The organism is Stenotrophomonas sp. TWI809 (genome assembly GCF_039673205.1).
Taxonomy (GTDB): domain Bacteria; phylum Pseudomonadota; class Gammaproteobacteria; order Xanthomonadales; family Xanthomonadaceae; genus Stenotrophomonas.
Genome location: NZ_JBDJLE010000025.1, coordinates 1 through 56,752, shown reverse-complemented (window position 1 = coordinate 56,752; position 56,752 = coordinate 1). Strand labels below are relative to the sequence as shown.

The following is a 56,752-nucleotide window of genomic DNA, read 5'->3' as shown; positions in this document are numbered from 1 at the left end:
AGCAGCGTGCTGGCGAGCGCGCCCAGGCTGCTCAGCAGCCCTTCGGGGTCGTGGCCGAGCCCAGTCAGCGGGTCGTACTTGTAGAGCAGCGGCGCGAACAACGCGGTATCCAGGCGGCTGGCCGGGTTGACCCACGGTGCCAGCGAATAGGCCCCCAGCAGGATCGCCGTGTACACCAGCAGCAGCCCGACCAGCACCGCCCATTGCGTGCGCGCACGCGTCTGGATCGCCAGCAGCCCGACCACCGCCACGCACAGCGCGATCCGCTGCAGCACGCCCCACAGCCGGTAGGCCGGCAGGTCCATCAGCCACCACGCCAGCAGGTGCAGCACCGCACCGGCCACCGCGATGCGCAGCGCACGCTGCAGCAGGCCACTGCGCAGGGCCGGGCGCAACGCAGGCTCGCCCGCGCGCGGCGACAGGCTGAAGGCCATCGACACGCCGGCAATGAACAGGAACAGCGGGAAGATCAGGTCGGTGGGCGTGAAGCCGTGCCAGTCCGCATGCAGCAGCGGTGCATACACATGGCCCCAGTCGCCGGGGTTGTTGACCAGCAGCATCGCCGCCACGGTCAGCCCGCGCAGGGCATCGATCGAGCCCATGCGTGGCGATGGAGAGGCGGTCATGCGTCCTCGCGCTCGCCGGCAATCCAGGTGGCGCGCACCTGCAGTGCGTCGTCGAGCAGCACCAGGTCGGCCTGGTAGCCCTCGGCGATCTCACCCAGGCGGTCGTCCAGGTTGAGGAACTGCGCCGGGTAACGCGAGGCCATGCGTGCAGCCTCGTCCAGCGGCAGGCCGAGCAGGTGCACCGCGTTGCGCACCGCCGTGGCCATGTCCAGCGCCGAGCCCGCCAGCGAACCGGCGGCATTGCGCACCACGCCGTCCACGGCCGTGATCACTTCGCCATACAGCTCATAGCTGGGGCTGTCGGCGCCCACCGGCGGCATCGCGTCGGTGACCAGCATCACCTTGCCGCGCGGCTTGGCCGCCAGCGCCACGCGCAGGCTGGCCGGGTGCACGTGCACGCCATCGGCGATGATGCCGATCCAGCTGTCGCGGTCTTCCAGCGCCGCGCCCACCGCACCCGGCTCGCGCCCGGTCAACGGCGACATCGCGTTGTAGAGATGGGTGAAACCGCGGATGCCGGCGTCCAGCCCGGCGCGCGCTTCTTCGTAACTGGCGGCGGTATGCCCGGCGGCCACGATCACGCCGCGTTCGACCAGCGCGCGGATGCTCTCCAGCGGCACCCGTTCGGGGGCCAGGGTCAACAGGGTCACGCCGTTGTCGAGCGAGGCCGCCATCGCGATCTCGTCAGCGTCGGGCACGCGGAATTTGTTGGCGTCATGGGTGCCCTTGCGCGCCGGCGCGATGTACGGGCCTTCCAGGTGGATGCCGAGCACGCCGGGCACGCCCTGCGCGATGGCCGCGCGGGTTGCGTCGATCGCGCGGCGCATCACCTGCACATCGTCGCTGATCAGCGTGGGCAGCAGCCCGGTGGTGCCGAAGCGGCGGTGCGCGGCAGCCAGCGTGCGCAGGCTCTCCACGTCGGGCGTGTTGTTGAACAGCACGCCGCCGCCACCGTTGACCTGCGCGTCGATGAAGCCCGGCAGCAGCCAGCCACCGCCCAGGTCCACCTGTTCGTCGGCGCTGCCCAGTTGCGGGGCCGCGTCGGAGACCAGCGCGGTGATGCGGCCGTCTTCGATCACCACTGCCAGGTCGTCGCGGAACTCATCGCCGGCCAGGATCCGGGCATTGCGCAGGACGGTTTTCATCAGACGGTTTCCGTCACCTTGTTCAGATGCGGCGGCAGGTCCGGGTTGTGCCCGCGGCGCAGCGCCAGTGCGTTGATGGCGCGATAGAAGGCCTGCACGGTGAGCAGCGGTGCGCAGGCCGGGTGCGGCGCAACCGGCAGCGCCAGGTCGCCATCGACGTCGGCCAGCCACACCTGCGCGTCGCGCGCGCCGAACTCCTGCAGCACCGCGCGGGTGCCCGCGCCGGTTTCATCGGGCTGGGCAAACGCCAGCACCGGGAAGCCCGGGCCCACCAGCGCCATCGGGCCATGCTTCACTTCGGCCGAGCTATAGGCCTCGGCATGCAGGCCGCAGGTCTCCTTGAACTTCAGCGCGGCTTCCTGGGCCGCGCCCAGGCCCAGGCCGCGGCCAAGCACGAACAGGTTGTGCGCCGGCACCAGGCCCTCAGTCAGCGCCGACCAGTCGCTGTTCCAGGCCTGGCGCAATGCATCGGGCAGCGCCCGCAGCGCGGCGATCAGTGCCGCGTCCTGGCTCCAGTAGGCCACCAGCTGCAGGATCGCCGACAACGAGGCCAGGTAGCTCTTGGTCGCCGCCACGCTGCGCTCGGCACCGGCCCCCAGCGGGATCACCGTTTCGGCCAGCTGCGCCAGCGGCGAATCCTCCACGTTCACCAACGCGACCACGCGCGCACCGGCCGCACGCGCGGCCTCCGCGTTGCGCAGCAGGTCCGGGCTCTTGCCCGACTGCGAAATGACGATGTACAGCGCGCCCCGCAGTTTCAGCGGCGCTTCGTACACCGAGCCCACCGACGGCGACGCCGAGGCAGTCACCAGCCCGAGGCGCGTTTCCAGCAGGTACTTGGCGTAAGTGGCGGCATGGTCCGAGCTGCCCCGCGCGCAGGTCACCACGAACGGCGGCGGCGCCGCGCGCAGGCTGGCGGCCAGCGTCTCCACGGCCACCTGGTTGCGCGCGAACTGCGCGGCGATCACATCGGCAGCCTCGGCGGCTTCGCGGTACATCAGGGTGTCGTGGGGAGCAGGCAGGGACATGGGGACTCAGGTCGTTTCAGGAGAAGGAAGCCGTGCACCCTGCGGGCGCATCGGCGCGGTGGAACCACGCACCACCAGCTGCGGCACGAAGCCCTGGTTCTGCAGCTGCAGCGGTGCGTCGTCGTAGGCATCGCTGCGCAGCTGCGCGATCAGCAGGCGCGCGGCATGCCGGGCGATGTCTTCGGTGGCCTGCTTGGCGGTGGTCAACGGCGGCCAGGACTGGCGCGAGAACGGGCTGTCCTCGAAACCGGCAATGGACAGGTCGTAGGGCACGTTCATGCCGGTGGACTTGGCTGCCGCCAGCACGCCGGCGGCGATTTCATCGTTGGAGCCGAAGATCGCGGTGGGCGGTTCGCGCAGCGCCAGCAGCCGTCGTGCGCCGCGGAAACCATCATCGAAGGTGTAATCGCCCTGCACCACCAGGTGCTTGTCGATGCTCATGCCGTAGTCGCGCAGTGCTGCTTCGTAGCCGGCGTAACGTTCGCCGCTGGACCTGTGCGAAGTGCCGCCCCAGAGGAAGCCGATCCGCTGGTGGCCCAGCTGGATCAGGTGCTCGGTGATTTCATAGGCCGCTTCGCGGTCATCGACGAACACGCACGCGCCGTCTTCGGGATCGGCGGTGGCGGCGATGATGCGCACCAGCTTGATGCCGCGGGCAGTGAGCGCGGCCACCAGATCCTTGCGCTCGGACATCGGCGCGGTCAGCACCAGCCCGGCCAGGCGCGAACGCTGCACCCAGTCGGCCAGTTCCTCGGCGAGCATCGGCGAGCTGGAATCGCAGGGGTGGATCTGCAGCCCGAAGCCGGTTTCGCGACAGGCGGCGAGCACGCCGTTCTGCACGCCGATGATGTGGTACGGGTTGGGGTTGTCGTAGACCAGCCCGACCACCAGCGTGGTGCCGGTGCGCAGGTTACGCGCGGCCGGATCGGGCTCGTAGTCCAGCTCGGCGATCGCGCGCAGGACGCGCGCGCGGGTGGCCTGCATTACCGACGGTTCGTTGTTGATGACCCGCGACACCGTCTTCAGCGACACCTTGGCCCGCTCAGCCACATCCTTGATGGTCGCTCTGCGCATGCTCTTTTCCTGCCGGTCCGGTTGGACGTCCATGATCGCCGATCACTGGCCGTCGCGGGGCAGGCCGGCCCGATGGCCGCGCACCGAATAGAACAGGATGTACAGGTAACACGGCACCATCAGGCCGGCGAACACCCACTGGAAATCGAAGTGCTGCTTGAGCACGGCAAACAGCTGGGGAATGATCGCGCCACCGGCGATGGCCATCACCAGCAGGGCCGAGCCGGTCTCGGTGAAGCGGCCCAGGCCGCGGATCGCCAGCGGGAAGATCGCCGGCCACATCATCGCGTTGGCAAAGCCCAGGGCCGCCACGAAGCCCACCGAGACATAGCCGTGGGTCAGCAGCGCGCCGATGCAGAACAGCACGCCCAGCACCGCCGAGATGCTCAGGTAGCGCGACTGCGAGACCAGGTGCGGGATCAGCGCCAGGCCGGCCAGGTAGCCGATCAGCATCGCGCCCAGGGTGATCGAGGTGAACATCTTGGTCTGGTCCAGCGGCAGGTCGAAGCCGTGGCCGTAAGTGCCGATCGCATCGCCGGCCATCACTTCCACGCCGACGTACACGAACAGGCACAGCACGCCCAGCCACAGGTGCGGGAACTGGAAGATGCTGGTGCGCTCGGCCACCCCGGGCGCGCGGGCCGGCGTGGCATTGGCTTCAGCGGTCTTCAGCTCGGGCAGCGGCGAGAACAGCACGCCCACTGCCAGCACCACCAGCAGCCCGGCCATGGCCATGTACGGCAGCTGGATCTTGGCGGCGAAGTCATTGAGCAGCACCGTCTTGGCGGCCGCATCGGCGACCTTCACCTGGGCGTCCAGATCGCCGATGCCATGCAGCACCAGCGTGCCGATCAGCACCGGGGCCAGCATGCCGGCGATCTTGTTGCAGATGCCCATCAGCGCAATGCGCCGGGCCGCGGTCTCGATCGGGCCGAGGATGCTGATGTACGGGTTGACCGCCGTCTGCAGCAGGGCCAGGCCGCTGCCGATGATGAACAGGCCGCTGAGCGCGCCCGGGTACCAGCGCTGCTGGGCGAAGTGCGCGAAGACCACCGCACCGGCCGCCATCACCAGCAGGCTCAGGCTCAGGCCCTTCTTCATGCCGGTGCGCTTGAGGATCCACGAGGCCGGCAGGGCCAGGAAGAAATACGACAGGTAGAAGACCATCAGCACCAGGAAGGCGCCGACCTCGTCCAGCTCGAAGGCGAGCTTGACGAAGGTGATCAACGGGCCGTTGAGCCAGGTGAAGAAGCCGATCAGGAAGAACAGCACGCCGATGATCAGGATCGAGGTAAGCACGCTCGAACGCGCGGAGGCAGCAGGCACGGCAGACATCAAGGAGGCTCCTGCATCGACGGCGCCTGGGCGGCATCGGAAGAGTGGCTGGGAACAACGTTGTCACATTTATTCGTTGCAGCCGCCAGGTTTGTCAACAACTGGTTCACGCCAGCGCCGCGCATTTTCCTTTGCTGCACCTGCGCAATCTGGCGGCAGCGCTCGGCGCGGGCGGAGCGAAGCCCGTATTCACGGCAGTTTGCGAAAACATGACGGCAGTGTGATGAAAACGTTTTCCCGCGCAAACCCACGTTGCGGCGCAGCATCGAAAGTGTGAGGTTATCGTTGACATCGTTGTCAGAACGATTACAGACTCCGCCTCAATCGCCGGGTCAGCCCTGGCCGTGCCCAACCGATGGAGTCCGTGTGACCAACGCCGCCCACGCTGTACCGGCCCATGCCCCGCCCGCCGCGACGCCGCCGTTCCTGGCCGCCGACGTGGGTGGCACGCATGTCCGGGTTGGCCGGGTCCAGGCCAGCGCCGATCCGGCCCATCCGGTGGAGCTGCTGGACTACCGCAAGTTCCGCAATGCGGATTACGCCGGCCTCAGCGCGATCCTGTCCGACTTCCTGGCCGACGGCCCGCGCCCGACGCATTGCGTGGTCGCCACGGCCGGCTATGCCCGCGACGACGGCACGGTGATCACCGCCAACCTGCCCTGGCCGCTGTCGGCGCGGCAGATCGAGCGGGACGTCGGGCTGGACCAGGTGTACATCGTCAATGACTTCGAAGCCGTGGCCTACGCCGCCGCCCAGGTCGATGCCAGCGGCGTGCTGCAGCTGACCGGCCCGGCCACCGCCCCGCGCGGCCCGACCCTGGTGGTCGGTCCCGGCACCGGCCTCGGCGCGGCGGTATGGATCCCGACCGCCCATGGCGCGGTGGTCCTGGCCACCGAAGCCGGCCAGCCGACGCTGGCCACCACCACCGAACTGGAGATGGCGATCGTGCGGCAGATGCTGCGCGACCGGTCGCATGTCTCGGTCGAGCAGGCGCTGTCCGGCCCCGGCCTGATGAATCTGTATCGCGCCCTGTGCGCGTTGAACGGCCACGCACCGACGTTGACCACCCCCGATGCGATCACCGCCGCCGCCGTGGCCGATCAGGACCCGCTCGCGCGGCAGAGCCTGGACGTGTTCTGCGGCCTGCTCGGCAGCACGATCGGTGACATGGCGCTGCAGTACGGCGTCACCGGCGGGGTCTACCTGGCCGGCGGCATCCTGCCGCAGATCCGCGATTTCCTGTTGAACAGCACCTTCGTCGAGCGGTACCTCAACAAGGGGCCGATGCGCGAGGCGCTGGAACGCATTCCCGTGAAGGTGGTCGAGCACGGGCAGCTGGGCGTCATCGGCGCCGCCAGCTGGTATCTCGGCCGCTCGGACACCTGATCTGCCACGGCGCCGGGATCGGCGCTGCGGACACCGCACCACGCAGTACGTAGTACCCAAGGCGCACCCGGACAACAGGCGCGCGGCACAGTCGTACCAGACGCAAGCAAACAGACGCCGTCGCCGGCGACCATCGAGTGATGAGGAGAGACATCATGAACACCCGCAAGACCCTGCTTTCCGCAGCCATCGTCAGCTGCCTGGCCTTCAGCGCCCACGCGCAGCAGGCCCCTGCCTCCACGCCGGCCGCAACCGACCTGGACACCATCCAGGTCACCGGCATCCGCGGTTCGATGGAGAAGTCGCTCGATACCAAGCGCGAAGCGAATGCGCGCCTGGAAGTGGTCACCGCCGAAGACGTGGGCAAGCTGCCCGCGCACAACGTCGCCGATACCCTGCAGCGCGTGCCCGGCGTGAACATCAGCTCGTCCAGCGCCGATGAGGGCGGCTTCGATGAAGCCGACCGTGTCAGCCTGCGCGGCACCAGCCCGAGCCTGACCCAGACCCTCATCAACGGCCACAGCGTCGGCTCGGCCGACTGGTTCGTGCTCAGCCAGGGCAACAACGTCGGCCGCAGCGTCAGCTATTCGCTGCTGCCGTCCGAGCTGGTCAGCTCGGTGGAAGTGAACAAGTCCTCGCAGGCCAAGCTGCAGGACGGCGGCACCACCGGTACCGTCAACATCATCACCCGTACCCCGCTGCAGTTCGCCAAGCAGTTCACGGCCGAAGCATCGATCGGCGCCGTGCGCTCGGACCAGGCCGACTCGACCGATCCGCAGTACTCGGCCCTGTTCAACTACAAGAATGACGCCAACACCTTCGGCGTGCTGGTGCAGGGCTTCTACCAGGAGCGCGAACTGCGCCGTGAAGCGCAGGAAATCCCGGGCGGCTTCTTCGCGCTCAAGGCGACCGATCCGGTCGTGGCAGGCATCCCCGATCCGGCCAATCCGGGCCAGTTCCTGCAGGCGCCGCGTCCGGACCTGGAAGGCCTGTCCATTCCCGGCCTGCTGGGTTCGACCCTGTTCGAGCAGACCCGCAAGCGCAAGGGTGGCATGGTCACCGTGCAGTGGAAGCCGATCGACACGCTGACCCTGGGCCTGAGCGGCTTCACGTCCGAACTGGAAGCAAACAACTACAACCGCAACTTCATGATGTTCGGCAGCGGCTTCGGCCGGACCCAGGCCCCCGACCCGGGTTACACCGTGGTGGATGGCGTGATCACCAACGCGACGTATACCGGTGTTCCCGGTACGAACTACGGCGTGTACGACATGATCTACCGCGAGGCCACCGCCAAGAGCAGCTACGTCACCTTCGACGCGGACTGGCAGATCAACGACAACCTCAATGCGAAGTTCCAGGCCGGCACCACCAAGGGCACCGGCGAAACCCCGCGCCAGTTCATCGCCGAAGTCACCGTCGGCCAGGGTGGCGGCGCGTCTTACGCCAGCCACGGCGCCGGCTCCCCGGTCGACTGGAACATCGGTGGCGACCTCAGCGAAGCAGGCGTCAGCAGCTTCGGCACCTGGGGCAACCAGCTGGTCAAGGCAGAGGACAAGGAAGACTGGGCGTCGCTGGATTTCAACCAGTACTTCAGCAACGGTGGCACGCTGAGCTCGATCGACTTCGGCCTGCGCTTCGCCGACCACGAACGTGAAGCCCTGTCACCGGAAGGCGCCAGCCCGGGCGATATCTGGTCCGCACTGCGCGGCAGCGCCACCGGGCAGTACCCGGGCAACTTCGCCAGCGGCGTGGGCGGCACCTTCCCGCGCAACATCTGGTACTACACCCCGGATGCGCTGCAGAACGCCATCGTCAACAACTCGACCTGGCTGGCCGGCAACGACGGTCCCGACGGCCGCCACAACTACGGTGCCGAGTGGAAGGTGAAGGAAAAGAACTTCGCCGGTTACGTGCAGGCCAACTTCACCGGTGACTGGTGGAGCGGCAACATCGGCCTGCGCTACGTCAACATCAAGCAGGACATCGACACCTACCTGGCCGTCAGCGATCCGGCCCGCGCCGACGTGCGCAGCCTGTTCGGCATGTGGCAGCGCCAGGCCTTCGAGAACAAGCACGACCGCGTGCTGCCGAGCGCCAACATCAAGTTCGCCCTGGACGATGACCTGGTGCTGCGCGTGGCCGCGTCGCAGACCCAGACGCTGCCGGACTACTCGGCACTGGGTGCGTCGTCGTGGGGTTCGGATCTGAACAAGACCGGCGGTGGCGGCAACCCCGACCTGAAGCCGACCCTGTCCAGCAACCTGGATGCCAACCTGGAGTGGTACTTCATGCCGCGCGGCCTTTTGTCGCTGGGCGCGTACCACATGCGCCTGAAGGACTACATCGCCTTCGACGTGGTCCAGCGCCAGCTCTTCAGCGAACTGACCAACCAGCTTGAAACCTACGACATCTCCACCCCGATCAATGCCGATGGGCAGGTCACCGGCGTGGAAGTGGCCTACGAGCAGCCGATCGGCGAGTACTTCGGCGTCAACGCCAACTACACCTACGCCAATGGCAAGACCAACCACACCTGGGCCGATGGCACCAACAACCTGCTGGGCACCTCGAAGAACACCTACAACGTGGGTGCGTACTTCGAGAACGAACGCTTCGGCGCCCGCGTCAGCTACACCCGCCGTTCCTCGTTCCTGATCAGCCTGTCCGGTACCAACCCGTACTACCAGGATGACTTCGGCACCCTGTCGGCGTCGCTGAGCTACAAGGCAACCGACTGGCTGAGCATCAGCCTGGATGGCCTGAACCTCAACAACCCGACCTACAAGTACTACCAGAGCGCGTTGATTCCGACCTCGTTCTACTCCAACGGCCGCCAGTACTATCTGAACTTCCGCTTCAAGTACTGATCGCCGCGGTAACACGCTGCACACCTGAAACGGGCCCGGATTTCCGGGCCCGTTTCACAGGTGGAACCCGATTCGCTACAAAGGAATGACCCGATGCACACCCGCACCCGTCGTACCTCGCTGTCGCTGCTGTCCTTCGCACTGGCGCTCTCCCTCGCACCGCTGGCCCAGGCTGCCGACGCACAGGCACCGGCTGGCCCGAAGGCCCTGCCCGGTTCGCTGATGCTGATCCCCGCGCCCGCCAAGGTCGATCGCATCGACAGCGCCGGGTACACCGTGACCGCCGCCACGCCGGTCCGTGCACAGGGCCAGGCCGCCCAGCGCGTCGCCACGCAGTTCGCCACCCTGCTGCGCGACAGCGGCGGCCCGGCGGTAACGGTCAGCGAAGGACGCGGCAAGGACGGCATCCGCTTCGTGCTCGATGCGACGCTCAAGACCGGTACCGAGGGCTACCAGCTGCGTTCGGACGCGCGTGGCGCGACCGTGCAGGCCGCCACCGAAGCCGGCCTGTTCTACGGTGCGGCCACGCTCTCGCAGCTGCTCACCGGCGGCAGCGATGGCAAACTCCCGGCGCTGCGTATCGACGATGCGCCCCGTTTCAGCTGGCGCGGCCTGATGCTCGATTCGGCCCGCCACTTCCAGAGCCTGGATGAGATCAAGCAGGTCCTCGATGCGATGGCCGAGCAGAAGCTCAACACCTTCCATTGGCATCTCACCGATGACCAGGGCTGGCGCATGGAGATCAAGCGCTACCCGAAACTGACCGGCATCGGCAGCTGCCGCATTCCGGCCGGCGATGGCGGCCGTGACCCGGTCACCGGCGCCGAGCGCCCGTACTGCGGCTTCTATACGCAGGACCAGATCCGTGAGGTGATCGCGTATGCCGCCGCGCGCCATATCCAGGTCATTCCTGAAATCGACGTGCCCGGCCACGCCACCGCAGCGATCGCGGCCTACCCGGAACTCGGCACGATCGACACCCCACTCAAGCCGCTGAGCGAATGGGGCGTTTTCCCGAACCTGTTCAACACCGACGACAGCACCCTCGAGTTCCTCGAGAAAGTGCTGGAAGAAGTCATCGCGTTGTTCCCGGCCACGTACGTGCACGTGGGTGGCGACGAAGCGGTCAAGGACCAGTGGGAGGCCTCCGCACGGGTGCAGGCACGCATGCGCGACGTGGGCGCCGGCGATGAGATGGAAATGCAGAGCCACATCATCAAGCGCCTGGAGACCTTCCTGGAACAACACGACCGGCGCCTGATCGGCTGGGATGAAATCCTCGAGGGCGGGCTGCCGCCGGAAGCCACGGTGATGTCCTGGCGCGGCACCGAGGGCGGCCTCAAGGCCGCCAGCGAGGGCCACGACGTGGTCATGTCGCCGGTGACCGACATGTACATGGACTACCTGCAGACCAACTCACCGAACGAACCGCCGGGCCGCCCGGCGACGATTCCGCTGGCACGTGTGTACGGCTTCGAGCCGGTGCCGGACGCGCTGGCCAAGGACAAGCAGCACCACATCCTCGGCCTGCAGGCCAACATGTTCACCGAGCACACGCGCAGCTACGCGCGTCTGCAGCACAACCTGTTCCCGCGCCTGGCCGCGGTGGCCGAGACCGGCTGGTCGCCGCGCGAGCGCCGCGACTATGCGGATTTCCTGGCGCGCCTGCCAGCGCAGCTGCAGCGTTACCATGCGATGGGCATCGCGTATGCGCAGACGCCGTTCCAGGTGGAGCTGGACAGCACGGACGACCGCGCCGCCGGCACCGCGACGCTGGCCCTGCGCACCGCGCTCGGCTACGACATCCATTACAGCGTGGATGGCAGCGCGGTCACCGCGCAGTCACCGCGCTACACCGCCCCGCTGCAGCAGCCGCTGCCGGTGGCGCTGCAGGCGGCCACGTTCTTCAACGGCCAGGCGTTGGCCAAGGCGGCCAGCCGCTTCGATGTCACCGCCGCGTCGCTGCTGTCGCGGACCGACGAACATCTCGCGCAGTGCCCGGGCGAAGGCCAGTTGCTGCTGCGCCTGGAAGACGACGGCCCGGCCGATGGCGAGCGCGCGATCTTCAACGTGGACATCTTCAACCCGTGCTGGTTGTGGAAAGACGCGGACGTGGAGGGCATCGCCAAACTGCGCGTGCGGGCCGGGCAGATCCCGTACTACTTCCAGCTGGCCCACGACGAGCCGAACCGCCGCTTCGCGCCCAAGCGCAGCGCACACGGGGAGATGGACATCCTCGGCGGGCAGTGCGATGGCAAACCGCTGGCCAGCGTCACGCTGCCGGCCGCGCCGGGCGCCGATGGCTTCATCACGCTGGAGGCGGCATTGCCGCGGTCGCTGAAGGGTACGCAGAACCTGTGCGTGCGCTTCACCGGCGATACCCGGCCGACGATGTGGGTGCTGGATGAGATGACGCTGTTGCCGCGGTAATCGGGGCACCGGGGTGCCGGCCAGCGGCCGGCACTACCGGTTGTGCGTCGCCGACGTCACACCCATCAACCGCGCAGGCGCACCAGCAGATCGCGCAACGGGGTGAATACGATCGCCATGCCGGCCAGTACGCCAACGCTGTTGGCCAGCGCATCCATGGGGTCGGCCATGCGGTTGACAGTCAAGGCGCCCTGCGCGAATTCGATGCCGATGCCCAGCGCGACCAGGCCGACCGCGGCCCAGACCAGCGCCGCACGCCGCTGGTAGATCTGCACGGCGGAGGCGGCCAGCAGGAAATAGGCGAGGAAATGCTCGACCTTGTCGCTGTTCTCCGGCAATGCGAGCGGCGGCGGCGGAATCAGGCAGACCACGATCGTGCCCAATACCGCCCCCCACCACAGCGCCAGCCAGAACCGCGGCCAGCGCAGCGGCTTCAACAGATCCGGGGCCGCCACGTTACAGCCGCCAGGTCAGATCGCCGAGTTCGAAGGCGGGTTCGAAATCGACATCACGCTGGAAGCCCATCACCTGGAAGCGCTCGCCCATCTCGGTCGGCAGGGTCAGCTTTTTCACCTGATCGCGCAGGCGCACGCGGCCGATCTCGTCGGTGCGCGCATCGGCTTTCTCCAGCAGGGTATCCAGCCCGTTCCCGAGCAGGAAACTGGCCTGCGTACAGTAACCGGCCAGTTCGAATCCGGCACCGGTGCCCGACTCGGCCAACGCGGTGAAATCCACCGAGGCAGTCAGGTCCTGCAGACCCGGCCAGCGGTACAGATCGTTGTGCACGTGATGGCGATAGAACGCGCGCACCGTGCCGTCGTCGCGGTCGTCCTGGTAATACTCGTTGCGCGGGTAGCCGTAATCGACGAACAGCATCGCGCCGCGCTTCAGGCCGCCGGCGATCGCCTGGATCCAGTACGGCAGCTGCGGCAGCAGTTCGGAACGGTAACCATCGGCGAAGGGCTTCTCGCGGTAGTGCTCGACATGCCGCACCGCTGCGGTGAGCATCGCATCGGCCGGCTGCGCGCCGCGCACGAAGGCGCCCTGTGCATCCAGCTCGACGGTTTCCTCGTACACCATGCCATCGCGCGCGAGGAAGCGCGGCGTCGGCAAGGCATCGATCACTTCATTGGCGAAGACCATGCCGTCCCAGTCGTCATCGAACGGGCCGTCCAGCCACTCCACCAGGGCGAACACGGGCGGGATCAGCGCCTTTTCCAGGCGCTCGCGCTGGCGCTCGCGCAGGTCCGCGCTGGGCTCCAGGATCGCGTAGCGCTCAGGCAGCGCGTCCAGTTCCAGCATGCGCTTGAGCAGCACTTCGGCGAACGCGCCGCTGCCGCCCCCCACTTCCATGAAACGCGCTTCCGGGCCGAGCTGCTGCATCACCGGGGCGATCGCATTGGCCAGCGTGGCGGCGAACAGCGCGCCGATTTCCGGCGAGGTGGTGAAATCGCCGGCGGCACCGAACTTGCTGGCACCGGCGCTGTAATAGCCCCAACCGGGGGTGTACAGGCTCAGCTCCATGAAACGGGAGAACGGCATCGCGCCGCCGTTGGCGAGGATTTCAGCACGCAGCGCCGCAGCCAGCTCGTCGCTGTGGGCCAGGGCGTCGGATTCGGGGGTGGGCAGTGGGGAATGCATGGCGCGGGCGATTGCGGTGACAATGCACAGCATAGCCTGAGCAGGGAGTACCCCCGATGACCGATACCGCGCCCGTGGCGCTGATCAGCGGCAGCGCGCGCCGGATCGGCGCGGCCATCGCCCGCCAGTTCCACGCCTGTGGCTGGTCGGTGGTGCTGCACGCCCACACCTCCACGACCGAGCTGCAGCAGATGGCCTTCGACATGGACATGCTGCGCCCGGGCAGCGTGCTGGCGCTGCAGGCGGATCTGCGCGATGCCGATGCCCTGCCCGATCTGATCGACCAGACCGTGGCCCAGTTCGGCCGTCTGGACAGCCTGGTCAACAATGCCTCCAACTTCTACCCCACCCTGCTCGGCCAGATCACCGCCGCGCAATGGGACGACCTGTTCGCGGTCAACGCCCGCGCGCCGCTGCTGCTGGCCCAGGCCGCCGCGCCGCACCTGCGCCGCCAGCAGGGCAGCATCGTCAACCTGACCGATCTGCACGGTACCCAGCCGATGCGTGACCACCCGGTGTACGCCGCCGCCAAGGCAGCCCTGGAAATGGTCACCCGCTCGCTGGCGCTGGAACTGGCGCCCAAGGTACGGGTCAACGCGGTCGCCCCTGGCGCCATCCTGTGGCCGGAACAGGGCAAGGACGATTTCGCCCAGCAGGCGCTGCTGGCGCGCACGCCGCTGGCCCGTACCGGCACGGTGGAGGAGATCGCCGAGGCGGTGTACTGGCTGGCCACCGAGGCCGCGTTCGTCACCGGGCACACGCTGCGCGTGGATGGTGGGCGGACGTTGTCGTAGGCGGCCACCGTTGGTGGTCGCATGCGGGCCCCGTACCGACCAACGGTCGGTACCTACCGCATCGATCAGACCGGCACCAGCTCCATCGTGTCGAACGGCTCGCCGAACTGCCGATGGGCCCGCCACAGCGCCTCCAGGGTCAGCCCGCTGACCGGGTCGCGGAAGTCCGGCGCGATGTCGGCCAGCGGCTTGAGCACGAAGGCGTGCTTGAGCTCCGGGCGCGGGATGCGCAGGTGGCCGGGGCCTTCCACGATCAGGTCGCCGTAGAACACCACATCGATATCCAGGGTGCGGTCGCTGAAGCGCGGGCCGCTGCGGTCGCGGCCGTGGGCATCCTCCAGCGCGTGCAGCCAGTCATCCAGCGTCTGCAGCGGCAGATCGGTCTCGATCGCCACGGCGTTGTTGAGGAAATCCGGGCCGTCGAAGCCGACCGCGGCAGTGCGGTAGGCCGGCGATACAGCGATCGCGCCAAAACGCGCGCGCAGCGCTTCCACCGCGGCGTGAAGGTGCTGTTGCGGCTGCAGGTTGCTGCCCAGGCTCAGGAGCGCAGTGGTCATGGTATTCAGCGTACGTGGGGCGATTCCACACGGGGGCAACATGCCCAGCGCATAGAATCGGGGTGCACATCATAGGACACCGACATGACCTATTGCGTCGGCATCGAGGTGGACGAAGGCCTGGTCTTCGCCGCCGACACCCGCACCAACGCGTCGCTGGACGACGTACGCGTGCACCGCAAGCTGCACGAGTTTGAGTTTCCCGGTGAAGCCGCCTTCGTCATCATGGCCGCGGGCAACCTGGCGACCACCCAGCTGCTGATCTCACGGCTGCGCCGCGATGTGGAGGAACAACGTCCGGAAAACCTGCGCGCCTACCGGCATCTGTTCGAGGTGGCCGAGTACGTGGGCCGGGTGCTGCTCGACAGCCAGGTCAAATCCAGCACGCATGAGGCGGGCCAGGACGGCATCGTGACCCAGGCCACGCTGATCCTGGGCGGCCAGATCGGCGGCGAGCATCCGGGGCTGTACATGATCTATCCGCTCGGCAATGCGATCGCGGCCTCGCCGGAGACCCCGTTCCTGCAGATCGGCGAGTCCAAGTACGGCAAGCCGATCCTGGACCGGATCCTGCGCCCGCAGACGCGGCTGGAAGACGCTGCGCGCACCGCCATCGTCTCGCTGGATTCGACCATCCGCTCCAACCTGTCGGTCGGGCTGCCGGTGGATCTGGTGCTGATCCGCAAGGATGACCTGCGCATCACCCAGCGCATGCGCCTGGCCGGCGACAGCCCGCTCTACGCGGAAATCCACGGCAACTGGTCCTTCAAGCTCGAACAGGCCGTGGCCAGCCTCCCCCGGTTTCCCTGGGAGGCCTGATCAGGCGGTTTCCAGCGCCTCGGCGACCGAACGGAACACCTGCTGCATTTCCAGCGGCTTGCGCAGCACGTGCACATTGATGCCCGGCGGGAACACCGCCAGCGGCACCGTCACCTCGGCTTCTTCCAGCACCAGCGCCGGGCCGCGGTAGCCCAGCGTGGCCATCTCGCCCAGCAGGTGGCTGGCCGAGAGCAGCTTGGAGCCGGCATCGGCGATCACCAGGGCCGGCATGCTCTCCTGCTGCATCCAGCGCAGCGCGGCCGCACCATCGGAGGCCAGCTGCAGGTGATAGCCCTGGCTGGACAACGCATTGCCCAGCAGCGACAGCCGCGTCGCCTCACCATCCACGACCAGGATGGACTGGCCGGTACCGGCGGCGATCGGCCCATCGACCGCAGCGGCGGTGTCGGCGATCTCGCGCATCGGCAGCAGCAGATCGAAGCGGGTGCCGACACCCGGCTGGCTGTCGACGTGGATGCTGCCGTGTGCGCCTTCAATGATGCGCTTGCACGAAATCAGGCCCAGACCGGTGCCGGTGGCCTTGGTGGTGAAGAAGGGATTGAACAGATGCGACAGCGTGTCGGCATCCATGCCGATGCCTTCATCGGTCACCGAGATCCGCAACCAGTCCTCGCCATGCGTATCGGCGGCGGATGCCGCGCGCAGGGTCAACCGGCCGCCGTCCGGCATGGCCTGGATGGCATTCAACGCGAGGTTGAGCAGGACCTGCTGCAGCTCGGTGTAGTTGGCATCCACCGCCAGGCCATCGGCCACCTCCAGGTGCAGGGTGACCTTGGCCGGCAGGTTGCTGCGCAGGAGCAGCTCGACCCCTTCGAACAGGTGGACCAGGCAGATGTGCTCGCTGCTGTTGCGCGAACCGCGCACGAAGGACAGCATCGATTCGGCCATCTCATGCCCGCGCCGGCCGCACTCGGCGATGATGTCGGCCAGATGGTGCAGCTGCGGATCGTCGGTCCGCGCCTTCATCAGGTCCGGCATGATCAGCAGCGGCTGCAGGATGTTGCGCAGGTCGTGGCTCAGGCCGGCCGCCAGCAGCGACAGGCTTTCCAGACGCTGCGCGCGCATCAGCTCGGCTTCCACCCGCTGGCGGTCGATCGCGCTGCGCGCTTCGCGCACGGCACGCGCCACCGCCGAGGGCAGACGCGCCGGCTGGTGCTTGATGATGTAATCGTTGGCGCCCTGGTGCAGGGCGGCCACCGCGTTTTCCTCACCCATCGTGCCGGACACGAAGATGAAGGGCACCTCGGGCAACGCGGCGCGCACGATCTGCAGCGCTTCATTGCCGGAGAAGCCGGGCATGCTCAGGTCGGACAGCACGATATCCGGCGCGGCGCGCTCGAGCGCCTCACGCAGTTCCTGCGCGCTCTCGACCCGCTCGAAGCTCGCCTCCAGGCCAGCGTCGAGCATCTGCTCGCACATCAGTTCGGCGTCTTCCGGCGAATCCTCGATCAGCAGGATCCGCAGCGCACCCAGGGCGGGGCCGGTCAGCGGCATGGGCTTACTCGATCTCCGGTGCCTGGTTGATCAAGCCCCAGAACTTGCCCAGGGTCTGCACGGCGCCGAAGAACTGGTCCACGTCCACCGGCTTGACCACGTAGGCGTTCACGCCCATGTCCCAGCTGCGCGCCAGATCGCTTTCCTCGCGCGAGGACGACAGGATCACCACCGGCAGCCGCTTGAGCTCCTCGGTGTTGCGGATTTCCTTGAGCACTTCCAGCCCATCCATGCGCGGCATCTTGATATCCAGCAGCAGCACGGCCGGCAGGCCTTCATCGCGGTTGGCGAAGGCGCCACGGCGCAGCAGGTAATCCATCGTTTCCACGCCGTCTTCGACGTGCACGATCGGGTTGGCCAGGCGGGCCTCCTTCAATGCGTCGATGGCCATCTCGGCGTCGGCGGGGCTGTCCTCGGCAAGGAGGATGGTACGGAGAGCGGTCATGCGGCGGAGCCCTTGTTGATTGCGTCGAGCGCGGGTGGAAGAACGAAGTGGAACGTGGCGCCCTGATCGACCGCCGACTCGGCCCAGATACGGCCCCCGTGGCGGGTCAACACCCGGCGGACACTGGCCAGGCCGATGCCCGTGCCGGGGTAGTCACTGGCCTTGTGCAGCCGTTGGAACACCCCGAACAGCTTGCCGGCGTAAGCCATGTCGAACCCGGCGCCGTTGTCGCGCACGGTGAACAGATGGCTGCCGTCCGGCTGCAGTTTGTAGTCGACCTCGATCCGGGCCGGCTCGCGGTTGGAAGAATACTTGATCGCGTTGCCGAGCAGATTCAGCCAGACCTGCCGCATCATGTTTTCATCGGAAACAATGATCGGCAGCGGCGCGATCTTCCAGTCGATATGGTGCGGCACCCCGCTGCTCTCCGACTCGCTCTGCTGGTTGGCATCGAGCATGGCGCGGGTGTCGGCCACCAGCGACTGCATGTCCACGGCCTGCAGCCGCATCGCCGCCCGGCCCAGGCGCGAATAGACCAGCAGGTCGTCGATCAACGCGGCCATGCGTTTGGCCGAATTGGAAATCACGCCAAGGTAATGGAGCGACTTCTCGTCCGCGCCCTCGCCCAGGTGGCGGGTCAGCTTGTCCGAGAAGCCGGCCACGTGGCGCAGCGGCGCGCGCAGATCGTGCGAGACGGAGTAGCTGAATGCTTCCAGTTCGCGGTTGACCTCGGAGACCTGCTCTACTTTCCCTTCCAGCTGGCGATTGAGCTCTTCCACCCGCAGCTGCACGGCGCGCTGGACGGTGACATCGCTGACCGTCATCAGCACCACTTCGTCGTCCTTGTCGGGCAACGGCATGCGGCGCGCGTTGATGAGCATGATGCGCACCACGTCATCGGCGGTGCGCTGTTCGTGCTCGTAGTCCCACAGCTCGCGGCCGCGCAGCAGCACATCGGTCAGACGCTGGCGGACCACCGCATCGGCCCAGGCACCGTCGCCGATGCTGTCCAGCGGCAGCCCCTCGGGCGATGTCTCCTCGTCCAGCCCATACAGTTCGGCGAACGCGGGGTTGTGCATCTGTACCCGCAAGCTGCGGTCGAGCAGCACGATCGGTTCGCGCACGGTATGCAGCACCGAGGCCGCGCGCTCGGCCGCGCGCAGCGAGGCACGTTCGGCGGAGAGGCGGTGGCGGATCTGCCGCTGCAACAGCCACAGCACCAGGCTGAGCAACAGCAACTGCACCACCAGCGCCGACCAGGAGACGAACTCGCCCTGCCGCTGCTGTGCGGCAAACAGCGTTGAGCGCTGCTTGAGCAGCTGTTCCTCGGTGGCCTGGAGTTCTTCCACCAGGCTGCGGATCGGGTAGCGCGTGGTCAGGTCGGCCACCAGCTGGCGCTGATCGGCATCGGGCGAGGAACGGGCCAACTGCTTGGCCAGTTCCATCCGGCGCTCGAGCATGGACTGGATGCGACCGATCCGGACCAGCTGATCGGGATTGTCGCGGGTCAGTTCCGCCAACCGCGCCAGCCGCCCCGGAATGTCGTCGGCCTGGGCCAACCGCTCACGCAGGCCGGGGGCATCGATGCCCTTGGACATCGTCAACGCCGCGGATTCCACATCGCGGACATCGGCCTGCAGCTGGTAGACCGCCACCCCGACATCCTGGGTATGGGTGACCCAGTTCATCGCATCGATGTTGTCATTGGCCAGCTTGCGCAGGGTGAGCCACGGCACCACGATGATGGCTACCGCCGCCAGGGCCAAGGCCGGCAGACGCCAGCGGTCCCAGATTTGATCACTGAACACCAGCGCCATAGTCCCTCTTCAGCTCGATGCCATCGACGACCCGGCCCAGGCGGCAGCGCCGGCCCGCGCAGCCCCATCGGCAATGGCGAAGCGGTGAATATACTCCACCCCTTTGTGAATACGGGGCAGGCGGCCTGCAAAAAAAAGAGCGCGCCCGAAGGCGCGCCCTGTTCAGCGATGCAGCGGTGGGGCTCAGCGTGCGGCGGTCGCAGCCACCTTCAGGTTGGCAGCATCGACGCGCTTGACGCCCTTGATCTGCTGGGTCACGCGCACCGCCTTGTCATGTTCGGCCTGGCTGGCCACGGTCCCGGTCAGGGTGACGACGCCATTGACGGTCTCCACCTTCACTTCGGTACCCGGGACGTTCTTGCTGGTCAGCAGGTCGGTCTTGACCTTGGTGGTGATCCAGCTGTCGGTAACCGGCTCGGCCGAGTCGTGCTTGTCGGCGTGGGTCATCGCGGCATGATCGGTCTTCGGCGGATCCTTGGCCATGGCAGTCGAGGTGCCCAGCACCATGCCCAGGGCCAGCGAAGCAGCAAGCAGATTACGGGTCGTGTTGGTCATGTTCGAATTCCTTTGCGGATGTGCAGCCAGTGTCCGTGCACGGCCGTGGACAGGACGTGGGCGCCGCATAACGTTGCCGTGAACCACTCAGGTTGGCGCCGGATCGTTCAGATTTCCGCCCCGCGCGCGCAGCCGTTACGCTGTCCTGCCCCGTTATGTTGGAGCGCACCATGGCCGCCACACTTCAGGTCGCCTTGATCGGCTACGGGCTGGCCGGCAGCGTGTTCCATGCGCCGTTGATCCTGCATACGCCAGGGCTTGCACTGCACAGCATCGTCAGCTCGCAACGTGATCGCCTGCTGCGCAGCTTCACCGATGTGCGCATCTGCGATGACCCGCAGGCGGTGTTCGATGACCCGGCGGTGGACGCGGTGGTGATCGCCACGCCCAACGATGCGCATGCACCGCTGGCGCGCGCGGCACTGGCGGCGGGCAAACATGTGCTGGTCGACAAACCCTTCGCGCTGTCCGTGGCGGAAGCCGAATCGGTGGTGCAGGCCGCGCACGACGCGGAGCGTGTGGTCACGGTGTTCCAGAACCGCCGCCACGATGCCGACTTCCTCACGCTCAAGCAGGTGATCGACAGCGGCAGTATCGGCCACGTCGCCGAATGCCATTCCCACTTCGACCGCTTCCGCCCGCAGGTGCGCGAGCGCTGGCGCGAAAGCGATGCGCCCGGCAGCGGGCTGTGGATGGATCTGGGGCCGCACCTGCTGGACCAGATGCTGCAGCTGTTCGGCTGGCCCGGCGCGATCAGTGTGGACCTGATGGCGCAGCGCGAACACGCGCTCGGCAACGACTACTTCCATGCGGTGCTGCATTACCCCCGGCATCGCGCGATCCTGCATGCCGGCTCGCTGGTGGCCGCCTCCGGTCCGCGCTTCATCGTGCATGGCGATGCCGGCAGCTATCTGAAGGACGGGCTGGACGTGCAGGAGGATCAGCTGCGGCGAGGCATTGCCCCGGGCGCCCCGGGCTGGGGACTGGACCCGCAGCACGGTCATCTGGTGCGGATCGATGCCGACGGGCACACCCGGCGCAGCACCGTGGACAACATGCCCGGCGATTACCGGGCGTTCTATGCGGCCTTCCGCGATGCAATGCTGGGCGTGGGCGAAGCGCCGGTCAGCACGGCGCAGGCGCTGCAGCTGATGCGCCTGCTGGATGCGGGCGCAGAGAGTGCACGCAGCGGGCGGCGGGTGACCCTTTGAATCGGTCACGCCAGCCCACGTAGCTCCACGCCATGCAGGAATGCGGGCCGGACGATGGGGTTCGGCCGGCCCGCATCGATCCGTGTTACGTGGTCTTGATCGCGTGACCGCCGAACTCGTTGCGCATCGCCGCCAGCAGACGGTCGCTGAAGGAATTCTTCTCGCGCGAGCGCAATCGTTCGAGCAGTGACAGCGTGATCACCGGGGCCGGCACATCCAGATCGATCGCCTCGGCGACGGTCCAACGGCCTTCGCCGGAGTCTTCGACGTACGGCGCGATGCCATCCAGCTGCGGGTTGCGGCCCAGTGCATCGGCACTGAGATCGAGCAGCCACGAACGCACCACGCTGCCGTGCTGCCAGGCCTTGGCCACCTGCGCCAGATCGAGGTTGAACCCGGTCTTGTGCTGCATCAGCGCGAAGCCTTCCGCGTAGGCCTGCATCATCCCGTACTCGATGCCGTTGTGGACCATCTTGCAGAAGTGCCCTGCCCCGCTCGGCCCCACATGCGCCCAGCCACGGTCCTCGCCCGGCGCCAGGGTGCGGAAGATCGCCCCGATCCGTTCGACCGCCGCCGTGTCACCGCCGATCATCAGGCTGTAGCCCTCCTGCAGGCCCCACACGCCGCCGCTGGTGCCACAATCGATGTAGGTCACGTCTTCGCCCTGCAGCTGTTCGCTGCGGCGCATGGAGTCCTTGTAGTACGAGTTGCCGCCGTCGATCACCACATCGCCCTCGGACAGATGCGGCGAGAGTGATGCCAGGGTCTGGTCGACCACGCCGGCCGGCACCATCAGCCACACCACGCGCGGGACCGGCAGCGCGGCGAGCGTCTCGGCGATCGAGGCACTGACCTCGAACCCACGCGCGGCCGCCGCGCTGCGGGCGGCCTCACCCGGATCGACGCCGATCACGTGGTGGCCGCCACGGTGCAGCCGCTCGGCCATGTTCGCGCCCATGCGGCCCAGCCCGATCATTGCAATATCCATGTATCACCTTTGCTCTGTTGTCGTGTTGTCTTGCGGGAACGCTGACGGCGGGGAATCGCACTGGCGAAGGCGTGCGTCGATCCAGCGCCGATACAGCGTGGTATGCAGGTTGTGCAGCCCCAGTTCGATCGCGAATGGTGTACGCGGATTGCGATCGAGCAGGCGTGCGATGTGGTACCCGATAGGACGTATACCCCGAGGATGCACGTAAATCAGGAACCCCTGGTAGAACGGATCGTCCAGCAAGGCATCCAGTTCCTTCAGCAGCGGTTGCTGCTCGGCCGGTACCTCGCGCCGCCAGATCGGATCACGCTCGATCAGCAGCCGCTCGAACCGGCGCGGCCCCGGGCCCGGCATGCGCTGGGCCAGCGCCCAGATGCGCCGGTTGATCTGGTCGTAGTAGGCAAAGCCCTCGTGCTCGCGCAGCGCGCGTGCCGCCGCATCGCTGACATCGACCACCACGAAGTTCTCGGCCTGGTTGTTGATGTCGTCCAGGTACTTCCGCTCGAACACGTGCTCGATGAAACCGGGCGTGCCGACGAAGGCCTGCCGCCCGCGCAGGGCGGTCTGCTTCGCCTTGCCATCGGCCAGGAACTCACCGGCGTGCCGGCCGAGCAGGATGCTGTCGGTCTCGTGCAGGGTCAGGAAGGTGCCGATGGAGAGCTCATCGGCCGAGAACTCGCGATCGAACGCGGCATCGCCGTACAGCTCGCGCTGGGTCGCCAACTGCGCGACCTGGCGGCCGACCCCGCATTCGGCCCGTACGCGGCCCTCGTAGAAGGTCTGCAGTGCCGCGCTGTTGGCCTCGGCCGGCTGATAGCCGCGACCGAAGCTGCGGAAGCGCTCCCAGCCCTTGGCCTGCGCGCCGCCTGCACCGAAACCGATCCAGCCCAGCTGCAGTGCCGAGAAGCGGAAGCCATCGTTGTCCTGCAGCGCGGTCGTCGCGCGGCGCGTGGCGGCGCCAAGCTGGAAGGCATACGCGCAGACCGTGGCCGGGTTATCGAACAATGTGGGCAGCCAGGCCTGCCGCTGCGCCGCCGACCACTGGCGCGGCAGCTGCACACGCAGGTCGCCGGCGCTCTGGGCCTGGCGCAGATCGGCACGTTCGCAGACCGGACCACCGTGCACGACCGGCGCGGCGATATCAGCGGCGTCGACCTGCCAGCCGAGATCCTCGAGCACGCCCTGCGCGCAGGAGGCGGCGCTCCACGCGCTGGTCGCCGGGATCAGCCCCAGCAGCGCGGCGAGCGCACAGCGATGCCAGCGCCGCGATCCTGCTGCCATGACCTGCCCCACCCCCGCCCGATCAGCGCAGCGATGCCGGGGTATCGCTCACCACCTCGGCAGGCGCCGACTCGACGGCCGTGGCAGGCGCCGCTGCCGGTGCTGCGGCCGCCGGCGGCGTCGGCTCGGGCACGGCCGCGGCCGGCAGGTACTGCTGCAGGCGCTCGAAGAAGCGGCGGTAGAAGGTGGCGTCCTGCACGGTGCTGCTGGCCACTTTCACCAGGGAGTCGTCGTTGCTGCCGAACGGCAGCGACACCGAGCCCAGTGCGCCCACGCCGACGCTGGCCGAGGTCGGGCTCTTCTTGAGTGCGTAGCGGTCCTGCACCGCACTGACGAACACCAGCGCCTGGTCGCCGCGCGGCGCACAGGAGATGCGCAGCACCAGTTGCTCGTGTTCTTCGTCCTTGGGCTGGAAGTTCTTGTTGCCCTCCACGGCGTCATCCCCGGCGCGGGCGATCGCATAGCCCTGGCTGAGCAGGGTGCGGCGCGCGGCCTCGCAGGCCTGGGCCGGCGGGCCGGGCACGGTGCGCGAATAGGCATCGCCGGAGTCGAAGGACTCGCGGATCAGCGTACTGTCAGCGGCGCGGCCGCCACAGGCGGTCAAGGCGGCGACCGCCGCCAGCAGCGGGATCGAACGTACACGACGAAAGCGCATGGCCGCTCCTGCGGAAATCCAGCCTGCAAGGATAGACCTGCGCACGTTGGCAGGAGGTGGAAATGCACAGGCCGCCCCGAAGGGCGGCCTGTGGAGTTGTCACCGGTTCAGCTGGGCTGCCGCGGCGGTCAGTCCGCCCAGCGGCCGACACCGGTCGACTGCGGCAGCACCTGGGCCGACAGCGGGCGGTCGGCCTCCAGCAGGTTGACCGCATCGGCCAGGATCGCGGCCGACTCGCGCAGCAGCGGATCCGGACGCTTTTCGGCCGCCTTCTCACGCGCGGCATCCTTGACGATATCGCGCTCGTTGCCGGTCAGGCCGTCGTCATTGCTGTCATCGGCCAACGGATCCAGATCCAGACCCAGTTCCTTGCGGATGGCCTGGCGGTCGGTGCGTTGCTTGTCCTGCTTCTCACGCTCGGCGCGGCGCTCGGCCTCGTTGAGCGAGATGTACTTCTTGGCCTTCTCGGCGCGGAACTGCTCGACATCCTCGTTCCACCACTGGAACTCCTTGTCGGCAGCGATGCGCGTGTCGTGGCGGCTCTCCAGCTTGGGCAGCAGCGGGCCGAAGTTGCCGTACTGGGTGTGCGGCACGGCGGCGATACGGGTCCACGGCAGAGCGTTGTCGTAGGTGCTTTCGCCGTACTCGCTGGCGTCCACACTGGCCGGGAAGGCCAGATCCGGCACCACGCCCTTGTGCTGGGTGCTGCTGCCGCTGACGCGGAAGAACTGGGCGATGGTCAGCTTGACCTGGCCGAAGCGCTGGGTCTCGCCACTGGGCCAACGGTCGAGGTCGACGATGTTCTGCACGGTGCCCTTGCCGAAGGTGGTCTCACCGATCACCAGGCCACGGCCGTAATCCTGGATGGCGCCGGCGAAAATCTCCGACGCCGACGCCGAGCCACGGTTGATCAGCACCGCCAGCGGGCCGTCCCAGGCCACCACTTCGCTGCGGTCGCTGTTGACGGTGACACGGCCACCGGACTCGCGCACCTGGACCACCGGGCCCTGTTCGATGAACAGACCGGTCAGTTCAATGGCTTCATCCAGCGAACCACCGCCGTTGTTGCGCAGGTCCAGCACGACGCCATCCAGCTTGTCGGCCTTGAAACCGGCCAGCAGCTTGGCCACGTCGCGGGTCGCCGAGGCGTAGTCTGCCGCGTTGCGACGGCGACCTTCGAAATCCTGGTAGAAGGTCGGCAGCTTGATCACGCCGACCTTGCGCTCCGGCTCCCCATCCTTGGCCGGGATGGTCAGCGTTTCGCCCTTGGCAGCCTGTTCGGCCAGACGCACCTTCTGACGGGTCAGCACCAGCGTGTGGTGCTTGCCGTCAGCACCTTCTTCGGCGGGAATGAACTCCAGCCGGACCTGGGTATCGCTCTTGCCGCGGATCTTGGCCACCACATCATCGATGCGCCAGCCGATCACGTCTTCCAGCGGACCGGACTTGCCCTGGCCCACGCCGACGATGCGGTCGCCCGGCTTGAGCGTGCCGTTGACCGCGGCCGGACCACCGGCGATGACCTCGCGGATCACCACCATGTCGTCCTGGCGCTGCAGCTGCGCGCCGATGCCTTCCAGCGACAGCGACATCGCCTGGTTGAAATTCTCGGCGGTGCGCGGGGTGAAGTAATCGGTGTGCGGATCCACGGCGCTGGTGTAGGCGTTGAGGAAGAACTGGAACACGTCCTCGCCCTTGAGCTCATTGACCGACTTTTCCAGCGTGGCGTAGCGCTTGTCCAGCGTCTTGCGGATCTCGGCAGGCTGCTTGCCGGCCAGCTTCAGGCGCAGCCAATCGTTCTTGACCGACTTGCGCCACAGATCGTCCAGTTCGGCGCTGCTCGCGGCCCACGGCACGTCCTTGCGGTCGTACTCGAACTTTTCATCGGTGCTGAAATCGAAATCGGTCTTGAGCAGCTTGCGCGCGTAGCCGACACGCTCGCCCACGCGCTGCTTGTAGACCGCGAACACCTGGAACGCCGGTTCCAGCTCGCCGCCGCGGATGGCGGTGGCGATGTTCGCCTCGAACGGCGCGAAGCGGGTGATGTCGGCCTGGGTGAAGAACTGCTTACTGCTGTCGAGCGACTCCAGATAGCGCTTGAAGACGTCCTTGGAGGTCGCCGCATCCAATGCGCGCGGCCGGTAGGCGTAACGGCTGTCCGAAAGCAGTCCGTAGACGAGCTTGGAGGTGGTCACCTGATCGGCCGTGGCAGCCGAAGGCAGCGCGGGCGAATCGGCGTAGGCGGCCAGTGCCATCGGCGCGGTAAGCGCCAGGGCCATCAGGAATGCGGGGGCTTTGAATTTCATGGACTAGCTCGTGGCACCTTGCCAAGGGAGAGACTGCGTGCATTACAGACACCACGACAGTGCCGAAAGTTGCCGCGTTTGTCACCGGGGCCTTCAGCCTACCGAGGCCGTTGGAGAAATTTGTGAATACCGGCGGGATCGGCAGGCAGGCACAGGCCTGCAGCCATCCGCGGTTCAGGGCCGCGGCCGGGGAAAGACGAGTGGGGATTGGCAGAACGGGCCCCGAAGGGCCCGCGGGATCAACCGGCGACGCCGGCGTCGGCCGCCTGGCGGTCGGCATGGTAGGACGAACGCACCATCGGCCCGGAAGCGACGTGGCTGAAGCCCAGCGCATTGCCGTACTCCTCCAGCGCCTTGTACTCCTCGGGGGTCCAGTAACGCAGCACCGGGTGGTGATGCGCGGTCGGCTGCAGGTACTGGCCGATCGTGATCATGTCCACGTCGTGCTCGCGCAGGTCGCGCAGCGTGGCCTGCACCTGCTCCAGGGTCTCGCCGAGGCCGAGCATGATGCCGGACTTGGTGGCGATCTCCGGGTGCTGGGCCTTGAACTTCTTGAGCAGGGTCAGCGACCACTGGTAATCCGCGCCCGGGCGCACGTTGCGGTACAGGTCCGGCACGGTTTCGATGTTGTGGTTGAACACATCCGGCGGGTTGGTCGCCAGGATCTCCAGCGCGCGCTCCATGCGGCCCTTGCCACGGAAATCCGGGGTCAGCACTTCGATCTTGGTCTTGGGCGACCTGGCACGGATGGCACCGATGCAGTCGGCGAAGTGCTGGGCACCGCCGTCGCGCAGGTCATCGCGATCGACGCTGGTCACCACCACATACTTCAGGCCCATGTCGGCCACGGTCTGGGACAGGCTGGCCGGTTCATTGGCGTCCGGCGGCTTGGGCCGGCCGTGGGCGACGTCGCAGAACGAGCAACGACGGGTGCAGACCTCGCCGAGGATCATGAAAGTCGCGGTGCCGTGGCTGAAGCACTCGTGGATGTTGGGGCAGCTGGCTTCCTCGCAGACCGTGACCAGGCGGTTCTCACGCAGCTTGGCCTTGAGGTTCTGCACGGCGTTGCCGGAGGGAATCCGCACGCGGATCCACGACGGCTTGCGCAGCACCGGCACGTCGGCGAACTGCACCGGCGAGCGGCCGATCTTGTCACCGCCGATCTGTTTGACGCCCGTCTGCAACGGGGCGGCGGACGGCGTGTCGCCCTGCACAATCTGCAGGGGAATGAGGCGAGCGGTGGTTTCAGTCATGGCCTTGGTCGGCGGCGTTCACGCCGCGTCAGTCAAATCGGGTAGTTCAGCGGCCGGCTCGAGGTCCAGGCCGAACTGGCGGGCCAGATGGCCCAGCAGCACCGGCGTGACGGCCGCCATGCCGGACGGTCCCCCCAAGTCTACCACCGAGGTCACCTGCAGCCCTTGATAGCCACAGGGGTTGATCCGGCGGAACGGTTCCAGGTCCATGGCCACATTGAAGGACAGGCCATGGAAAGTGCAGCCACGGCGGACGCGGATGCCGAGCGCGGCCACCTTGGCCCCGCCCACGTAGACCCCGGGCGCGCCATCCAGGCGCTCGGCGCCGATGTTCCAGTCGCCCAGGGTGTCAATGATGGCCTGTTCGATCCGGCACACGTAGTCGCGCACGCCGATGCCCAGTCGCCGCAGCTGCAGCAGCGGGTAGATCACCAGCTGGCCGGGGCCGTGGTAGGTCACCTGGCCGCCACGGTCGACATGCAGAACGGGAATATCGCCCGGGGCGAGCACGTGCTCGTCCTTGCCGGCCTGGCCCAGGGTGAACACCGGGTCGTGCTCGACCACCCACAGTTCATCGCGGGTGGCATCGGTGCGGGCATCGGTGAAACGCTGCATGGCGTGCCAGACCGGGGCATAGGGCTGGCGGCCGAGGTCACGCACGAGGGCCGGTTGCGGCGCCCGGTCGCCCGGGGCCGCGGCAGTGGCGCAGCTGGCTACAGCGTCCACTTCACTTCCGGGTGGTCGCGCAGCGCGTTGTGGGCGGCATCGTACTGTTCGCGGTTGTCGGCCTTGAACACCAGTCGCACGGACACGTACTTGCCGTTGGACGAGTGTTTCCAGCTGACCCGTTCGGTCAGTACTTCCAGGCCGGCGAGCTCGAGCAGGCGCGGCAGTTCGCGTTCCAGGTCATTGCCGGCCGCGCCCATGGCGCTGAGTTCGAACTGGCCGGGGAACTGGAAGCCGTGGTCGGGGTTGTCAGACTTGATCTCCATGCCCCGGATTATGGGGATGCCCGCGCCCGAACCCAAGCACTGCTTGATCGTGCGCACAGCGGTACCGAACGGCACTTGAAAACGCCTGTATCGCCACTGATACGCAGCAGTGCGTGCGCAGCGCTGTTCACAGGATCACGCTCTGACTACGCTGTACCAGCTTAAGAAAGAATAAATCCCTGTCTGGTATCCCATGTCCTTGAAGCCCTTCGCGCTGCCGGCCGCGCTTGCCGGTGTCCTCGCCCTGGCGGCGCCTGCCGCCCAGGCTGCCTCCCAATGCGGGCCCGATGCGATGCGCGAGCATCCGCCGCAGGTCAATTTCCGCGTTGACAACGATCTGTTCGGCGGCAAGGACCAGGATCAGGGCTATACCAACGGGGCCCAGATCACCTTCGTGTCGCCGAATCTGGTGGATTACACCGACGACCCGTGCCTGCCGCGCCTGGCGCGCTGGGTCAACAGCCACCTGGAGCGGCTGCACCCGGGCGAGTTCGAACAGCAGAACATGATCTTCAGCCTGGCCCAGGGAATTTTCACCCCGACCGATTTCACCCGGAAGGACCTGATCGAAGATGACCGCCCGTATGCGGGCGTGCTGATCGGCAGCTTCGGGTACAACGCGCGCCGCGGCGACCGGCTGCAGACAACGCAGCTGGCGTTGGGCGTGGTCGGGCCCTGGGCGCAGGGCGAAGAAGTGCAGAACGCGGTGCACGAGCTGCTGGGCGATGAGAAGTTCCAGGGCTGGGACAACCAGCTGCACAACGAGCCGGTGTTCATGCTGACCCACGAGCGGATGCGCCGGTGGCCGGCCGATGCCACGGAGAACCTGGGCGGCTGGGGCTGGGATGCGATCAGCCATTACGGTGGCGCGGTGGGCAACCTGGCCACGCACCTCAATGCCGGTGGCGAAGTGCGCTTCGGCTGGAAGCTGCCGGACGATTTCGGCAGTACCCCCCTGCGCCCGGCCGGTGAGAACACGGCGCCGACGCGCGGTGGCAAGCCGAGCGGATGGTCGTGGCATCTGTTCGCCACGACCGATGCGGCGTGGGTGATCCGCGATATCACGCTGGACGGCAACACCTTCCGCAACAGCCACAGTGTCGACAAGCGGCATGTGGTCGGCCAGGCCGGGTACGGGCTGGCGGTGATGCGTGGGCGCTGGAAGTTCGCGCTGGCGCGCTACCACAGCACGCGCGAGTTCGATGGGCAGCGCGAGGCGCCGGTGTTTGGCAGCTTCACGATCAGCCGGTCGCTGTAAGTGCGAGGAGCCGGCCAGCGGCCGGCACTACCCGGATCCGCACCGGTTCACCTGGTAGCTGCCGACCGTTGGTCGGCACACCCCCACACGGCCCATCGCCCACCCAAAAAAAAGACCGGCATGCGCCGGTCTTTTTTCAGTGCGGTCGAACCGGATTACTCCGATTCCCACCACATCCAGAAGCTGTCCCACAGACGCTTGAAGAAGCCGGCTTCTTCCACGGCGGCCACGGCCACCAGCGGCGCCTGGGCGACGACCTGGTTGTCCAGCATCACCTTCAGCGTGCCGACCTGCTGGCCAGCGGTGAACGGGGCCTCGAGGGTCTTGGGAACATCGATGCTCGGCTTGAGATCGTTGTAGCGGCCGCGCGGGACGCTGACCAGCATCGGCTGGGCCACGCCCAGCTGCAGCGTGGCGGTCTTGCCCTTCCACACCTTGTGCTCGGCCACGACCTTGCCCGGCTCGTACATGCGGTGGGTTTCGAAGAAGCGGAAGCCCCAGTTGAGCAGCGCCAGGCTGTCATCGGCGCGCTGCTTTTCCGAACCGCCACCGAGGACCACCGCCACCAGACGCTGGTCGCCGCGCTGGGCCGAACTCATCAGGCAGTAGCCGGCTTCGGAGGTATGGCCGGTCTTGATGCCGTCCACGCTCTGGTCGCGCCACAGCAGCAGGTTGCGGTTGGGCTGGGTGATGTTGCCCACGGTGAATTCCTTCACCTTGTTGTAGGCGTAGGTCTCCGGGTAGTCACGCACCATCGCGCGGCCCAGCAGCGCCAGGTCATAGGCGGTGGTGTGGTGGCCCGGGGCGCTCAGACCATGGGCGTTGACGAAGTGGGAGTCCTTCATGCCGATCTTGGCGGCGTAGCTGTTCATCAGCGAGGCGAAGGCTTCTTCGCTGCCGGCGACGTGCTCGGCCAGGGCGATCGCGGCATCGTTGCCGGACTGGATCGCCATGCCCTTTTCCATGTCTTCCAGGCGCGCGGTCTGGTTGACCGGGAAGCCGCTGTAGCTGCCGTCGGTACCGGCGCCGCCCTCGCGCCAGGCGCGCTCGCTCATCATCACCTGGTCGTCGGTACGGACCTTGCCGTTCTTGACCTCGGCGGCCACGACATACGAGGTCATCACCTTGGTGATGCTGGCCGGGGCCAGTTGTTCGTGCACGTTTTCACCGGCCAGGACCTGCCCGGTGGCGTAATCCATCAGGATCCAGGCCTTGGAGACGCTGGGCTTCGGGGCCGGCGGCGTGGCCACGGTGGCCGGTGCGGCGGCGGCGGGAGCAGGCGCCGGTGCCGGGGTCGGCAAGGGGGTCTGGGCGGAAACCATGCCCACGAACAGGGTCGTGGCCATGGCAGCGGCGGCAAAGCGGAATTTCATCGGACAGCAAGCTCCTGGAGGGCGCCAAGGGGGGGATGAGGGATAACGGGCATTGTAGGCCCAAGGAGCGGCGGCACGCGCTGGCGTGCCGCGGGCAGCGGAAGGCTCAGTCCTTCACGATCTGCGGCGCCCCGAAGCCCAGACCGGCAATCCGGCCGGCAAGTTCCGAGGCACTGGCATGGTCGGGGGCCGGCACGCGCAGGCGCCACAGGGTGCGCCCGCCACTGACGATGTCACTGATGCTGGCCCCGGCGATCCCCGCCGAGGACAACTGGCCGAGCGCACGGGTGGCGTTGTCGCGGCTGGCAAAGCTGGCGACCTGCAGCAGCACGCTGCCGAGCACCTGCTGGGAGAGCGTCGCGCTGGGCGCCGGTGCCGGGCGCGCCGCAGGTGCGGCGGCGGGCAACGCGGCTACCGCGACCGGGGCGCTGTTGACGCTGGCGGCCTGGGTGGTGGCGGGCTTGCCGGTCGCCACGCGCACGCCGTTGTCGCGCATCCAGTGATCGAAGTTGTCGGCGTTGCCCGGCTTGGCCGAGTCGGCCACGCGGTAGCGGTACTGCTCGCCGGCCGGCTTGGCGGCGGCTGCCGTGGTCGTGGCGGCCGGCAGCTTGCCGACCAGGGCATCCATGTCGCTGGCGCGGCGTGCCGCGGCAGCGCTGGCCGTGGTGGCGGCCGCCGCAGCGGCGGCAACCTCGCGGCGCTCGCGACGGCTGGGCTTGTCGGCCAGCAGGTTGTCATCCCCCGGGGCCAGCGCGCGTACTTCCACGTTGCCGGTGCCGCGCTGGGTGATGCCCAGGCGCACCGCGGCGGCATAACTGAGGTCGACCACGCGGCCATCGTGGAACGGGCCACGATCGTTGACCCGCACGATCACCGATTCGCCGTTGTCCAGGTTGGTGACGCGGGCGAAGCTCGGCAACGGCAGCGTCTTGTGCGCGGCGGTGAAGGCGTACATGTCGTACACCTCGCGGTTGGAGGTCAGGCGGCCATGGAACTTGGCGCCGTAATACGAGGCCGTGCCCTTCTCGGCATAGCCGCGGGTCTTGTCCATCACCTGGTACTGCTTGCCCAGCACCACGTACGGCGATTTGTTGCCGATCGCCGAGCGCGGCAGATCGACCACTTCCGGCTCCGGGATGCAGGCCACGTTGGGGATGTAGGTGGGGGTGCTGTCATTCACGCCGGGCTTGTACAGGCCGCCGGCGCGGTAGTCACCGCGCGTGCTCGGATCTTCCGCCGCCGCCTTGTAGGGCGACCCGTCAGGACAATGCGCCGGGCGTCCGCGCTTGCCCTGCACCACCGCGCCGGACGGTTTGCTGCTGCCGGCAGTGCTGCCACCCGGTTTTTTCGGCGCACTGCTGCAGGCGGCCAGTGCCAGTATCAACAGACCCGGGATCAGCCATCTGGAGCGTGCGATCGTGTTCATGCCGGCGGCAACTCCTGTCCGGCGATGGCCTGGGACAACTGGTACACGGCCATCGCGTACATTTTCGAGAGGTTGTAGCGGGTAATGGCGTAGTAATTCTGGAAGCCCAGCCAGTACTGCTTGCCGGTGCTGCCTTCCAGCGTGATCGGGGTGGCGGTCAGGCCGGCCGCGACCGGGACGCTGGGCTGGTAACCGCGCTGGGCCAACTGGGACAAGGTCCAGGTCGGTGCCCATTCGGTCGGATTGAATTCTTCGCGACCGGCCTGCAGCGTGGCCGGCACGGCGACCGGGCCACCGCGCACCCAACCGCCCTTCTTGACGAAGTAATTGGCGATCGACGAGAAGACGTCATCGTAGCTGTTGAACAGATCGCGACGGCCATCGCCGTTGCCATCCACCGCATAGTCGAGATAGCTGGACGGCATGAACTGGCCCATGCCCATCGCGCCGGCGTAGCTGCCCTTGATCGCGGTGATGTCGAGCTTCTCGTCGCGGGTCAGCGCGAACAGGCGCGCCAACTCGTCGCGGAAGAACAGCTCGCGGCGCACTTCGCGCTCCAGCTTGGCCGGATCGCCGCTGCGCGGGTATTTGAAGGCCAGCGTGTACAGCGCATCGAGCACGCGGTAACTACCGGTGTTGCCGCCGTAGCTGGTTTCCACGCCGATGATCGCCACGATCACTTCGGCCGGCACGCCGGTGCGCTGCTGCACGCGCATCAGCTCCTCGCGGTGCTGGGCGAGGAATTTCTTTCCCCCCTCGATCCGCGCCTGGCTGATGAACATCGGCCGGTATTCGTTCCACGGTTTGACCCGCTCGGCCGGGCGCGACATCGCGGCGATGATCGGATCACGGATCTGCGCCTGGGCCAGGGTTGCCTGGATCTGCGCGGCGGGAATCCCGTAGCGGGCGGCGGTGTCACGCACGAAGTTGGCGCGGGCCACCTCGAAGGGCACCGGGGTCAGATCGACCGGGGCGGCATTGGCACCGGCGGCTTCGGGGGCGGCTTCGGCGGGCCCCTTGTTGCCGGCAGCCGGCGTGACCGGGACACCCGAGGCCTGCGGCGTCGGTGAAGGAGTCTGCGGCTGGGTCGCACAAGCGACCAAACCGAGCGTGAGCATGCAGGCCAGGGAGCGTCGAATCATCGCGGCAGGTTAGCAGGTCATGGATGAATTAAAACCCCTAAGACCATGAATCTCAACGGATTGCCTGAGTTTCTTTGCGGCCGTTAAGCCCGTGTGTAGACAGGCCCTGCCTCCCCCGCCCATTCATAGTCTGACGAAGACGCCGTCGCCGTCTCGAACGCGCGGCAATGCGGCCAGGCGCATGTCCGGCTCACCGCAGCCGCCCGGCGAAGGGCCATCGAGCAACGCACGTCTCACTTTTGAGAAAGATGCAGAAGGCACAAGAGGTTCGCCGGTTGCGTCCCCATCCCCGCAGACGCAACCGGCCAAACCGGACCCGATCGGCAGCGGCGCGGCGCGCATCTCCCCAGCGCGCGCCTCGCCCTTCTGCCTGTTGGGTCAACTACTCCCCGCCAGACTCCCCATCCGCGATGCTTGGCTCAGCGCGTCGTTGTTGGCGGGCCGCCATTGTGCAGGCCGTTTACGACAAGTCCATTGATCGAGATCAAGTCACTCCATATCTGTGCGCCACTTCTCACTTTTATCTCCAGGCGTTGACAACGTTTGCACCTGAAACCGTTTTCGTGTGCTGGGCATGCGCAATCGCGGTCGCGCCGACAGCTCATATCGCATGGACGGGCTGATGCTGCCGCGCCGCCATCACCAGCCCGAAGCTGGCCAGCAGTGAGACCGCCGAAGTGCCGCCATAACTGATCAGCGGCATTGGCACGCCCACCACCGGCAACAGGCCGGAGATCATGCCGCCGTTGACCAGCACATAGACGAAGAAGACCAGGCCGGTGGTGCCCACCAGCAGGCGCGAATAACCACAACGCGACTGGCTGGCGATCCACAGGCAGCGCGCGGTGACGAAAAGGAACAGGCTGAGCACCACCGCCACGCCGACCCAGCCGAATTCCTCGGCCAGCACCGAGAAGGCGAAATCCGTGGTGTATTCGGGCAGGAAATCCAGCGTGGCCTGGGTGCCCTGCCCCCAGCCTTTGCCATGCATGCCGCCCGAGCCGATCGCGATCTTGGACTGGATGATGTTCCAGCCGGTGCCCAGCGGATCGTTCTCCGGATACAGGAAGGTCAGCACGCGATCCTTCTGGTATTGCCGCAGCAGGCCGAACCAGGCCAGCGGCGCGGCCACCGACAACCCACCCAGCGCGACGGCCATCCACCACCAGCGCAGGCCGGCCAGCAACAGCGCGAATACCCCGCTGGCAGTCACCAGCGTGGCCGTGCCCAGGTTGGGCTGCAGCAGGATCAGCACCGCCGGGCCACCGATCAGCAACGCGGCGGTCAGCACCGCGCGCGGCCGTGGTGGCAACGGCTGCTTGTGCAGGTACCAGGCCATCATCATCGGCAGACTGAGCTTGAGCAGCTCGGAAGGCTGCAGGTAGAACACGCCCAGGTTCAACCAGCGCTGGCCGTACTTGCCGGTGCCGACCACATAGACGGCCAGCAGTGGCAGCAAGGACAACGTGTAGATCCAGGGTGACCACGCGCGCAGCGTCACCACCGGCAGCCGCGACAGCCCCCACAGTGCGGCAAGCCCGGCGCCGTAGCGCATCGCCTGTGCATGCACGGGCCCGTCCACGCTGTGCAGGACGGCCAGGCCGGCCACCATCAGCAGGCACAGCGCGCCCACCAGGGGCAGATCCAGGGTGCGGAAAAAGAAATGGAACACGGCGCGTGCGCGCTGCAGTAGTTCGACCATGCGGACGACTCCTGTGGATGACGCGACGCACAGCGGGAGGCGACACGGCGAACAGAAAGCGGCCCCGTCAGGCAGGCCGGCGCGAGCGCAGGACCGTAACACGCGCGGGCGCCGCAATCCTTAGCCGATGCGTACCGCCGGGCCACGGCGCACGCATCGCGTCTGCTCAGCCGTAGCCGCCGTGCACCGGATTGTGGCGACGCACCGCCATCACCAGCCCGAAGCCGGCCAACAGCGAGACCGCCGAGGTACCGCCGTAACTGATCAACGGCATCGGCACACCGACCACCGGCAGCAGGCCGGAAATCATGCCGCCGTTGACCAGCACATAGACGAAGAACGCCAGCCCGGTCGCGCCGGCCAGCAGCCGCGAATAGGTATCGCGCGACTGCGAGGCGATCCACAGGCAACGCCCGATCACCACCAGGTACAACGCGAGCACGATCGCCACGCCGATCCAGCCGAATTCTTCGCTCAGCACCGAGAAGGCGAAATCGGTGGTCTGCTCGGGAATGAAGTTCAGGTGCGACTGCGAGCCCTGCCCCCAACCCTTGCCATCGAAGCCGCCCGAGCCGATCGCGATCTTGGACTGGATGATGTTCCAGCCGGCGCCGAGCGCATCGCTTTCCGGGTCCATGAACATCATGATGCGGTCTTTCTGGTACGGCCGCAGCAGCCAGAACCAGGCCACCGGCGCGGCCGCAGCCACACCGCCGACCGCCACACCTACCCACCACCAGGGCAGGCCGGCCAGCAGCAGCACGAACGCGCCGCTGGCAGCGATCAGCACACCGGTGCCGAAGTCCGGCTGCAGCATCACCAACCCGGTCGGCACGCCGATGATCACCGCACTGGTCAGCACGGTGGAGAAGCGCGGCGGCAGCGGCATGCGATGCAGATACCAGGCCACCATCATCGGCAGGCTGACCTTGAGCAGCTCGGCCGGCTGCAGGTAGAACAGCTTCAGATCCAGCCACTGGCGGCCGTACTTGCCGGTGCCCAGCACGAACACGGCCAGCAGCGGGATCATGGAGACTGCATAGATCAGCGGCGTGGCCGAACGGATGCGCAGGATCGAGATCCGCGAAATCGCCCACATCGCGCCCAGGCCAACCGCGAAGCGCGCCCCCTGGGCGAACACCAGGCCGTCACCTCCAGCGCTCTTGAGCACGGCCAGGCCCATCAACATCAGCGCGGCCAGGGCCAGGCACAGCACCCAGTCCAGCGAGCTGCTGAAGCGGACGGCCATGTCGACCGCCCAGCGCAGGAAGACCTTCATCGTGGCCGCTCCGGTGCGGTCGGGGGTGGGGTGGCACTGGGAACGGGTGCACCGGGGTCCGGCGCGGGCGCGGGCGCAGGCAGGCCCACCACCACCGGCATCAGCTCCAGCGCAGCCACGGCGGCGTCGCCCGCCTCGCGCACGGCGCCATCGCCGCCATCGAAGGCGGTGATCCCGATCGCGGTGGTGCCGCGCTCGCTGTCCAGCGGTTCCAGACCATCGGGCATTTTGCCGAGCAGCCAGGCGTCGAAAATCTTGCGTGCGATGGGCGCCGCGGCCGAGCCGCCGTAGCCGCCGCCCTCGACCGCGATCGCCACGGCGATCACCGGATGGTCGGCCGGCGCGAAACCCACGAACAGCGCGCGATGGCGCAGATGCAGTGGCAGGCTGCGCGGATTGACCGCCGCCGTACCGCGCCGGCTGATCACCTGTGCCGTACCGGTCTTGCCCGCCATCACGTACGGCGCGCCTGCGGCCGCACGCGCGCCGCTGCCGCCGGGCTGCATGGTGCCCATCATGCCCTCGCGCACCGCCTGCAGATTGCTCGGCGTGGGGCTGATCGGCTTGCTCTCGCCCGGCGGCGTGGCCGTCCAGTCCGCATCGAAACCGGCGCGCTGCTGCATCACCAGATGCGGCTGGCGCAGCTGGCCATCGGCGATGCCGGCCACGCCGTGCACCAGCTGCAGCGGGGTGACCTTCCAGTCGCCCTGGCCGATGCTGACGTTGACCGTATCACCGGGATACCAGCGCTCTTTGCGTGCCTTGAACTTGGCCGCCGGCGAGGGCAGGATGCCGCCGATCTCGCCGGTCAGATCGATGCCGGTCGGTGCGCCGAACCCGTAGTAGCCCATGTAGTGGTCGAAGCGATCGATGCCCAGATCCAGCGCCAGCTTGTAGTAGTACGTGTTGACCGACTGGGTGATCGACTTGCGCAGATCGGTCCAGCCATGCCCGCCACGGTTGGCATCGCCCCAACCGCGGGAGGTGCCCGGCAGATAAAACATGCCGGTGGACAGGATCTTGTCTTCCGGTCTGCGCACGCCACTGTCCAGGCCGGCCAGGCCGATCAGCGGCTTGATCGTCGAACCGGGCGCGACGCCGCCCAGCACCAGGCGGTTGAACTGCGGCCGCGAGGGGTTGTCGTTGAGCGCCTTGAAATCGGCATGCGAGATGCCGTTGACGAACAGGTTGGGGTCGTAGGACGGCAGGCTGACCATCGCCAGCACTTCGCCGGTGCGCGGGTCCATCGCCACCGCCGCCCCTTCGAACTCGCCGAAGGCGGCGACCATCGCGCGCTGCAGATCGGCATCGATGGACAGGCGCAGATCGCTGCCCGACTGCGCCGCGACCCGGCCGATGGTGCGGATCGCCCGGCCCTGCACGTTGGTCTCGACCTGCTCGTAGCCGACCTTGCCGCGCAGCTGCTGCTCGTAATAGCGCTCCAGCCCGGACTTGCCGATATGGGTCAGCGCGGCATTGCCCTCGCCCAGCATCTCCAGATCCTTGTCATCGACCCGGCCGACGTAGCCGATGATGTGCGCGAACAGATCGCCGTACGGATAGCGACGGGTCAGGTACGGCTCCAGCTCCACGCCGGGGAAGCGCCAGCGGTCCACCGCGAAGCGCGCCATCTCCTCATCGGTGACACGCAGCTTCAGGGTGACCGGCAGGAAACTGCGACGGGCCTTGCGCGACTTGTTGAAGGTCTCGATGTCTTCCGGGCTCAGCGCGAGGATCTTCGACAGGCCCGCCAGGGTGGCGTCCATGTCCTTGACCTTGTCCGGGGTGATGTCCAGGCGGAACGCCGGCACGTTCTCGGCCAGCAGCCGGCCGTTGCGGTCATAGATCATCCCGCGCCCCGGCACCACCGGCCGCGGCTTGATCCGGTTGGCCTCCGAGCGCGTGGCGTAGATGTCGTGGTCCATCACCTGCAGCTTGAAGTACCACCCCCCCAGGCCGAACAGGCACACCAGCACGCCAAGGAAGCCCAGCGCGGCACGGCGCCGGAACTGTTCTGCCTCGGCATGCGGATTCTTGGCCTGGCGGCGCATGTACATGTCAGCGCCCGCGTCGCCCGAAGCGCAGCGCGTCCAGCAGCACGAACACCAGCGGCCACAGCGCCATGCCCAGCAGCGGCGCCCACCAGTACGACCAGGGCAGGGTCGGCTCGCCGACCACGATGTGCACCACCGCGCTGACGATGCGGTCGTTGAACAGCAGGCCGCCGATCGCCAGGATCTGCTGGGACATCGGGAAGAAGCGGATCCGCGCGCGGAAGCGCTGCAGGATGAAGGTCAGGATCACCAGCCGCAGCGCCTGCTCGCCGAGCACGCCGCCATAGAGCAGATCAGCGATGACGCCGCTGGCGAAGGCGATGCCCAGCCCGACCCGGTCCGGTGTCTCGATCACCCAGTACGCCAGCACCAGTGCCAGCCAGTACGGACGCAGCGGCTGCAGCAGCGCCGGCAACGGCAACAGGCCCAGCAGCAGCGCCACGACCAGACTCACCGGCAGCACCCAGGGTTTGTCGCGCAGGCGGCTCATCGTTGTTCCTCCGGCGGCGCGGCGCCGGTTTCGGGCGCGGGCGCAGGCGCGGCTGCGGCACGACGCGGCGTCACCGGTACCGGCGCGGACGGACCGGGCCGGTTGGCCTGCGGTGCATTGGCGGGCGCCGTCGCAGGTGCCGTGGTGGCCGGGGATGAACTCAGCGGCGCCGCAGCCGGGCCACCGGCCTCGCCCGCGTCGCGACGCAGGTTCGGCGGAATGCGGATCGCCTCGCCCGGGCGCAGCAGCAACACGTCGCGACCGCGGTCGAGCTGGGCGGCCGGCTTCAGCTCGCCGACCAGGAAGGCATGCGTGTCATCCGGCCGCAGCGCGGTGATGCTGCCGACCGGGAACCCGGCCGGGAAGCGCCCACCCAGCCCTGAGGTCACGATCTCATCGCCCACTTCCACCCCGGCACTGAGCGGAATGTCGCGCAGCTCCAGGGTGTCGCCGCGACCGTAGACGATCAGACGCACGCCGTTGCGGGCCACGGTAACCGGCACGGCATGGTCGGGGTCGGTGAGCAGCAGCACGGTCGCGCTGTTGCCGGTGGTGGCGATCACCTGGCCCATCAGGCCACCGGCATCGATCACCGCCTGGCCGACATGCACGCCATCGCGGGTGCCGGCGGCCAGCACCAGCCGCTGGCGCACCGGGTCCAGGTCGATATCCAGGATCGGGGCGAGCTGTACGTCCAGTCCGCTGCGTTCGGCCACGTTGAGCAGCTCGCGCAGCTGGGCGTTGTCCAGCGCGGCGGTCTGCAGGCGGGTCAACCGCGCATTGGCGATCAGCAACTGGTTGCGCAGTTCGCGGTTCTCGGTGACGAGCTGGCCGTGGCTGGCGGCGTTGTCCTTGACCTGCGTGCCCAGGCGCCCCGGCAGGCCGGCCAGCGCCCATACCGGCTGCACCAGCACGTTGGCCTGCGCGCGCAGGCGCGACAGCCAGCCCGCCTGGTCATCGAGCACGATCAAGGTGATGGCCAACGCCAGGTAAGCGAGCAGGCGCAGCGGACTGGCGGCATCGCCCTGGCGGGAGGCTACGGGAGGACCGGCGTAAGGCGGCACAGGCGTCGACTGGAAATAATGTGGATGAAGCGCGCGGAACAAGAGCGCAGCGGGAACAGCATGCGACAACGCCCCGGCGAGGTGACGCCCGGCAAGCGACGCTTACCGGAGGCATCACGCCGCAGAGGCGCGTCTACGATACACGGCCGGTACGGCTCACTCCGGCGCAAAGAACTCGTTGCCGTGCATGTCCACCAGCTCCAGCGCACGACCACCACCGCGGGCCACGCAGGTCAGCGGGTCATCGGCCACCTGCACGTGCAGGCCGGTTTCCTCGGAGATCAGGCGGTCCATGTCGCGCAGCAGGGCGCCACCACCGGTCAGCACGATGCCGCGCTCGGCGACGTCGGCACACAGTTCCGGCGGGGTCTGTTCCAGCGCCAGCTTGACCGCGCTGACGATGCCCGAGAGCGGCTCATGCAGGGCTTCAAGCACTTCGTTGGAGTTGATCTTGATCATCTTCGGCACGCCCTCGGCGAGGTTGCGGCCGGAGATTTCCATCTCGATCACTTCCGCCTGCGGGTAGGCGCAGCCCAGCTCGACCTTGATCCGCTCGGCGGTCGCTTCACCGATCAGCATGCCGTGGTTGCGGCGCACGTAGTTGGTGATCGATTCGTCGAAGCGGTCGCCGCCGATACGCACGGAGGCCGAGTAGACGATGCCGTTGAGGGAGATCACGGCCACTTCGGTGGTGCCGCCGCCGATGTCGATGACCATCGAGCCGCGCGCCTCGGTGACCGGCATGCCGGCGCCGATCGCAGCGGCCATGGGCTCTTCGATCAGGAACACATCACGCGCACCGGCCTCTTCGGCCGATTCCTTGATCGCGCGGCGCTCGACCTGGGTCGAGCCGGCCGGCACGCAGACCAGCACGCGCGGGCTCGGGCGCAGGAAGCGCGACTTGTGGACCTTCTTGATGAAGTGCTTGAGCATCGCCTCGGTGTAGGTGAAGTCGGCGATGACGCCATCCTTCATCGGGCGGATGGTGGTGATATGACCCGGGGTACGGCCCAGCATCTGCTTGGCCTCGGCGCCCACGGCAGCCACGGAACGGGTACCACCGATGGCACGGTCCTGGCGCACGGCCACGACCGACGGCTCGTTCAGCACGATCCCCTGCCCACGCACGTAGATGAGGGTGTTGGCCGTGCCCAGGTCGATGGACAGGTCATTGGAGAACATGCCACGCAGTTTCTTGAACATCTGGGAGTTGATCCTGAGGGGTGTCGCGCCCAACGCGGGATGGCGAAAAAATGGGCAGAATTCGAGGCCGACAAGCCTAGCAATCCCCCTGTGCGCGAGCAAGGACAAATCTGGCCGAAAGCCAGCCTTCACGGCCATTCAGGCCAATCCGGACAGCCCGGGTTCTGGCCCAAAGCCGCCCTACCCGTTAACCTTTGCGCCGCAGGGCGCCGCAGGGCGCCGTTTCGTTGCCCGCCCAACGGGCCTCAAACCCCCTTCCGCATAGGCCTTACTCGATGTCCGCTTTGATCTGTGGTTCTCTTGCCTTCGACACCATCATGGTGTTCCCGGACCAGTTCAAGAATCACATCCTGCCGGACAAGGTGCACATCCTGAATGTGTCGTTCCTGGTGCCGCGCATGCGTCGTGAATTCGGCGGTTGCGCCGGCAACATCGCCTACAACCTGTACCTGCTGGGGGGCGAGCCGATCCCGATGGGCACGGTGGGTTCGGATTTCGGCCCGTACCGCGAGTACTTCCAGGGCCTGGGCATCGACCTGAGCCGGGTCAAGGTGATCGATGAGCTGTTCACCCCGCAGGCGTTCATCACCACCGATCACGACAACAACCAGATCACCGCCTTCCACCCGGGCGCGATGATGCGGTCCTACGAGAACCACGTGAAAGACGTGCCGGGCGTGACCCTGGGCCTGGTCGGCCCGGATGGGCGCGAGGGCATGATCCAGAACTCGCAGGAATTCTTCGAGGCCGGCGTGCCGTTCATCTTCGACCCGGGCCAGGCCATGCCGCTGTTCAACGGCCCGGAGCTGCGCACCTTCATCGAGCAGGCCGACTACGTCGTCGTCAACGACTACGAGTCCAACCTGCTGCAGGAGCGCACCGGCTGGGATGAACAGGCGATCGTGAGCCGGGTCAAGGCCTACATCACCACCCGTGGCCCCAAGGGCGCCGTCATCCACACCCCGGAAAAGACCTATGACATCCCGCCGGCGCACGAGCGCCGCGTGGTCGATCCGACCGGCTGCGGCGATGCGTTCCGCGCCGGCCTGATCTACGGCATCGAGAAGGGCTACGACTGGCTGACCATCGGCCGCATGGGCAACCTGATGGGCGCGCTGAAGGTCGAGCACCCGGGCACCCAGAACCAGCGCTTCACGTTCGATGAGTTCAATGAGCAGTTCAAGCAGCAGTTTGGTTACGCGTTGAACGCGTAAACAAACTGCCCGCGCATCCCACCTTATCCCCCCGCCTTCGGCGCGCCCCCTTGAGCCGACTGCGCCTGTGGCGCAACCGGCCCGCGCATCCCACCTTATCCCCCCGCCTTCGGCGCGCCCCCTTGAACATCAAGGGGGCTCTCCACCAGACGGGAATCGGGGGGGGGGATGAGGGTAGAGCCAGGCCATGCCTGGCTGCTTTCCGGGTCCACCGCCTGCCGATCATGGGCAGGAACTTGTCCGGCGCGGTCAGGCCGACATCTGGTTGCCTTCCCATGCCGCCAGCACCTGCCCGCAATCGGCCAGGTGCCAGCAGGCCATGCCCGGCCAGGGGTTGTCCGGGCTGTTGAGCAGCACGGTGCGGGTGCCGGCGGCACGGCCGCATTCCAGGTCGAAGCGGTAGTCGCCGACCATCACCACCTGGGCAGGATCCACCTGCCAACGCTCAACGAAATAGCGCAGGCCCGCCGGTGACGGTTTGGGCTCGGCTTCGTCGCGGCCGATGATGTCCTCTCGGGCGAACACGTCCCGGACACCGATCGCCTGCAGGGTCACCTCGGCGAGTTCGCGTGCGTTGCGGGTCAGGATGCCCAGCCGGCAGCCCGCCGCGTGCAGCGCGCGGATCAGGGCGACGGCGCCGGGGGCGGGCTGCGCCGCCCCGGCCAGCGCACGTTCGTGTGCGAGCAACCACGCATGCTTGGCCGCGGCCTCCTCGGCCGGCAGCGCCGCCAGATGGGTGAGGATGTCGTCGTCCGGGGGAATCGCAAGGTCACGTTTGATGCGCTGGAAATCGTGCACCGCCACGGTCAGCGTACCGTCCATGTCGAACACCCAGTGACGGATCGCCGGCAGGCCGCTCACTTCCACCACTGCGGCATGCGGCTGGCATCCACACCACCGGTTTCGAACACGGCCGTGCGCGTACCACCGGCCTTGACCGGGAACTCGATGCTGATCACCTTGGCCTTGCGCGCCAGGTTCCACAGCGCTTTCTGGTCGGTGATGAACATCGCGATCGCTTCATCGGTATCCGGGCGCCAGGCGGCCATGGACACCGGCTTGCCATCGTCGACGGTCACCTTGACCTGGCACTTCGGGCAGCGGAAATCGCCGGCCTGCAGCACGAGGTACGCATGGCGCTTCCATTCGGGATGATCGCGGAACACGAGCTGCACCGGCTTGGCACCGCTGCCATCCACGTCCACGCGCTCCTTGCTGTAGATCTGCGCCGAGGACTGGATGCCCTTGGTGCCCACCGGGATCTGGTTGTACTGCCACAGGGCCTGCAGACGGCGCGTCTCGCGCGCGGCCTCGGCCTTGGCCTTGACCTCGGCGTAGCCCGGTTCGATCCGGGCGGCGACGTCGGTGTCCTTGTACTGGTCCAGCAGCGAGCCACCGTGGATGCGGGCACGCTCCCAATCCTGCGCGGCGACCGCCATGTCGTACTGCTTGGCTACGCCTTCGGCCTTTTCTTCCTGCTGCGCCTTTGCGGCAGCCGCGGCGGCTTCCTGCGCCTGGCGCTCGGCCTCGGGGTTGCTGCAGGCCGCCAGCGCGAAGGCGCAGGCCGCTACCAGGATCAGTCGTTTCATTGCGTGCTCCGTGTTGGACGATGACGCGCCGGGCGCCTGAGCCTACTTTATCGCCAAGCGCGTCATGCCGGTGCGGAGCCGCACGCGGCCGATCTCACTTCGTCGCCGGCTGTCCTTCGCGCCACCACTGCGTGGACGGTGCCGGTGCCCGGATATCCAGACGTTCGCCCATGTGCGGCGCGGTCAGCGCCACGTCCTGTTCCTGCGCCAGCGCGGTGATGCGTTCGAACGGTTCGGTCCACGGATGCAACGCGAGGTCGAAGGTACCGTTGTGGATCGGCATCATTACCTTGCCACGCACGTCCAGATGCGCCTGCAGGCTCTGTTCGGGCTGCATGTGCACATCGGGCCACTGCGCATCGTAGGCACCGGTCTCGATCATGGTCAGGTCGAACGGGCCGTAGCGCTCGCCGATGCGGGCAAAGCCGTCGAAGTAGCCGGTGTCGCCGCTGAAGAAGATCCGGGTACGCCCGGTGTCGATCACCCACGACGCCCACAGCGTGCGGTTGCCGTCGGCGAGGGTGCGGCCGGAGAAGTGCTGGGCCGGGGTCGCGACGATTTTCAGGCCCTCCACGCGGGTGTCCTGCCACCAGTCCAGCTGCACGACCTTCGCGGCCGGTACGCCCCACCCGATCAGGCGGTCGCCCACGCCGAGCGCGGTGACGAAGTGCTGCACCTTGGGCGCGAGCGCGAGGATGGCATCGTGGTCGAGGTGATCGTAGTGGTCGTGGGAGATGATCACGCCGGTGATGGGTGGCAGTTCGTCGATGGTGAGCGGCGGCGCATGGAAGCGCTTGGGGCCCATGAACGACATCGGCGAGGCACGTTCGGCGAAGACCGGGTCGGTCAGCCAGAAATGGCCGTCCAGCTTCATCAGCATCGTCGAGTGACCCAGTCGCCACAGGCTGTCGTCGGGCGCGTCGAGCAGGGCCTGGCGGCTCAGCGCCTGCACCGGAATCGGGGCCAGCGGAGTGGCGTCGGCGGGCTTTTCGAACAGCATTTTCCACATCACGCCCAGCGTGCCGACGAAGCCCAGCGCGCTCTTGCCTGCGGGATTGTGGAAGTGCCCGTCGCCGAATTGCGGCGACTGGTCATAGGCGGCCGCCGGGCGGGCACCGCAGGTCAACAGGCCAATGGACATGGCGATCAACACCGTCAGAAGGAGGAGGAATCGAGGCAGGCGACGTTTCATGCGGGGCTTGCCCTGGAAAGTACACCGTCGAGTTTACTTGTCTTTTCCGAAAAGTAAACTGAACGGTGTAAAATAATCCGCATGACCGCCCCCGACCGTCCCAGCCGCCTCACCGACCGTAAACGCGAGGCCATCCTCCGCGCCGCGGTGGCCGAGTTCCGCGAATTCGGCTTTGCCGGCACCAGCATGGATCGCATCGCGGCCACGGCCGAGGTGTCCAAGCGCACCGTGTACAACCACTTCGCCAGCAAGGACGAGTTGTTCACCGCCATCCTGTGGCAGCTGTTCGAGGCCAGCCAGGCGCTGGCTGTCGTGCCCTACGACCCGGTACGGCCGCTGCGCGATCAACTGTTGCTGTTCGCGGCGCGCAAGATGCACCTGCTCGACGACCCCGGCTTCATCGATCTGTCCCGGGTCGCGATGGCCGAACTGGTCCATGCCCCCGAGCGCGCGCGCGCGATGATGGACAAGCTGGCCGAGAAGGAAGAAGGCCTGACCGGCTGGATCCGCGCGGCCCAGGCCGATGGCCGGCTGCGCACGGACATGCCGCCGGCCGAGGCCGCGCACCAGTTGCAGGCGATGCTCAAGGCCTTTGCGTTCTGGCCGCAGATCACCTTCGGCCAGCCACCGCTCACGCCGGCACAGCAGCAGCAGGTGATGCACGACTGCGTGGACATGTTCCTGGCGGTCCGCGCGGTGTGAGCGCCGGCGCCCAGGCATAAAAAAACGGCGGGTTTCCCCGCCGTTTTTCGTTCAACCGATGCGTCTGGCGATTACGGCTTGGCCGTGCCCGCCTCGGCCTTGTCCAGCATGTCCTGCACCGAGCCCGTGGTGATCGGGTGGTAGCCCGGCTTGGCCTTGGCGAAGGCGGCCTTGGCGAAGGCCAGGCCTTCCGCTGTCTTCACCAGTTCGGCGTAGATCGGCATGATCAGCTTGCGACGGCCGACGCGCTCGATGAACGCACCGGCGGCTTCGTTCGCTTCGCTGTAGCCGCTGCGGATCGTCAACGGATACCAGCGCATCGCGATCTCGCCGTTGGCGGTACCGGTGAAGTGGTAGGCCTTGTCCAGCGCGGCCAGCTTCTCCACCGGCAGGGTCTTGCCCAGGCCGTCGATGAAGTGCACCCATTCCTGGGTGCCCCACTCGCCGGTGATCTGCGCGTTGGGCAGCGTGTTGCTGCCCTGCCAGGCGATGCGGGCGGTATCGACGATGGAGAAGTTGCGCGAGCGGGCCTTGGTCGCGAACGACGGAATGCCCGGCTCGTCCAGCCATGCCTTCAGCTCGGCGTCGCTGACGGCGCCGGGCTTCTTGGACAGCAGGTTCTTCTTCAGGTACTCGACGAACTGGTCGGTGTTCGCGCTCTGGAAGGCATGGTCATCGAACCAGCCCCGCAGGAACGGATCGAAGGTTTCGCGGCCGAAGCGCTGTTCCAGGAACTGCAGGAACCAGGCGCCCTTGACGTAGGCGACCTGGCTCAATGCCTCGTCCGGGTCACGCTCGCTCAGCGGCGGCAGGGCGAGGGCCTGGTCGGCCGCGCTCATGTCCTTCACTTCGGCGAGCAGATCGTTCTGGTCGATCTCGCGCTCCATCTCGGCCATTTCCTGGCCGTACAGCGCCTCGGTGATGCGGCCCTGCACGTAGGTGGTGAAGCCCTCGTTGAGCCAGATGTCCTTCCAGCTGGCGTTGGTCACCAGGTTGCCCGACCAGCTGTGTGCCAGTTCGTGGGCCACCAGCGAGACCAGCGACTTGTCGCCGACGATCACGGTCGGGGTAGCGAAGGTCAGGCGCGGGTTTTCCATGCCACCGAACGGGAACGACGGCGGCAGCACCAGCATGTCGTAGCGGCCCCAACGGTATTCGCCGTAGAGCTTCTCGGCAGCGCCGATCATCTTCTCGGTGTCTTCGAACTCCTTGGCGGCCTTGCCGACCATGGTCGGTTCGGCCCACACGCCGGAGCGGCCGGAGATCGGCTCGAACACCAGGTCGCCGGCGGCGATGGCCAGCAGGTAGGACGGGATCGGCTGCGGCATCTTGAAGGTGTAATCACCATCACGCGCGGCCTTGGGATCGTTGTCGGCGCTCATCAGCACCATCACGTCCGGGCGCGAGGTGACATGCGCGCTGTAGGTGAAGCGCACGCTCGGCGTGTCCTGCAGCGGCACCCAGGAACGGGCGTGGATGGCCTGGGACTGGCTGAACATGAAGGGCAGCTTCTTGCCCTCGGTCATCGACGGCTCCAGCCACTGCAGGCCCGAGGCGGTCGGTGCGGTGTGATAGGTGATCACGACCTTGGCCGGCTGATCCGGCGTCTCGATGCTCAGCTTGCTGCCGAACACCTTGTCGGCCGGTGCCAGCACGAACGGCAGCGGTGCAGCCTTGCCGTCGGCGGCGATCGCCTCGACCTTCTCCACGGTGAGCTCGCGGGTGTCCAGCACCAGCTGCTTGGCGGCCTTGTCCTTCCACTCCAGCGTGTAGGTCGCGGTGCCGCCGATCTGCTTGCTGTCGAAATCCAGCTTCAGGTCCAGCGCGATGTCCTTGACGACGACCTTGTCAGGCTCGGCGTACGAACTTTCATCGTGGCTGCGGCTGTCGGCTTTCATGGCAGTGCTCGCCGGGGCGGTGGCAGTGGGATCGACGGTCGGAGCCGCCGGTTCTTTGGAGCAGCCGGACGCCAGGGCGACGGCCAGGGGAATCAACAGGAACGGAGATCGCATGAACGGGACCGATCAGGGTGAAACGACCAGTTTACCCCCTGTCCCCGACGCCCGCGCAGGCCATGCGTGGCGGTTCGCGCATTCAGTCCTCGGCGCGCAACAGGCGCCCGCCCCCGGCGTACTTGGCCCGGTACATCGCCGCATCGGCACGCCGGTAGGCCTCGCGCAGGTCATCGCCGGGGCGATACGCGGCCGCGCCGGCGCTGGCGCGTACCGGCGGGTCGCCGGCACGCGCGGGCGCGGCCAGCTGCGCCAGCCAACGCGTCACCCGCTCGCCGGCCTCGTTGCCATCGGCGTGTACGGCCAGCAGGAACTCATCGCCGCCCCAGCGCCCGATCCAGTCCGGGCCGCGCAGCCACTGTCGCGCGGTCTCCACCAGCCGCACCAGCACCTGGTCGCCGGCCAGATGGCCGTGGGCGTCGTTGATCGGCTTGAGGTTGTCCAGATCGACCACGAACAGGGTCAGCGGACGGGCCTTCTCGCTGGCCCAGGCGGCGGAATCGGCCAGCGCCTGCTCGCAGCCGCGCCGGTTCAGGGCCTGGGTGAGCGGATCGAGCAGCACACTGCGACGCAGGTCACGGAGGCCGGCGTCCACGCCATGCAGGTTGCGGTTGATGCTGCGCAGCAGCCGGCCGATCTCCTCGTGGCCCAGATCGGGCAGATGCGGCAGGCGCTGCTCGTCGTAGTAGGCCTCCAGCGCATCGGCGGCCTGGCGCAGCGGCGCCATCAGGCGGTACAGCGCCATCATCGCGATCGCCGTGCCGAGCAGCGTGGCCAGCAGGACCACGCCGACCACGGTCCACATCACGCCGCGCGCGTAATGGCCGGTGGCGGCCATCCACACCAGCAGGACCAGCAGCGGCACGTGCAGGCCAAGGAAGACCACCGCCATCAGCTTGGCGGTGAACGAGCGGGGAAACACACGGGCAAGCCCGCGGTACAGACGCATGGCAGGCCCTCTTCGACAGCCTGCCTGCAGTGTGGCCGAGCTCCCTCAGCGGGAACCGGACCTCTGTCTCAAAGTTTGTAGCCGGAGTGAATCGAAACGATGCCGCCGGTCAGGTTCTTGTAATGGCAGCGCTCGAAACCGGCCTCGGCCATCATGGTTTTGAGCTGCTCCTGCGGCGGATGCTTGCGGATGCTCTCGGCCAGGTACTGGTAGCTGTCGCCATCACGCGCGAACAGCTGGCCCAGCTTGGGCAGGATCTTGAACGAGTGGAAATCGTAGATCGGCTTGAACCAGTCGGCGGTGACTTCCGAGAACTCCAGCACGCGCGCCTGGCCGCCCACCTTGAGCACGCGATGCATCTCGCGCAGGCCGGCTTCCTTGTCGGTGACGTTGCGCAGCCCGAAGGCGATCGTGACCAGATCGAAGCTCGCATCCGGGAACGGCAGCGCCTCGGCGTTGCACTGCACGTAGTTCAGGCCTGCGACCAGGCCGCGGTTGGTCAGCCGGTCACGGCCGACGGAGAGCATGCCGGCGTTGATATCGCCCAGCACCACTTCACCCTCGTCACCCACCCGCTCCTTGATCAGCGCGGCGATATCGCCGGTGCCGCCGGCCAGATCCAGCACGCGGTCGCCCGGCTTCACCTGCGCGGTGGCCACGTAGTAGCGCTTCCACGCCCGGTGGATGCCCAGGCTCATCAGATCGTTCATCAGGTCGTAGCTGCGCGCGACCGAGGTGAACACTTCGCCCACCAGCTTCTGCTTGTCCTTCGCAGCGACATCGCGGAAGCCGAAATGGGTGGTGCCAGTCTTGTAGGGGGATTCGCTCATGGGGACGATTATCGCACCGCCGGCGCCGTTGCGGCAGGCCGCCCACTATCATGGGGGCCTTCACGTTCCTGGATTGCGCATGATCACCACCCCCGACTACGCCGCCCTGCTCGAAACCGCCATCGCCGAAGCCCGCCAGGGCCTGGCCGAAGGCGGCATCCCGATCGGCGCCGCGCTGTACCACAACGACGGCCGCCTGCTCGGCTGCGGCCACAACCGCCGCGTCCAAGAAGGCGACCCCTCGGTGCACGGCGAAACCGATGCCTTCCGCAAGGCCGGCCGCCAGCGCCGCTACCAGGACACCATCATGGTCACCACCCTGGCCCCGTGCTGGTACTGCAGCGGGCTGGTGCGCCAGTTCAACATCGGCACCGTGGTGGTGGGCGAGTCGGTCACCTTCCAGGGCGGCATCGAGTGGCTGCGCGAGAACGGGGTCAAGGTGATCGACATGCAGAGCCAGGCATGCATCGACCTGCTTGGCGGCTTCATCAGCGCCCATCCCGAGGTCTGGAACGAAGACATCGGCGAATAAGAAACACCACCGTTCCGCGCGGATGCGCGCGGAACCTGCCCGCGTGATGCCAATACGCAGCGCGCGGGTGCTGCAACGTTCTGAATGCTTCAGTGAGCAAGGCGGTGCGCAAGGCCCTGTGCCATGGGTGTATGCACGTGACACCGTCACGCGCCGCACACCGCCGTGGGACATCGCGAACACGCCGCACTAACAACCGCGCTGCATGAACGTCTTAAGGTGGTTGCACAGGGGGCACCATCGTCGAGGAGACGTCATGCATGCCCAAACCCGCCGCACCTCCTCCGTCGAACCTGCGTTGATGGACGCGTGGGAAAGACTGCAGGTGCACTACGCACGCCACCAAAACGCCGCGCCTTTCTGGGATGCCTACCAGGCCATCCAGGAAGAGTTGACGCGGTCCCATCCTCATCATCGCGTCGCCGTCTGCAACCGGCTGGCGACGCTGGCCGAACGCCTGGGGGTGGTCCACCACGCGCATCTGCTGGGCGAACAACGGGGCGAACGCCGCCACACCGGCTCCACATCGCCATGACATCACATGCACCGCGCCCTACGCCATCATCCAGATTCCCTTCTTCCCATATTGAAGTGACCATGTCCTCCGCCCAGATCTCCATCCCTGCCGTCATCGATGTCGACGCCGAAGTCAGCTACTGGCGCCAGCGTCACGCCGACGGCAACCTCGGGACGGGCTCATTCGGCCATTACGTGCCGTGGATCAAATTCGCCTGCGATTCGCTGATCACGCAACCGCGTGCCAGTGATGAGGAGCGCGATGAAATGTTCCAGACTCATTACGCGCTGCAGATCATGCCGCGCCTGTCCGAAGACCAGGCCCGTCAGTTCGTTGACCAGTGCTGGGAACACGTTTACCTCGCCGGTCGCCAGGACCAGGCATCGCGCCCGCGGCTGCATGCCCGCGTCTGACCTGCGCCGGCTGCACAGCGCCTGCACGGCGCCCCACCAATGATGCAGGCACCTCGGCTCCCACCTGTCGTGCCTCATGAAACTGCGCAGTCTCTTCAATCTTGTCGCCAAGAAGGCGTCCTATGCGGCAGGAACGCCGTGGACCTTCCTGGCGGCGGTGACGATCGTGGTCATCTGGGCCTTGAGCGGCCCGATCTTCCGGTTCAACGACACCTGGCAGCTGGTGATCAACACCGGCACCACCATCATCACCTTCCTGATGGTGTTCCTGATCCAGCACAGCCAGAACGCGGATACCGCTGCGATCCAGATCAAGCTCGATGAGCTGATCCGCGCGACGAAAGCGGCCAACAACGAACTGCTCGATCTCGAAGAGCTGGACGAAGAGCGCCTGGAAGAAATCCGCCGCGAATACGAACGGATGGCCCGCGAAGCAGGCAGCGCATTGGATCGCGCGCGCCGCTGCCACGGCGATGGCCGGGCAGACGATCCCTGAGCGGCGCAGGTGCGGCAACGTGGCCGCACCCGCGTGGATCATTCACCCGCGCTCGTGCCAACCGCCGCCGAGCACCTTGTACAACGCGACCTGATTGGATTGCCGGGCCAGCTGCGTGCTGACCAGCGACTGCCGTGCGGTGTACGCCGTACGGCGTGCATCCAGCAGGGTCAGGAAGCTGTCCAGGCCGGCGTCATAGCGTGCCTGCGACAACCGCTGCGCCTGCTCCGCCGCCGCCACCAGCGCCTGCTGCGACGACAACTGCGCATCCAGACTCTCGTTGAGCGCCAGTGCATCGGCCGCCTCGCGGAAACCGACCTGGATCGCCTTCTCATACTGCGCCAGCGCGATATCGCGATCCGCCGTGGCCATGCCCAGATTGGCGCGCAGCTTGCCGCCCTGGAAGATGGGCAGGTTGAGCTTGGGAATGAAGCTCCACACGCGCGTGCCGCCGTCGAACAGCCCCGACAGCTCCGACGAGGCCGACCCGATGTTGCCGGTCAGGCTGATCGACGGGAAGAACGCCGCGCGCGCCGCACCGATGTTGGCGTTGGCCGAGAGCAACACGTGCTCGGCCGCCATCACGTCCGGCCGCTGCAGCAGCACATCGCCCGGCATCCCGGCCGGCAGCGGCCGCACGCTGGCGACCTCGGTCACCTCCGCCTGCGGCAGCAGCGAGGCATCGATCGGCCCACCGGCCAGCAGCACCAGCGCGTTGCGATCCTGCGCGACCTGCCCGGCAAAGCGCGCCACATCGGTGCGCGCGGTTTCCACCAGGGTACGGGTCTGGCTCAGTTCCAGCGCCGAGGCGCCACCGAGCTGACGGCGGGCCTCGGTCAGGCGCAGCGAATCCTCATAGGTGGCCAACGTCGCCTGCGCGATCCGCAGCTGCTCGCTGTCCGCGCCCAGGGTCAGCCAGGCATTGGCCACCTCGGCCACCAGCGACAGCTGCGCACTGCGGCGGTTGGCCGCTTCGGCGAAGTACTGCTGCAGCGCCGCCTGGCTGAGGTTGCGCACGCGGCCGAACAGATCCAGTTCGAACTCGACCACGCCGAGGTTGGCACTGAACTGCTCGGTCACCGGGGCATCGCCGCCACTGCGGGTCATCTGCCCCTGCACACCGACCGCCGGCACGCGGTCGGCGCGCTGAATGCGGTACTGCGCCCGGGCACGCTCGACATTGAGCACGGCCACGCGCAGGTCGCGGTTGTTCTCCAGGGCGTGGGTGATCACCGTCTGCAGGCGCGGATCGACGAAGAAATCGCGCCAGCCGATGTCGGCCACCTCCATCGGTGCGGTGGTCACCGCCCCTGCGGTGGCCGTGCCCGGCCACTGCGCGGGAATCGCCGGGGCGACTTCGGTGCTGCGCGGCTCCAGCGTCGAGCAGCCGGACAGCACCAGGCTCACGGCCAGCGCCAGGCTGGCCATCATGGGCTTACGCATCGGAACCTCCGGCGTTCTTGCCGTACTTCTTGCGATTGAACACGCGCTGCACCACCACGAAGAACAGCGGGATGAAGAACACACCCAGCACCGTGCCGACCAGCATGCCGCCGAGCACGCCGGTACCGATGGCCTGCTGTGCACCGGAACCGGCACCGGAGGCGATCGCCAGCGGCAGCACGCCCAGGCCGAAGGCCAGCGAGGTCATGATGATCGGGCGCAGACGGTCACGCACAGCGTGCATCGTCGCCTCGATCAGGCCGGCGCCCTTCTCCAGGTTTTCCTTGGCGAACTCCACGATCAGGATCGCGTTCTTACTGGTCAGACCGACCGTGGTCAGCATCGCCACCTGGAAGTAGATATCGCGCTCCATGCCACGCATGGTGTTGGCCAGCACCGCGCCGAGGATGCCCAGCGGGGCCACCAGCAGCACCGAGGTCGGCACGCTCCAGCTTTCATACAGCGCGGCCAGGCACAGGAACACGATCAGCAGCGACAGCGTGTACAGCAGCGGCGTCTGCGAACCGGCCTGGCGCTCCTGGTAGGACAGCGCGGTCCACTCGATGTCAAAACCGGCCGGCAACTGCTTGGCGAGCTTCTCCACTTCGTTCATCGCATCGCCCGAGGCCACGCCCGGGGCCGGCTCACCCTGGATTTCCATGGCGGACACACCGTTGTAGCGCTCCAGGCGCGGCGAACCGTAGTCCCAGCGCTGGCTGGCGAAGGCCGAGAACGGCACCATCTCACCGGCGGTGTTCTTGACCGACCACAGGTTGAAGTCTTCCGGGTTCATGCGGAACGGCGCATCGGACTGCACGTACACGCGCTTGACCCGGCCACGGTCGATGAAGTCATCGATGTAGCTGCTGCCCCAGGCCGCAGCGAGCGTGGTGTTGACCGCCTCCAGCGACAGGCCCAGCGCACTGGCCTTGCCGACGTCGATGTCGATGCGCAGCTGTGGGGTGTCTTCCTGGCCGTTGGGGCGCACGTTGGCCAGCAATTTGCTCTGCCCGGCCATGCCGAGCAGCTGGTTGCGTGCGTCCAGCAGCGCCTGGTGACCAGCACCGCTGGTGTCCTTCAGGAAGAAGGTGTAACCCGAGCCGATACCCAGTTCCGGCATCGCCGGCGGCGGGAAGGCAAAAATGAAGGCGTCCTTGATCCCACCCAGCGCGGCCATCGCGCGACCGGTCACCGGCATCGCACCCTGATCGGCATCACGGTCCTTCCAGTCCTTGAGCTTGACGAAGGCCATGCCCGCGTTCTGGCCCATGCCGGCGAAGCTGAAGCCCTGCACCGAGAAGATCGACTCGATCGCGTCGGCCTCGTTCTCCATGAAGTGCTTTTCAAGCTTGTCGATCGATTCCAGGGTGCGTTCCTGGGTGGCGCCGACCGGGGTCTGCACCAGCGCCATCAGGATGCCCTGGTCTTCATTGGGCAGGAACGAACTGGGCAGGCGCATGAACAGCAGGCCCATCACCAGCGCGAGCGCAGCGAACACGCCCATGAAGCGCCACGGACGGCCAAGAATGCCGCGCACGCCACGCTGATAGCCATTGCTGGAACGGTCGAAACCCCGGTTGAACGCGTTGAAGAAACGCCCCGACCAGCCCTTGTGGGCCACGTGGTGTTCGCCCTTCTTGAGCGGCTTGAGCATGGTGGCGCACAGCGCCGGGGTCAGCACGATCGCGACCAGCACCGACAGGGCCATCGCCGAGACGATCGTGGCCGAGAACTGGCGGTAGATGACGCCGGTGGCCCCGCTCATGAAGGCCATCGGCACGAACACCGCCGACAGCACCAGGCCGATGCCGACCAGCGCGCCGGTGATCTGGCTCATCGATTTGCGCGTGGCTTCCAGCGGCGAGAGTCCTTCCTCGGACATGATCCGCTCGACGTTCTCCACCACCACGATCGCGTCATCGACCAACAGGCCGATCGCCAGCACCATCGCGAACATGGTCAGCATGTTCACCGAGAAGCCCAGCGCGGCCAGGATGCCGAACGTGCCCAGCAGCACCACCGGCACCGCGATCGTGGGGATCAGGGTCGCGCGGAAGTTCTGCAGGAACAGGTACATCACCAGGAACACCAGCACGATGGCTTCGATCAGGGTCTTGATGACGCCCTTGATCGAGACCTGCACGAACGGCGTGGTGTCATACGGCACCACCGCCTTCAGGCCGGCCGGGAAGTTCGGCTCCATCTCATCCAGCGCCGCACGCACGCCATTGGCGGTGTCCAGCGCATTGGCGCCGGTCGCCAGCGTGATCGCGATACCCGACGACGGCTTGCCGTTGTAACGGGTCACGAAGTCGTACGACTCCGCACCCAGCTCGACGCGGGCAACATCGGACAGCCGCAGTTCGGCACCGTCCTGCGCGCTGCGCACGATGATGTTGCGGAACTGCTCCGGGGTCTGCAGGCGGTCCTGTGCGTTGATGGTCGCGTTGAGCTGCTGGCCTTTGATCGACGGCGCGCCGCCGAGCTGACCGATGGCGACCTGCGCGTTCTGCGCGGTGATCGCGGCGATCACTTCGGCAGTGGACAACTTGTAGGTGTGCAGCTTGTTGGGGTCCAGCCAGATACGCATGGCGTACTTGCCACCGAACACCTGGATGTTGCCCACGCCTGGCACGCGGCTCAGCGGATCGACGATGTTGGAGCCGACGTAATCGGAGATGTCGTTGGCATCCATGCTGCCGTCTTCAGAGACGAAGCCGAGCACCTGCAGGAAGCCACTGCTCGACTTCGCGACGTTGATGCCCTGGCGCTGCACTTCCTGCGGCAGCAGCGGCATGGCCAGCTGCAGCTTGTTCTGCACCTGCACCTGCGCGATATCCGGGTTGGTCCCGCTCTCGAAGGTGAGGGTGATGGTCGCCTGGCCGTTGGCCGAGCTGTTGGATGAGAAGTAGATCAGGCCATCCAGGCCTTTCATGTTCTGCTCGATGATCTGCGTCACCGAGTCCTCGACCACCTTGGCCGATGCACCCGGGTAGCTGGCGCTGATCTCGACGGCCGGCGGTGCCACTTCCGGATACATCGACACCGGCAGCTTGAGCACCGCCAGGCCACCGGCGAGCATGATGATGATCGCAATCACCCACGCGAAGATGGGGCGATCAATGAAGAAACGTGCCATGGAATTC

The 56,752-nt window shown here is 67.1% G+C and carries 50 protein-coding genes (1 of these 50 cut by a window edge); 13 read left to right on the top strand and 37 right to left on the bottom strand.

Going from position 1 to position 56,752, the window contains the following annotated elements:
- The 6 genes in view from ABE472_RS16310 to ABE472_RS16285 are tightly spaced (at most 42 nt apart) and all read right to left on the bottom strand, a layout consistent with a single transcriptional unit that may run on beyond the window.
- Positions 1-626, bottom strand: partial view of a heparan-alpha-glucosaminide N-acetyltransferase domain-containing protein gene (locus ABE472_RS16310; protein ID WP_346466636.1) — the 5' portion only. It extends 442 nt beyond the left edge of the window; 626 of the gene's 1,068 nt are visible here — the first part of the coding sequence; it begins with the start codon at positions 624-626; the stop codon falls past the left edge of the window.
- Complete coding sequence (gene nagA, locus ABE472_RS16305) at positions 623-1,771, bottom strand: N-acetylglucosamine-6-phosphate deacetylase (RefSeq protein WP_313219582.1); 1,149 nt, start codon at positions 1,769-1,771, stop codon at positions 623-625. The genes ABE472_RS16310 and nagA overlap by 4 nt, the downstream gene beginning before the upstream one ends.
- Complete coding sequence (locus tag ABE472_RS16300) at positions 1,771-2,799, bottom strand: SIS domain-containing protein (protein WP_137190371.1); 1,029 nt, start codon at positions 2,797-2,799, stop codon at positions 1,771-1,773. The genes nagA and ABE472_RS16300 overlap by 1 nt, the downstream gene beginning before the upstream one ends.
- A gap of 6 nt (positions 2,800-2,805) precedes the next feature.
- A complete protein-coding gene (locus ABE472_RS16295; protein WP_313211617.1) occupies positions 2,806-3,873 on the bottom strand; it encodes a LacI family DNA-binding transcriptional regulator in 1,068 nt (355 codons plus the stop codon).
- A gap of 42 nt (positions 3,874-3,915) precedes the next feature.
- The gene (locus tag ABE472_RS16290) at positions 3,916-5,208 is read right to left on the bottom strand and encodes a sugar MFS transporter (protein WP_346466635.1); all 1,293 of its coding nucleotides are present in this window, start codon (positions 5,206-5,208) and stop codon (positions 3,916-3,918) included.
- A complete protein-coding gene (locus ABE472_RS16285) occupies positions 5,208-5,474 on the bottom strand; it encodes a hypothetical protein (RefSeq protein WP_346466634.1) in 267 nt (88 codons plus the stop codon). The genes ABE472_RS16290 and ABE472_RS16285 overlap by 1 nt, the downstream gene beginning before the upstream one ends.
- Positions 5,475-5,574: 100 nt before the next feature.
- Here ABE472_RS16285 and ABE472_RS16280 point away from each other — a divergent pair, with 100 nt between their 5' ends.
- The 3 genes from ABE472_RS16280 (at position 5,575) to ABE472_RS16270 (ending at position 11,894) form a co-directional block, all read left to right on the top strand.
- Complete coding sequence (locus tag ABE472_RS16280) at positions 5,575-6,594, top strand: glucokinase family protein (protein ID WP_313211614.1); 1,020 nt, start codon at positions 5,575-5,577, stop codon at positions 6,592-6,594.
- Between the two features lie 155 nt (positions 6,595-6,749).
- Positions 6,750-9,464 carry a TonB-dependent receptor gene (locus ABE472_RS16275; RefSeq protein ID WP_346466633.1) on the top strand — a complete coding sequence of 905 codons (2,715 nt, stop codon included), beginning with the start codon at positions 6,750-6,752 and terminating at the stop codon, positions 9,462-9,464.
- A 93-nt stretch (positions 9,465-9,557) separates the two neighbouring features.
- Positions 9,558-11,894: a family 20 glycosylhydrolase gene (locus ABE472_RS16270; protein WP_346466632.1), complete on the top strand. Its 2,337-nt coding sequence runs from the start codon at positions 9,558-9,560 to the stop codon at positions 11,892-11,894.
- 65 nt (positions 11,895-11,959) lie between these two features.
- Here ABE472_RS16270 and ABE472_RS16265 read toward each other — a convergent pair whose 3' ends face one another.
- Both ABE472_RS16265 and ABE472_RS16260 read right to left on the bottom strand, forming a co-directional pair.
- On the bottom strand, positions 11,960-12,349 hold the full coding sequence (locus ABE472_RS16265; RefSeq protein ID WP_313211610.1) for a VanZ family protein: 390 nt from the start codon (positions 12,347-12,349) through the stop codon (positions 11,960-11,962).
- Between the two features lies 1 nt (position 12,350).
- Entirely contained in the window at positions 12,351-13,535 is a 1,185-nt protein-coding gene (locus ABE472_RS16260) for a class I SAM-dependent methyltransferase (protein ID WP_313211609.1), read from the bottom strand.
- 56 nt (positions 13,536-13,591) lie between these two features.
- On the opposite strand from ABE472_RS16260, the gene ABE472_RS16255 reads away from it, so the two are divergent.
- Entirely contained in the window at positions 13,592-14,329 is a 738-nt protein-coding gene (locus ABE472_RS16255) for a pteridine reductase (RefSeq protein ID WP_346466631.1), read from the top strand.
- Positions 14,330-14,394: 65 nt separating this feature from the next.
- Here ABE472_RS16255 and folK read toward each other — a convergent pair whose 3' ends face one another.
- Entirely contained in the window at positions 14,395-14,886 is a 492-nt protein-coding gene (gene folK, locus ABE472_RS16250; RefSeq protein WP_313211607.1) for a 2-amino-4-hydroxy-6-hydroxymethyldihydropteridine diphosphokinase, read from the bottom strand.
- An 84-nt stretch (positions 14,887-14,970) separates the two neighbouring features.
- Here folK and ABE472_RS16245 point away from each other — a divergent pair, with 84 nt between their 5' ends.
- On the top strand, positions 14,971-15,705 hold the full coding sequence (locus ABE472_RS16245) for a 20S proteasome subunit A/B (protein ID WP_152152276.1): 735 nt from the start codon (positions 14,971-14,973) through the stop codon (positions 15,703-15,705).
- On the opposite strand, the gene ABE472_RS16240 is transcribed toward ABE472_RS16245, so the two are convergent.
- The 4 genes from ABE472_RS16240 to ABE472_RS16225 form a co-directional block, all read right to left on the bottom strand.
- Positions 15,706-17,220 carry an ATP-binding protein gene (locus ABE472_RS16240; protein ID WP_313211606.1) on the bottom strand — a complete coding sequence of 505 codons (1,515 nt, stop codon included), beginning with the start codon at positions 17,218-17,220 and terminating at the stop codon, positions 15,706-15,708.
- A gap of 4 nt (positions 17,221-17,224) precedes the next feature.
- Positions 17,225-17,665: a response regulator gene (locus ABE472_RS16235; RefSeq protein ID WP_313211605.1), complete on the bottom strand. Its 441-nt coding sequence runs from the start codon at positions 17,663-17,665 to the stop codon at positions 17,225-17,227.
- A complete protein-coding gene (locus ABE472_RS16230; protein ID WP_346466630.1) occupies positions 17,662-19,482 on the bottom strand; it encodes an ATP-binding protein in 1,821 nt (606 codons plus the stop codon). The genes ABE472_RS16235 and ABE472_RS16230 overlap by 4 nt, the downstream gene beginning before the upstream one ends.
- Positions 19,483-19,665: 183 nt before the next feature.
- The gene (locus tag ABE472_RS16225; RefSeq protein WP_313211603.1) at positions 19,666-20,037 is read right to left on the bottom strand and encodes a BON domain-containing protein; all 372 of its coding nucleotides are present in this window, start codon (positions 20,035-20,037) and stop codon (positions 19,666-19,668) included.
- A gap of 170 nt (positions 20,038-20,207) precedes the next feature.
- Here ABE472_RS16225 and ABE472_RS16220 point away from each other — a divergent pair, with 170 nt between their 5' ends.
- Complete coding sequence (locus tag ABE472_RS16220; protein ID WP_313211601.1) at positions 20,208-21,248, top strand: oxidoreductase; 1,041 nt, start codon at positions 20,208-20,210, stop codon at positions 21,246-21,248.
- Between the two features lie 85 nt (positions 21,249-21,333).
- Here the strand turns inward: ABE472_RS16220 and gnd are convergent, their stop codons facing one another.
- From gnd to ABE472_RS16185, 7 genes are all read right to left on the bottom strand, one after another.
- Positions 21,334-22,236, bottom strand: a complete 903-nt coding sequence (gene gnd, locus ABE472_RS16215) for a phosphogluconate dehydrogenase (NAD(+)-dependent, decarboxylating) (protein WP_313211600.1) — start codon at positions 22,234-22,236, stop codon at positions 21,334-21,336.
- A 3-nt stretch (positions 22,237-22,239) separates the two neighbouring features.
- Positions 22,240-23,520, bottom strand: coding sequence for a hypothetical protein (locus tag ABE472_RS16210; RefSeq protein ID WP_346466629.1), 1,281 nt, complete (start codon positions 23,518-23,520; stop codon positions 22,240-22,242).
- Positions 23,521-23,542: 22 nt separating this feature from the next.
- Entirely contained in the window at positions 23,543-24,175 is a 633-nt protein-coding gene (locus tag ABE472_RS16205) for a DUF2242 domain-containing protein (protein WP_346466628.1), read from the bottom strand.
- A gap of 128 nt (positions 24,176-24,303) precedes the next feature.
- On the bottom strand, positions 24,304-26,481 hold the full coding sequence (locus ABE472_RS16200; RefSeq protein ID WP_346466627.1) for a carboxy terminal-processing peptidase: 2,178 nt from the start codon (positions 26,479-26,481) through the stop codon (positions 24,304-24,306).
- Between the two features lie 239 nt (positions 26,482-26,720).
- Complete coding sequence (gene lipA / locus ABE472_RS16195) at positions 26,721-27,734, bottom strand: lipoyl synthase (protein ID WP_346466626.1); 1,014 nt, start codon at positions 27,732-27,734, stop codon at positions 26,721-26,723.
- An 18-nt stretch (positions 27,735-27,752) separates the two neighbouring features.
- Complete coding sequence (lipB, locus tag ABE472_RS16190) at positions 27,753-28,460, bottom strand: lipoyl(octanoyl) transferase LipB (protein ID WP_313211595.1); 708 nt, start codon at positions 28,458-28,460, stop codon at positions 27,753-27,755.
- Positions 28,448-28,726, bottom strand: coding sequence for a DUF493 family protein (locus ABE472_RS16185; RefSeq protein ID WP_121041243.1), 279 nt, complete (start codon positions 28,724-28,726; stop codon positions 28,448-28,450). The genes lipB and ABE472_RS16185 overlap by 13 nt, the downstream gene beginning before the upstream one ends.
- A 193-nt stretch (positions 28,727-28,919) precedes the next feature.
- On the opposite strand from ABE472_RS16185, the gene ABE472_RS16180 reads away from it, so the two are divergent.
- Complete coding sequence (locus tag ABE472_RS16180) at positions 28,920-29,984, top strand: lipid A deacylase LpxR family protein (RefSeq protein ID WP_176988173.1); 1,065 nt, start codon at positions 28,920-28,922, stop codon at positions 29,982-29,984.
- A gap of 155 nt (positions 29,985-30,139) precedes the next feature.
- Here the strand turns inward: ABE472_RS16180 and ABE472_RS16175 are convergent, their stop codons facing one another.
- From ABE472_RS16175 to ABE472_RS16135, 9 genes are all read right to left on the bottom strand, one after another.
- Positions 30,140-31,357: a D-alanyl-D-alanine carboxypeptidase family protein gene (locus ABE472_RS16175; RefSeq protein ID WP_152152282.1), complete on the bottom strand. Its 1,218-nt coding sequence runs from the start codon at positions 31,355-31,357 to the stop codon at positions 30,140-30,142.
- 106 nt (positions 31,358-31,463) lie between these two features.
- On the bottom strand, positions 31,464-32,783 hold the full coding sequence (locus tag ABE472_RS16170; protein ID WP_346466625.1) for a septal ring lytic transglycosylase RlpA family protein: 1,320 nt from the start codon (positions 32,781-32,783) through the stop codon (positions 31,464-31,466).
- Positions 32,780-33,925 (bottom strand): lytic murein transglycosylase B, encoded by a 1,146-nt coding sequence (mltB, locus tag ABE472_RS16165; RefSeq protein WP_346463484.1) that lies wholly within the window; start codon positions 33,923-33,925, stop codon positions 32,780-32,782. The genes ABE472_RS16170 and mltB overlap by 4 nt, the downstream gene beginning before the upstream one ends.
- 601 nt (positions 33,926-34,526) lie before the next feature.
- Positions 34,527-35,627 (bottom strand): rod shape-determining protein RodA, encoded by a 1,101-nt coding sequence (rodA, locus tag ABE472_RS16160; RefSeq protein WP_346466624.1) that lies wholly within the window; start codon positions 35,625-35,627, stop codon positions 34,527-34,529.
- A gap of 166 nt (positions 35,628-35,793) precedes the next feature.
- Positions 35,794-36,906 carry a rod shape-determining protein RodA gene (rodA, locus tag ABE472_RS16155; protein ID WP_313213001.1) on the bottom strand — a complete coding sequence of 371 codons (1,113 nt, stop codon included), beginning with the start codon at positions 36,904-36,906 and terminating at the stop codon, positions 35,794-35,796.
- Entirely contained in the window at positions 36,903-38,963 is a 2,061-nt protein-coding gene (gene mrdA, locus ABE472_RS16150) for a penicillin-binding protein 2 (RefSeq protein ID WP_313212999.1), read from the bottom strand. The genes rodA (ABE472_RS16155) and mrdA overlap by 4 nt, the downstream gene beginning before the upstream one ends.
- 1 nt (position 38,964) lies before the next feature.
- Positions 38,965-39,450, bottom strand: a complete 486-nt coding sequence (gene mreD, locus ABE472_RS16145; protein WP_019186042.1) for a rod shape-determining protein MreD — start codon at positions 39,448-39,450, stop codon at positions 38,965-38,967.
- Positions 39,447-40,514 carry a rod shape-determining protein MreC gene (gene mreC / locus ABE472_RS16140; protein WP_313212996.1) on the bottom strand — a complete coding sequence of 356 codons (1,068 nt, stop codon included), beginning with the start codon at positions 40,512-40,514 and terminating at the stop codon, positions 39,447-39,449. Before mreC ends, mreD begins: the two co-directional genes overlap by 4 nt.
- 156 nt (positions 40,515-40,670) lie before the next feature.
- Positions 40,671-41,717, bottom strand: a complete 1,047-nt coding sequence (locus tag ABE472_RS16135) for a rod shape-determining protein (RefSeq protein WP_019186044.1) — start codon at positions 41,715-41,717, stop codon at positions 40,671-40,673.
- Positions 41,718-41,992: 275 nt separating this feature from the next.
- Here ABE472_RS16135 and ABE472_RS16130 point away from each other — a divergent pair, with 275 nt between their 5' ends.
- Entirely contained in the window at positions 41,993-42,931 is a 939-nt protein-coding gene (locus ABE472_RS16130; RefSeq protein ID WP_346466623.1) for a carbohydrate kinase family protein, read from the top strand.
- A 249-nt stretch (positions 42,932-43,180) separates the two neighbouring features.
- On the opposite strand, the gene ABE472_RS16125 is transcribed toward ABE472_RS16130, so the two are convergent.
- From ABE472_RS16125 to ABE472_RS16115, 3 genes are all read right to left on the bottom strand, one after another.
- A complete protein-coding gene (locus ABE472_RS16125) occupies positions 43,181-43,801 on the bottom strand; it encodes an HAD family hydrolase (protein ID WP_346466622.1) in 621 nt (206 codons plus the stop codon).
- A complete protein-coding gene (locus ABE472_RS16120) occupies positions 43,789-44,520 on the bottom strand; it encodes a hypothetical protein (RefSeq protein ID WP_313212991.1) in 732 nt (243 codons plus the stop codon). The genes ABE472_RS16125 and ABE472_RS16120 overlap by 13 nt, the downstream gene beginning before the upstream one ends.
- Before the next feature lie 94 nt (positions 44,521-44,614).
- Positions 44,615-45,661, bottom strand: coding sequence for an MBL fold metallo-hydrolase (locus ABE472_RS16115; protein ID WP_346466621.1), 1,047 nt, complete (start codon positions 45,659-45,661; stop codon positions 44,615-44,617).
- Between the two features lie 132 nt (positions 45,662-45,793).
- On the opposite strand from ABE472_RS16115, the gene ABE472_RS16110 reads away from it, so the two are divergent.
- Positions 45,794-46,414: a TetR/AcrR family transcriptional regulator gene (locus ABE472_RS16110; RefSeq protein ID WP_346466620.1), complete on the top strand. Its 621-nt coding sequence runs from the start codon at positions 45,794-45,796 to the stop codon at positions 46,412-46,414.
- Between the two features lie 71 nt (positions 46,415-46,485).
- Here the strand turns inward: ABE472_RS16110 and ABE472_RS16105 are convergent, their stop codons facing one another.
- From ABE472_RS16105 to ubiE, 3 genes are all read right to left on the bottom strand, one after another.
- Positions 46,486-48,426 carry a M1 family metallopeptidase gene (locus tag ABE472_RS16105; protein WP_346466619.1) on the bottom strand — a complete coding sequence of 647 codons (1,941 nt, stop codon included), beginning with the start codon at positions 48,424-48,426 and terminating at the stop codon, positions 46,486-46,488.
- An 82-nt stretch (positions 48,427-48,508) separates the two neighbouring features.
- Complete coding sequence (locus ABE472_RS16100; protein ID WP_346466618.1) at positions 48,509-49,375, bottom strand: GGDEF domain-containing protein; 867 nt, start codon at positions 49,373-49,375, stop codon at positions 48,509-48,511.
- A 68-nt stretch (positions 49,376-49,443) separates the two neighbouring features.
- A complete protein-coding gene (gene ubiE, locus ABE472_RS16095) occupies positions 49,444-50,205 on the bottom strand; it encodes a bifunctional demethylmenaquinone methyltransferase/2-methoxy-6-polyprenyl-1,4-benzoquinol methylase UbiE (protein WP_070471930.1) in 762 nt (253 codons plus the stop codon).
- Between the two features lie 79 nt (positions 50,206-50,284).
- Between ubiE and ABE472_RS16090 the strand changes: the two genes are divergently transcribed.
- The 4 genes from ABE472_RS16090 to ABE472_RS16075 all read left to right on the top strand — a co-directional run bounded on the left by ABE472_RS16090 (position 50,285) and on the right by ABE472_RS16075 (position 52,163).
- The gene (locus ABE472_RS16090) at positions 50,285-50,737 is read left to right on the top strand and encodes a nucleoside deaminase (protein ID WP_019186053.1); all 453 of its coding nucleotides are present in this window, start codon (positions 50,285-50,287) and stop codon (positions 50,735-50,737) included.
- A gap of 256 nt (positions 50,738-50,993) precedes the next feature.
- Positions 50,994-51,272 (top strand): hypothetical protein, encoded by a 279-nt coding sequence (locus ABE472_RS16085; protein WP_313212399.1) that lies wholly within the window; start codon positions 50,994-50,996, stop codon positions 51,270-51,272.
- A gap of 62 nt (positions 51,273-51,334) precedes the next feature.
- Positions 51,335-51,667, top strand: a complete 333-nt coding sequence (locus ABE472_RS16080) for a hypothetical protein (RefSeq protein WP_313212400.1) — start codon at positions 51,335-51,337, stop codon at positions 51,665-51,667.
- Positions 51,668-51,743: 76 nt separating this feature from the next.
- On the top strand, positions 51,744-52,163 hold the full coding sequence (locus ABE472_RS16075) for a low affinity iron permease family protein (RefSeq protein WP_313219562.1): 420 nt from the start codon (positions 51,744-51,746) through the stop codon (positions 52,161-52,163).
- A 42-nt stretch (positions 52,164-52,205) separates the two neighbouring features.
- Here ABE472_RS16075 and ABE472_RS16070 read toward each other — a convergent pair whose 3' ends face one another.
- Positions 52,206-53,606, bottom strand: a complete 1,401-nt coding sequence (locus tag ABE472_RS16070) for an efflux transporter outer membrane subunit (RefSeq protein WP_313219561.1) — start codon at positions 53,604-53,606, stop codon at positions 52,206-52,208.
- Positions 53,599-56,745 (bottom strand): multidrug efflux RND transporter permease subunit SmeE, encoded by a 3,147-nt coding sequence (smeE, locus tag ABE472_RS16065; protein WP_313219560.1) that lies wholly within the window; start codon positions 56,743-56,745, stop codon positions 53,599-53,601. The genes ABE472_RS16070 and smeE overlap by 8 nt, the downstream gene beginning before the upstream one ends.
- Positions 56,746-56,752 lie beyond the last annotated feature (7 nt).

Coding starts and splice junctions, on each gene's coding strand:
- ABE472_RS16300 (WP_137190371.1), bottom strand. CDS start 2,799: ATGTCCCTGCCTGCTCCCCACGACACCCTGATGTACCGCGAAGCCGCC.
- nagA (WP_313219582.1), bottom strand. CDS start 1,771: ATGAAAACCGTCCTGCGCAATGCCCGGATCCTGGCCGGCGATGAGTTC.
- ABE472_RS16085 (WP_313212399.1), top strand. CDS start 50,994: ATGCATGCCCAAACCCGCCGCACCTCCTCCGTCGAACCTGCGTTGATG.
- ABE472_RS16115 (WP_346466621.1), bottom strand. CDS start 45,661: ATGTCCATTGGCCTGTTGACCTGCGGTGCCCGCCCGGCGGCCGCCTAT.
- ABE472_RS16075 (WP_313219562.1), top strand. CDS start 51,744: ATGAAACTGCGCAGTCTCTTCAATCTTGTCGCCAAGAAGGCGTCCTAT.
- ABE472_RS16295 (WP_313211617.1), bottom strand. CDS start 3,873: ATGCGCAGAGCGACCATCAAGGATGTGGCTGAGCGGGCCAAGGTGTCG.
- ABE472_RS16210 (WP_346466629.1), bottom strand. CDS start 23,520: ATGGCAGCAGGATCGCGGCGCTGGCATCGCTGTGCGCTCGCCGCGCTG.
- ABE472_RS16170 (WP_346466625.1), bottom strand. CDS start 32,783: ATGAACACGATCGCACGCTCCAGATGGCTGATCCCGGGTCTGTTGATA.
- ABE472_RS16240 (WP_313211606.1), bottom strand. CDS start 17,220: ATGCCGCTGACCGGCCCCGCCCTGGGTGCGCTGCGGATCCTGCTGATC.
- ubiE (WP_070471930.1), bottom strand. CDS start 50,205: ATGAGCGAATCCCCCTACAAGACTGGCACCACCCATTTCGGCTTCCGC.
- ABE472_RS16220 (WP_313211601.1), top strand. CDS start 20,208: ATGGCCGCCACACTTCAGGTCGCCTTGATCGGCTACGGGCTGGCCGGC.
- ABE472_RS16135 (WP_019186044.1), bottom strand. CDS start 41,717: ATGTTCAAGAAACTGCGTGGCATGTTCTCCAATGACCTGTCCATCGAC.
- ABE472_RS16285 (WP_346466634.1), bottom strand. CDS start 5,474: ATGCTGCGCCGCAACGTGGGTTTGCGCGGGAAAACGTTTTCATCACAC.
- ABE472_RS16175 (WP_152152282.1), bottom strand. CDS start 31,357: ATGAAATTCCGCTTTGCCGCCGCTGCCATGGCCACGACCCTGTTCGTG.
- ABE472_RS16290 (WP_346466635.1), bottom strand. CDS start 5,208: ATGTCTGCCGTGCCTGCTGCCTCCGCGCGTTCGAGCGTGCTTACCTCG.
- folK (WP_313211607.1), bottom strand. CDS start 14,886: ATGACCACTGCGCTCCTGAGCCTGGGCAGCAACCTGCAGCCGCAACAG.
- rodA (WP_346466624.1), bottom strand. CDS start 35,627: ATGGTCGAACTACTGCAGCGCGCACGCGCCGTGTTCCATTTCTTTTTC.
- ABE472_RS16130 (WP_346466623.1), top strand. CDS start 41,993: ATGTCCGCTTTGATCTGTGGTTCTCTTGCCTTCGACACCATCATGGTG.
- smeE (WP_313219560.1), bottom strand. CDS start 56,745: ATGGCACGTTTCTTCATTGATCGCCCCATCTTCGCGTGGGTGATTGCG.
- lipA (WP_346466626.1), bottom strand. CDS start 27,734: ATGACTGAAACCACCGCTCGCCTCATTCCCCTGCAGATTGTGCAGGGC.
- ABE472_RS16275 (WP_346466633.1), top strand. CDS start 6,750: ATGAACACCCGCAAGACCCTGCTTTCCGCAGCCATCGTCAGCTGCCTG.
- mrdA (WP_313212999.1), bottom strand. CDS start 38,963: ATGTACATGCGCCGCCAGGCCAAGAATCCGCATGCCGAGGCAGAACAG.
- rodA (WP_313213001.1), bottom strand. CDS start 36,906: ATGAAGGTCTTCCTGCGCTGGGCGGTCGACATGGCCGTCCGCTTCAGC.
- ABE472_RS16205 (WP_346466628.1), bottom strand. CDS start 24,175: ATGCGCTTTCGTCGTGTACGTTCGATCCCGCTGCTGGCGGCGGTCGCC.
- ABE472_RS16120 (WP_313212991.1), bottom strand. CDS start 44,520: ATGAAACGACTGATCCTGGTAGCGGCCTGCGCCTTCGCGCTGGCGGCC.
- ABE472_RS16080 (WP_313212400.1), top strand. CDS start 51,335: ATGTCCTCCGCCCAGATCTCCATCCCTGCCGTCATCGATGTCGACGCC.
- mltB (WP_346463484.1), bottom strand. CDS start 33,925: ATGATTCGACGCTCCCTGGCCTGCATGCTCACGCTCGGTTTGGTCGCT.
- ABE472_RS16070 (WP_313219561.1), bottom strand. CDS start 53,606: ATGCGTAAGCCCATGATGGCCAGCCTGGCGCTGGCCGTGAGCCTGGTG.
- ABE472_RS16260 (WP_313211609.1), bottom strand. CDS start 13,535: ATGCATTCCCCACTGCCCACCCCCGAATCCGACGCCCTGGCCCACAGC.
- ABE472_RS16105 (WP_346466619.1), bottom strand. CDS start 48,426: ATGCGATCTCCGTTCCTGTTGATTCCCCTGGCCGTCGCCCTGGCGTCC.
- ABE472_RS16270 (WP_346466632.1), top strand. CDS start 9,558: ATGCACACCCGCACCCGTCGTACCTCGCTGTCGCTGCTGTCCTTCGCA.
- ABE472_RS16255 (WP_346466631.1), top strand. CDS start 13,592: ATGACCGATACCGCGCCCGTGGCGCTGATCAGCGGCAGCGCGCGCCGG.
- ABE472_RS16230 (WP_346466630.1), bottom strand. CDS start 19,482: ATGGCGCTGGTGTTCAGTGATCAAATCTGGGACCGCTGGCGTCTGCCG.
- mreD (WP_019186042.1), bottom strand. CDS start 39,450: ATGAGCCGCCTGCGCGACAAACCCTGGGTGCTGCCGGTGAGTCTGGTC.
- ABE472_RS16090 (WP_019186053.1), top strand. CDS start 50,285: ATGATCACCACCCCCGACTACGCCGCCCTGCTCGAAACCGCCATCGCC.
- ABE472_RS16100 (WP_346466618.1), bottom strand. CDS start 49,375: ATGCGTCTGTACCGCGGGCTTGCCCGTGTGTTTCCCCGCTCGTTCACC.
- ABE472_RS16200 (WP_346466627.1), bottom strand. CDS start 26,481: ATGAAATTCAAAGCCCCCGCATTCCTGATGGCCCTGGCGCTTACCGCG.
- gnd (WP_313211600.1), bottom strand. CDS start 22,236: ATGGATATTGCAATGATCGGGCTGGGCCGCATGGGCGCGAACATGGCC.
- ABE472_RS16225 (WP_313211603.1), bottom strand. CDS start 20,037: ATGACCAACACGACCCGTAATCTGCTTGCTGCTTCGCTGGCCCTGGGC.
- ABE472_RS16185 (WP_121041243.1), bottom strand. CDS start 28,726: ATGGAGATCAAGTCTGACAACCCCGACCACGGCTTCCAGTTCCCCGGC.
- ABE472_RS16245 (WP_152152276.1), top strand. CDS start 14,971: ATGACCTATTGCGTCGGCATCGAGGTGGACGAAGGCCTGGTCTTCGCC.
- ABE472_RS16180 (WP_176988173.1), top strand. CDS start 28,920: ATGTCCTTGAAGCCCTTCGCGCTGCCGGCCGCGCTTGCCGGTGTCCTC.
- ABE472_RS16110 (WP_346466620.1), top strand. CDS start 45,794: ATGACCGCCCCCGACCGTCCCAGCCGCCTCACCGACCGTAAACGCGAG.
- ABE472_RS16235 (WP_313211605.1), bottom strand. CDS start 17,665: ATGACCGCTCTCCGTACCATCCTCCTTGCCGAGGACAGCCCCGCCGAC.